This window comes from Empedobacter sp. UBA5528, assembly GCF_002426075.1.
Classification (GTDB): Bacteria; Bacteroidota; Bacteroidia; order Flavobacteriales; family Weeksellaceae; genus Empedobacter; species Empedobacter falsenii_B.
Map to the genome: position 1 here is coordinate 1 of NZ_DINY01000054.1, position 57,671 is coordinate 57,671.

Sequence of the window (57,671 nt, forward strand, 5' to 3'; positions counted from 1 at the left end):
TTGGTTTTGTCATAGAAATCAGAATGATGATTTGTAGACGCTATATTTGCCAAACGTTTGTCCATTTCTGGATGTGTCGACCATAAATCTTCAAATTGTAGTAAAGAATGATTTTGATTAAATTCATTAATTCCAACAATAGCTAAATTATTTTCTAAAAAAAGTTCGTAATCATCGATATAAAAGTCAACTAATTGATTCATGTTTTGATAAATATTAGTCGAAAACTTTTTATCATCTTGTAAATTTGTATAAAAATTAGCTAATTCTTGGTAAACAAATTGATACAATTCTATTCTCAATAATGGTTTGCTCATCGTCTCAATTCCCACAACATTTGTTGCAATTTGATCAGCATGAAATTCCATTTCTCGACTTAATTTTAGATAATTGAATTCTAATTTTTTGTGAATTATTTTCAAAATAGATTCAATCATTTTATTGTAAGCAACAGCGCCCATTGAAATAAAACCAACAATTCCATTAATTTGGCCTAAATTATCAACATCAAATTTTAAGGTTTGATTACTGTATAAAATATCTTCCATAATTTTGGTCGCATTTCCAACATGGCTACCAATTGTCATTGATTTTTGAGAAAAATGCCCAAATTCGTGCGCAATAATTCCTTTTAACTCATTTTGAGAAATACCATGAAGCAAACCAACGCCAATGGATAAGTTTTTTCTTGTTGGAAAAACTAAACTTTGCAAATTGTTCGAATAGGAAACATATGCATTTACATCATCAATAATAAATACTTTTTTGGGATGTTTTGTGCCAACTTTATCTGCGGTTGCTTTTATTAATTTGAATAATTCTGGTTGATCCGTTTCAAAAATTTCAATTCCATTTGTAGCTGTTTTTTTGAAAATATTTAGAATAAATTTAATATTATAGTAAACGATTAAACCTCCTAAAGCCAACAGTCCCAAACCTAAAAAAATGGTAATCCACATTGGTTTAGCAATGACGATAGCGATTCCTCCACAAACACAAATTATGAAAATGATGATGCTCAAAATTGTAGAAAAGAAGAGAGTAATCAAGAAAAGAGCAATCCATACTGCCGATTTTTTTTGCGCCTTTTTGTACGTTTCGGAAACGTTTATTTTAAAAGAATTCATAGTGTTAATTAAAGTTTCGAATATAAAAAAACCTGATGAAATTTCATCAGGTTTTTTCTATATCATTTTATTGTTGATTATTTATTAAACTCTTGTGCAGTTTTACGAATAATCGCTAAACATTCGTGTAATTGTTCTTCGTTCATCACTAAAGGAGGAGCGAAACGAATGATGTTTCCGTGTGTAGGTTTGGCTAATAATCCGTTGTCTTTCATTGCAACACAGAAATTCCATGCTGTTTCAGATTCTGGTGTATCGTTGATTAAAATTGCATTTAATAAACCTTTTCCACGAACTGATTTGAATAATGGAAATTCTTCAGCCATTTTCGTGATTTCTGTTCTAAAAATTTGTCCTAATTTTTCAGAATTTTCAGCTAATTTTTCGTCCAAAACAACTTGCAAAGCTTCTGTAGCAACAGCCGCAGCTAATGGATTACCTCCATAAGTAGAACCGTGTTGTCCTGGTTTGATGACATTCATTATTTCATCATTTGCTAAAACTGCAGATACTGGATAAGCTCCACCTGAAACGGCTTTACCTAAGATTAAAACATCAGCATCAATATTTTCGTGATCGATTGCTAACATTTTTCCTGTACGTGCGATTCCTGTTTGAATTTCGTCCGCGATAAATAAAACATTATGTTGTTTACATAATTCTTCACAAGCTTTCAAATATCCTTCAGAAGGTACATTAACACCAGCTTCTCCTTGAATTGGTTCTACTAAGAATCCACAAATTTTATCTGCTTTTTCTTCTAAAATTTGTTTCAAAGCTTCAACATCATTGTATTCTACAGCTTCGAAACCACTTGTGTAAGGATTGAAATTTTTACGTGCATCTTCATCATTCGAGAAAGAAATAATAGTAGTTGTACGACCATGGAAATTGTCTTTACATACTACAATAATCGCTTCACCAGTTGGAATTCCTTTCTTTTCGTAACCCCATTTACGAGCAATTTTTAGCGCTGTTTCTACAGCTTCTGCACCCGTATTCATTGGCAATACTTTATCGAAACCGAATAATTCTGTGATAAATTTTTCGTATTTTCCTAATTCCGCATTATAAAAAGCACGAGAAGTTAACGTTAATTTTTCGGCTTGATCTTTCAACGCTTTAATAATTCTAGGATGACAGTGACCTTGATTAACAGCTGAATAAGCTGATAAAAAGTCGAAATATTTTTTTCCATCAACATCCCAAACGTAAACACCTTCACCTTTTTCCAATACAACTGGAAGTGGGTGATAGTTATGCGCTCCGTATTTTTCTTCTAATGCAATTAATTCTGCTGATTTTTCCATGTAATGATTTGTTTTTGTTTGTTCGTAATATTTTATAAAAAAACCGACAAATAATGGTCGGTTCTATTTCGTTTCTAAATTTTTCTCAATTAATTGAATATCTTTTCCAAAGAATTTTTTTGCCACTTTTATAATATTATCTGTATTGTCAGAAATATAAAATGTATAGTTTGCAACAGTATCTTTCGCAGCCAATTTTCCTTCTTTTGCCAATTGATAAATTACTTGATTCACGACAATTAAAGGTGAATTTACGATATCAACTTTTCCTTCAAATACTTGATTGATTTCTTTTTCCAGATGTGTATAATGCGTACATCCTAAAATAATCGAATCAATTCCTTCTAATTTTTTGTTCAATAAATACGTTTCTAAAACTGCTTTAGAAATCGTAGAATTTGTAAAACCCTCTTCGATAACAGGTACTAAGAGAGGAGTAGCCATTTCAATAACCGTAATATGTTTATTTCGACGACGAATTGCTTTCTTGTACGCGCCCGAATTTACAGTTGCTTTTGTTGCAATAACACCTATCTTTTCTCTTAATTCGAACGAAACTTTCTCCGCAACAGGCGAAATAACATCGATAACAGGAACATCTTTTCCAGCAGCTTCTCTAATTTCTTTCAACGAATTAGCGGTTGCAGAATTACATGCAACTAAAATCGCTTTACAATTATTGTCTATTAAAAAATTAGTAATGTCTACCGAAAATTGTGTAATCGCTTCTTTCGATTTTTCTCCATAAGGCAAATTTTGAGTATCGCCAAAATAGATCAAACTTTCGTTTGGTAGCAGACGTTTTATTTCTTTTGCAAACGTCAAACCACCAACTCCAGAGTCGAAAACACCAATTGGTCTGTTATCATTCATATCGCAAATTTAACAAATTAATTGATGTAAAATAATCTAGAAGCAATTCCGTCTGCGAAAAATTTTGCTTCGGGTTTCAAAATAATTTTATTTTCTTTCTTTTCGACTAAATTTTCGTTGATTAATTGATTGAGTTCTTGATGAAAAGAATTAACTAAAGGTTGAGAAAATTCTGAATTAATTCGATTTAAATCTATTCCATAAATTGTTCTCAATCCTATCATTATCATTTCATTAAATTTTTCTACTTCATTTAAAACTTCAATTTCTTGAGGTAGATTATTTTCGTTGATAGCTTGTATGTATTTAGAATTATTTGCAATGTTCCAAGCACGAGTTTTTCCGTTATAAGAATGCGCAGAAGGTCCAATTCCTAAATAATGAATTCCTTTCCAATAATTAGAATTGTGTAAAGAAAAATACTCTTCTTTTCCGAAATTGGAGATTTCATATTGAATAAAATCATTCGAAGTTAAAGTGTCAACTAAAAGTTGAAATTGTTCGTTTTGACGATCTTCATCAACCGGTTTTGTGATTCCTTTTTTGATTTGATGATCTAAAATTGTTTTTTCTTCGACTGTTAACGCATAAGAAGAAATATGTGGAACATTCAGCTCAATTGCTTTTTGCAAATTTTGCTTCCACATTTCGTTGGTTGTGGTCGTAGAACCATAAATCAAATCAATAGTGATATTTTCGAAACCAAAATCTTGCGCCAATTTTATCGAAGTTTCAGCTTCTTGTGCATTATGTGCGCGATTCATTAATTTCAAATCTTCTTCAAAAAATGATTGAACACCAATCGAAAAACGATTAATCGGAGTTGATTTTAAGAAGTTAAGTTTTTCTTTATTCAAATCATCAGGATTCGCTTCTAGTGTAATTTCCTTTAAATTTTTGGTCGAATAATTTTTATAAATCGTTTCGAAAATACTTTCTAATTCAATTTCGGATAGGATAGAAGGTGTTCCTCCTCCAAAATAAATCGTTTCTATAGGTGTTGAAATTTCATCTTTTCTGATCTCAAGTTCTTTATTAATTGCTTGAATTAAATTTGATTTATGTTGAAGATTTGTCGAAAAATGAAAGTCGCAATAGCTGCATTTTTGTTTACAAAACGGGATATGAATATAAATTCCTGCCAAAATATTATGATTTGAAGCAAAATTATAATGAAATTATAGGCTAAAAAAATTGTTATAAAAAAAAACTAAAAATTAATATTGGTTTTGTAAATAAATCTTATATCTTTATCAACGAAAATAAAATACTATGAATAAAGGAACTGTAAAATTCTTTAATGAAGAAAAAGGATACGGATTTATTAAAGATGACGAATCAGGAAAAGAGTACTTCGTACACGTTTCTGGTTTAACAGACAAAGTAGCTCAAAACGATAAAGTATCTTTTGACTTAGAACAAGGAAAAAAAGGCATCAACGCCGTTAATGTGAAAGTAATCTAATTAATATATTATCTCAACATATTTCTTGTAAGCGACCTATTTAGGTCGCTTTTTTTATTTTTTGATTTCGTCGCTATTTTGATAAAACTCTGCATCACGAAGCAATTCATTCACGAAATGATACAATCTTCCTAGCTGATATTTTGCTAAATAATGACCATATAAACTCGCTAAATAGGTTGCTAAAGCAATCAATAATGCAATAGGAATACTCCAAATCCATACACTATTTCCTTGTACAATATATTCGGAAATCGCATAAGAGCCTAAGGTGATAAAAATAGCTCCGCTTAAACCATACAAAAACGCGAAAAATGTCCAAACATTAGCAGGCGGACCAATAATTCCTCTTACAGCCAAATAGTCAGGATGATCATCGTCATCTTCAATTCTGATTTGTAGTTGCGGATGCCAATATTTATCCTTGTCTTTGCGGACACGAATCATCGCAACTTCTTGATTGGCATAACCTCCGTATTCAGTAGAATTTGTTTCAAGGTGTTTTTTGATTAAATCAATAAATTCTTGTTTTGATAAATGCGTAAAAACCTTAAAACGTGGTCGGCTTAAAAGAGACTTAATTGGAACTTTTTGGTTCATATTCTATTACTTTCTTTAAATTTACAATAAATGTTTAGATTATGACAAAAATCATTTCTGATACTTATGAGAAAATTTATGAAATAGTTCGTCAAATTCCCGAAGGACGTGTTTCTACTTATGGATTGATTGCAAAATATATAGGTGGAAAATTTTCTGCGCGCGTGGTTGGTTATGCGATGAATCATGCACATAATCGAGAAGATGTCCCTGCTCATCGTGTTGTAAACAGAAATGGTTTGTTAACTGGAAAACATCACTTTAATCCTTTGAGTTTGATGCAACAATTATTAGAAAATGAAGGTGTGGAGATTATAAATGATAAAGTGGTTAATTTTAAAGAAATTGTATGGAATCCGAACGAATCTCATTAAAATCTGTAACAAAATTTACTTTCTTCTTACTAATTTTACAAATCAAATGATATAGAAAATGGAATTTTTATTGCAAGCTCAAGGCTTAACAAGAAAATATAAAGATAAAGTTGCGCTTAATAATTTTAGTATCAATATTCCACAAGGTTCTATTTATGGACTTTTGGGACCAAATGGTGCTGGAAAAACGACTTTTATTCGTATTGTCAATCAAATTACAGCGCCAGATAGCGGGACAATTTTGTTGAATGGAGAACCTTTGACGAAAAAATCAATCGGTCAAGTTGGTTATATGCCAGAAGAACGTGGTTTGTACAAGAATATGAAGGTTGGAGAACAGGCACTGTATTTTGCAAAACTGAAAGGTCTTTCTTCTGCGGAAGCTAAAAAACGTACCGAATATTGGTTCGAGAAACTTGATATGATGTCTTGGTGGAACAAGAAATTGAGCGAGTTGTCGAAAGGAATGGGACAAAAAGTTCAGTTTGTGATTACAGTTATTCACAATCCTTCTTTGCTGATTTTTGATGAACCTTTTAGTGGTTTTGATCCTGTAAATGCACAAATTATTGCGAATGAAATTCTTGAATTAAGAGATAAAGGAACGACAATTATTTTTTCGACGCATCGTATGGAATCTGTAGAGGAAATGTGTGATCATGTTGCTTTGATTAATCAATCGAATAAAGTATTAGATGGAACAATTGAAGAAGTTAGAAATCAATTTAAGACAGGGAAATTTTCGATTCAATTGAATGAAATTCCCGCTGATTCTCTTCAAAATTTAGCGAATGAATTTGAGATTTCGGATGTACGAAACGTTAATCAACGAACTGAATTTAATTTGTTGTACAATAAAGAAACACCAACCAATGTGATTTTAGATAAATTGATGCAAGTGGGGCAAGTTCATCAATTCAAAGAAATTATTCCTTCGATGAATGATGTGTTTTTGGAAGCCGTCAAACAAAGTTCAATTCCTAATCTTTAAGCTAATTTTCAAATGAAAAATATATTTTTAGTTGCACAACGCGAGTTCTTTTCTCAAGTAAAAAACAAAGCGTTTATTGTTATGACTTTTCTTTCGCCTTTGTTGATTGTTGGAGCAGGAGCGGTGATTTTCTTTTTGAGTTCTGCAAATAATTCCGAAGTGAAAAACATTGCAATTGTAGATGAAAGTACAGAGTTTGTAACCTCGTTTAAATCGACTAAACAAATGATGTTCAGTATTTACACGCCTCAAGAATTGCAATCAATCAAAGATACACTGAAAGGAAGCGAATATTTGAATGCGATTCTTCATATTCCGAAAAATACAGATGGAAATTATGATAATATTGAGAAAAATACTGAATTAATCACAAATGGAAATCTTGGAATTACTGATCGTGAAAAACTTTCGAGAACGATTAGTGATAAAATAGTAAAAGAAAAACAGGCAAAATCTGGTATTGACAAAGCGGCTTTAGAAGCTTCTAAGGCACGTGTTAACCTGAATGTTTTTAACGTTACAGACGGAAAAGAAGATAAAGGAATGGAGTTGAAAATCGGATTATCGATGTTTTTAACTTACATTATTTTCATGTTTGTGATGATTTATGGTGTAAAAGTAATGCGTTCTGTGGTTGAAGAAAAAAATAATCGTGTTGTCGAAATTATCATTTCTTCTGTAAAACCTTTCGAATTAATGATGGGTAAAATCTTAGGAACGACAATGGTTGCAGTCACGCAATTTGCAATATGGATTGGAATGACAATGGGGTTATTGATTTTATTTCCAACAATTGCTGCTTCAAGAATGGATATGTCGCAACAAATGATGAATCAAGCACAATTAGCCGAGACTAATCCAGATATGATGCAAAAAGTAACAGAAATTAGCGAAGTATTGTTAACGTTTAATTATCCGTTAATCATTTTTGCTTTTATTTCTTATTTTATCTTAGGATATTTGTTCTACAGCTCTGTTTTCGCGGCAATTGGTTCTGCGGTTGACAATGATACAGATACGCAACAATTTACATATTTTCCTTTAGTTCCGATGATGATTGGACTTTACGGAAGTATGACAACTTTCGAAAATCCTGATGGTCCAGTTGCTTTTTGGTTATCAATGATTCCATTGACTTCTCCCATCTCAATGATTACTCGAATTCCGTTCGATGTTCCGATTTGGCAATTAGCTTTATCCTTATTTTTGCTGTTAATCAGTACAATATTTATGGTTTATATTGCTGGAAAAATCTATAGAATTGGGATTTTAATTTATGGTAAAAAACCAACTGTGAAAGAAATGATTAAATGGGTTTCTTATAAAAACTAATTTTACACAACTTATAAAACTAAAAAAAGAGCTTGATTTATCAAGCTCTTTTTTTAATCGTCTATCGTATCTTTTTTGATGATTTTCGTATTATTTGGTACTTTTCCGTATAAAAAGTCGAGGTATATTTTACTGTAAGAATTAAATAATTGAAGTAATTTGAAATAATTTACATCATTCAATTCTATTTTAGATTCGGTATTTGTTAATGCATTTTCAATGAAATCTCTGATTTTGAATTTCGGAATTTTTAAATCATTTGTGAAATAATCTTCACCAAAATAATTCTTAATTTTTGTAATTTTATCGTATTTATCTTCATAATCAAGCAATGCTTTTCGTTGTTTGGCTTTACCAGAAAAAACATCATAAATACGCCCAATATCCAATCTCGTCAACGTAATATCTCCACTCAAAAATCCAGCTTTCAACGAAGATGTGTCTTTTATAGGTTTGATATCAGGATTAACACCAAGACTTTTATAAAGTTTTGTTACAACATCAGCTTTTTTTCCATTTTTGACATCTTTTTCAAGAATTCCTGTCAATTTTTGACCAATATATGCGGTATTCAATTGAATTGTCTGTACAGCTAAATGCACTACAATTGTTTGTTTATTGAACAAATTTGGTCTTAAGATAATTAGTCGATTTTCGTACCAATCAGATTGTATTTTTAGCGTGTCATTTACTTTTGCTTGAATAAGAAAAGTTCCTGTAAAATTAGAAATTGTTGTATGATTTGTTCTCAGATTTGTAACGTAAACTCCTTCTGCTGTATCGTCAGAATCATCAATGATAATGTTTCCCTGAATCCATTTTTCTTGTGCGAAAATAAAATTCGACAACAGCAATATTAGAATGGTAAATAGTGATTTCAATTGTTCGTGATTATACGTTTAATTATTTGTACGAAGATAAGTCTTAATAAATTAGCATCAATTTTGTTAACGTTTATTGGCTAAATTTTAAAAATCTATTAAGAATTATTGATTTTTGTTTTGATTTAATTCATTCAAATAATCTTTCGCATAAGATTCTAAATCAATCATTATCGTACCAAATTGTCTGCTCAAAACTTTTTCTTGAAGCGGATAACGCGCATTAACATAATATAAAAATTCTTCTATTTTATATTCAGGAATTTGTAATTGATTTGTATAAAAATCTGTAGGATAATAATGTTTAACTTCTTGAACGAGAGAAAGTTTTGTTTCGTAATTACGTACACGACGTTGCTCACGATAAAATCCATTCATATGACCAATCAATCGAACAGGATTTAAAACATCCATTGGCTTGAATTTTGCAATATCTCTTTTAGGTTCTAAATCTCGTAAACGTTGATCAAGTCCCATTTTATCGTACAAATCTGTTTTATTATCCTTGTGATATTTAGGTTGTAAAGGGCCTTTACCAATTGTAGCACCACTCAATTCAATTGTTTCAATATCCAAATGTGCTTGTAAAAAACCTTTGTTGTAAATATTTTGATTGACTACAATTTTTCTTGGAATCAAAAAATCTGCTTCAAACAAAATTGTATCGCCAACATTTGCTTGGATAGAATAATAACCCGAAGAGCTTGTACATGTCTTACTTTCTGACGTCAGATTTTCTATACGAGCACCAGAAACTGAGGAAATATAATCGTTTCCTTCGTCTACAACCACAGAACCAGTAATCAACTTATTTTGTGCAAAGCTGATGAATGGAAATATAAATAGTGTGTATGTTAACCAATATCGCATGTTAGATTTAACCTTTTATTTTTTGTTTCATTTTCGACCAACGATAATTTCGGATGAATTTTTCTTGATCTCGATTTACCATTTTTTTTGTACCATTAATTTTAGCTTCAAAAAAACCTTTCAAATAATACAAAATATATGTGGGTTTCTTTTTACGTAAAGCCAATTTTGTGCCAGCAATTAATGTAATCCAAAATCCATAACCTAATGCATAATAAGCCGCACCTTGTTTGTAAAGCGCCGATTTATTGTAACTCGCGCCAGTTGGTTTTAGATGTTTGATGTGTAAAGATTCGTCTGTAACAACTTTCCAACCATAATATTTACACAACAATTCGTCTACTGTATCCCAACCCATATGTGCGCGTAATCCACCAATTTTTTCGTAACAATTTTTTCTATACGCCTTAAATGCGCCACGAATATGGTCTTTATCTGTCAGATTTTCAAGAATCCATTTTCCGTCCTTATCAATATACGCAAAACCACCAACCATTGCAATATCTTCCTCATGATTAAAATGAGTTAAAATAGTCTCAAAATAATTGAAAGGAATATCTAAATCAGCATCCAATTTAACAATAATATCATAATTAGGATCAATGATTTCGTAACCTTTCAAGAAAGCTTGTATCACTTTGCTTCCTGGCTGATGTTCACCTTTTGATAAGATATTTCTTAATTTGATGAACGGATATTTAGCTGTAAATTCTTCTACAATTTGTTGTGTTTTATCGGTTGAATGATCATTTACAACAATCACTTCATATGGTAAAACAGTTTGATTAACGAGAGAATTTAGCGTAATCGCAATAAAATCTTCTTCGTTATGTGCAGGTATAACAATAGAGTATTTAGTAAGTAAAGTCTTTTTTTCGTTCTGCGTAGACAGCATAATATCTTGGTGTAATTCTTCTTAATAAGGGTCTTATTCCCAGTTTGTTTGATGGATGCGTCCATTTGTGACGATGTATTACATTCCATCCAGCTTTTTCCATTAACATGTCAAATTGCCAATCTTCAAATTCGTGATAATGTACATCTCGCGCATCATTTTGATTACGATAAGCAGGCGAAAACCACAAACGCATCGGAATTGAAGCTAATAATTTATCTCCAGGCAAATTTCTTAGCACTTCCATTGGATTTACCAAATGTTCTAAAATTTCTAAAGCCGTTACAAAGTTAGCATCATAATTTTGCAAATCCTTATAATAATAGTCCAAATCGTCGCCATTTGTATTTTTTACATCAAAACCATTTTCCAACATCACATCTGTAAAAGGATTTTTGATTCCTAAATCAAGAATTTTATCAGTAGGTTGAGCAAATTGTTTCAGCAAAGCTAAGGTTTCATTGTATCTTTTTTGTGGATATATTTTGTACATTGTGTTAGTTGTTTTCGGATGATAAATTTAATCATCTATTTTAATATTGCTCGTTTCTATTTTAAATTTTTTTATTGCAAATTTGCCAGATGAAAACGATTGGATATTATCGATTACGAAACAAAAATAAAGTAGAAGGTTTTGCGAAGGAGATAGATGGAGTGACCTATTTTAAAGGTTATAACGAGTTTTCTTGGCACGAAAATGCTTTACAATTTGATACCATAGATATTGGAATAGATATATTGGATAAACGAAATCGACGATTATTTACCAATGATATTGTGTTGTATAAAGTCTCTAAAAAACCATTCTTGCGTACAGGTTTTGTCGTTTACGAACCAAAACTGAAAGAATTTGGAATCGTAGATCAACAAAGTTTTCATTTTACACCTTTCTATGTTGAAGGTTTGTGTTTATTCGATCATGATAAACTCGAAGTAATTTCTCATTTATTTACGAAGAAAGAGGTTTCTAAGTAAGTTTAACGAGATTTTTCCATTAATTAAATTTGAAAGAAAGCAAAATTGACTGTACATTTGGGTCGTGAAACTATGGGCAACTAAAATTTTAATTTTTTTATATATAACAACTTCAACTCAATTGTGTCAGTTATATAAATTGCCTGTGTTTATTTCTCATTTTATTGAACATGATAAAGGAGGAGACTTTTTGGATGAAATGAAAACTTTTTTAGTTCATCATTATGGTGGACATGAGGTTGATGCGGATTGGGAAACTGACCAAAAATTACCTTTCATGAAAGTTGAGTTTGTTCATATCGACTTTTTTTTCTCTCCCATAAAACTCTTTGATGTTTTACACTTAGATAAAGAAATTTCTACGACTTCAATCAAAACATTTGATGAAGATTTCTTATATACTCATTATTTAGATTCTATTTGGCAACCGCCAAAACAAGCGTGATTTTTTTAGATTTTACGATAGATTGATTCTTTCAATTTATCCAATTTCAGCTATTTACAACTTGTATTTAGCACATTTTTAATCTATACAATTTTACGATGTTAAATAAAATTATTGATTTTTCAATCAAGAATAAATTTATCGTGGGTTTGTTTACGTTGGCTTTGTTGATATTTGGTATTTACGATGCGACAAAATTACCCATTGATGCACAACCTGATATTACATCTAATCAGGTTCAAATTATCACTGTAGCGCCTTCTTTTAGTGCAGAAGATATTGAGCGTTTAGTGACTTTTCCTATCGAACAAGCTAATTCTAATATTGGTGGGATTACCGAAATTCGTAGTTTTTCTCGTTTTGGATTATCATTGGTAACCATTGTTTTTGATGACAATACAGATGTTTATTGGGCGCGACAACAAGTAAGTGAACGATTGATTCAGGTTCAAAATGAGATTCCCGAAGGTATTGGAGAACCACAACTTGGTCCAATTTCGACAGGTTTGGGCGAAATCTATCAATATGTTGTTCGTCCCGCCGAAGGTTACGAAGATCAATATGATGAAACTGAATTAAGAACAATTCAAGACTGGATTGTTCGTCGTCAACTTTTAGGCGTTCCTGGTGTGGCAGATGTGAGTAGTTTCGGAGGAAAATTGAAGCAATACGAAATTGCAATTGATCCGCAACGTTTACAATCTTTTAGTCTGACAATTAATGATTTATTTGATGCACTGAGTGAGAATAATCAAAATACAGGTGGAGCTTATATCGAAAAAGGTCCTACTTCTTTATTCATCCGTTCTGAAGGTTTAATTGGTAACATCGAAGATATCGAAAATATTTTGGTCAAACGTTCGCAAAGTGGAACACCTATTTTATTGAGAGATGTTGCAGACGTAAAAACTGGCTTTGCTACGCGCTATGGTGCAATGACATATAACGATACAGGTGAAGTTTCTGGTGCAATTGTTATGATGTTGAAAGGAGCAAATAGTAACGAAGTGGTTAAGAATGTACAACAACGTATCGAAGAAATCAAAAAGACATTACCTGATGGAGTTGTTATTGAACCTTTCTTAGACCGTAAAAAAATGGTTGACAATACTATTCATACGGTTGAAACGAATTTACTTGAAGGAGCCTTAATCGTTGTCTTTATTTTGGTACTTTTCTTAGGTAATTTACGTGCTGGTTTTATTGTAGCTTCTGTCATTCCTCTGGCCTTATTATTCGCGATTATTATGATGAATATTTTTGGTGTAGGTGGAAACTTGATGAGTTTAGGCGCATTAGATTTTGGATTGATTGTCGATGGTGCTGTGATTATTGTAGAAGCGGCGATGCATCAGTTAGCACACAACAAAAAATTTGGGTTGAAGAATAAATTAACGCAAACTGAAATGGATCAAACAGTTGGTTCTTCAGCTAAAAAAATGGTGAATTCGGCTGTTTTTGGTCAAATTATTATTCTAATCGTTTATTTACCAATTTTTACTTTACAAGGAATAGAAGGAAAGATGTTCAAACCAATGGCGCAAACAGTTGCTTTTGCTCTGATTGGTGCATTTATTCTTTCGTTGACTTATGTTCCGATGATGACTACTTTATTCTTAAGTAAAAAGAAGAAAGTCAAACCAAATTTATCGGATCGTGTAATGGCTAAAATTGAGATTTTCCATCAGAAATATTTAATCAAAGCCTTAAAAGTTCGTACTATTATTCTAGCTGTTGTACTTTCACTTTTCACTATTGCTGTTTTTGTGATGTCTCGTTTAGGTGGAGAATTTATTCCTGCCTTAGAAGAAGGAGATTTTGCTGTAGAAGCGCGTATTTTACCAGGAAGTAATATTACGACAACAATAGAATACACAAATAAGGCAGCTAAAATACTGAAAGATCGTTTCCCTGAAGTTGAAATGGTTGTCACGAAAATTGGGAGTGGAGAGATTCCTACCGAGCCAATGCCAATGGATGCAGGAGATATGATTATTGTTTTGAAACCTAAAAAAGAATGGACTTCTGCCACAACTTTTCCAGAATTATCGGATAAAATGAGTAAAGCTTTGGAAGATGTTCCAGGACTTTCAACGGGATTTCAATTTCCTGTTCAGATGCGTTTTAATGAATTAATGACAGGAGCACGACAAGATGTGGTGGTGAAAATATTTGGTGAAAATTTAGATAGTTTAGCCAATAATGCAGAGAAATTAGGAAAAATAATCAATACTGTAAAAGGAGCGCAAGATTTGTATATCGAACCAATTAATGGAATTCCACAAGTTGTGATTGAATTTGATCGTGCTTTATTAGCGCAATATGGATTGAGTATTGGAGAAGCAAATCGAATTATTAATATGGCTTTTGCAGGACAATCTACTGGAATGGTTTTCGAAGGTGAAAAACGTTTTGATATGGTGGTTCGTTTAGCAGAAGACAAACGCGAGAATATCGAAGATATTCGAAATTTATTGATTCCTACTGCTTCTGGAATTCAGATTCCATTGAATCAATTAGCAAAAGTAGATTATAAAAATACGCCAAATCAAATTCAGCGCGAAGATGCAAAACGTAGAATTGTTGTTGGATTTAACGTAAAAGGACGCGACATAGAAAGTGTTGTACAAGAATTACAACAAAAAGTTGATGCTCAAATAAAACTTCCTACAGGTTATTATACAACCTATGGTGGAGCTTTCGAAAATTTGAATCATGCTAAAGCTCGTTTAGGTATCGCTGTTCCAGTCGCCTTGGTTTTGATTTTTGTCTTGTTATTTTTTGCATTCAAATCAATCAAAGAAAGTTTATTAATTTATACAGCCATTCCGCTTTCTTCAATCGGTGGAATACTATTCTTAGCTGCGCGAGATATGCCTTTTAGTATTAGTGCTGGAGTTGGATTTATCGCACTTTTTGGAATTGCCGTTCTAAACGGAATTGTATTAATATCAGAATACAATCGTCTACGTGATAACGGAATTAAAAATACAACTCGAATTGTTATTATGGGAACACGAACTCGTCTTCGTCCCGTTCTAATGACAGCTGCCGTAGCCTCTTTAGGTTTCTTACCAATGGCTCTTAGTAATGGTTCGGGCGCAGAAGTTCAACGTCCATTAGCAACTGTTGTTATTGGAGGATTAATGGGCGCGACTTTCCTTACTTTATTTGTTTTACCAATTTTATATGTTATGTTCGAAAATATTCATTTTAAAAAGAAATCAACTCGTCATAAATCAATTCCTACAGCTATTTTATTAGTTCTAGCTTTGTTTGGAACAACTGCTAATGCGCAAGAACGTATGAGTTTTGATGAAGTTGTCAAGTTAGCTGACGCGAATAACCTCGAAATTAAACAAGCAGAATTGACCACTGTTTATCACGAGAAAAATGTGTTTGCCAATCGTTCGCTTTCACCTTTAGATATAGCTGCGGAATTTGGACAAGTGAATTCAGGTGAATTTGATAACAAGTTTACTATTTCGCAATCGTTTCAATTTCCTGTGGTTTTTAAACGTCAAAAAGCTTTGAACGAACAAATGATCAGTACTTCTAAAGCAAATGAACAATTGACGAAAGTTGAAATTAAACAACGATTAGCTAATCTGTATGTCAATATGCAAAATACAGAATATCAACAAGATTTATTGAAAGAAAATGAATTGATTTACCAAGAGTTTTTGAAGAAAGCAAATTTACGTTTGAAGAAAGGTGAATCAAACCGAAGTGAGGTTTCTACAGCTATTATTCAATTGAAATCGATTCAAAATCAATTGAGATTAGTTGAGAATGAATTAGAAAATGAATCAAGACAAATTCAATTTTTAACCAATTCATCATTCAAAATTTATCCAACAAAAGATGGTGTAAATTGGAATGAAATTGCAGGATTATCTGTTTCAGGTACACACCCAATGTTAAAATTAGCTGAAGAAAATATTCAGACTTCTACTTTAGAAACTGAAATAGAAAAATCAAAGAAAATTCCAGTTTTAACAGTTGGATATTCAAATCAAAGCTTTTCTGATTTGGATCAAAATCGATACAATTCTTTTCAAGTAGGAGTTGGCTTACCTTTATTTAATAGAGGAATTAATTCGTCAATTGAAGCCTCAAAAGTTAAAACTGATCTTGCAAAACAAGCGTATACTTTACAACAATCGAAGTTGCAACAAGATTTTGATGTTTTAAAAAATAAAGTAAACTCTTACGAAGAAATAGTAGGAGATTTTGAGCAAACTCAACTTCCTGCTGCGAATGATTTACAAAAAACAATTAATCGTCAATTACTAGAAGGAGAGATTAATTTTTTGGATTGGGTGATTCTGAATAATCAAATCATCGAAGTGAAAACAAAGTTTCTAGAAGCAAAGAATCTACGTAATCAGGCTTATGCCGCAATGACTTTTTATACTGCACAATAATATGAAAAAATATATCTTAATGCTTTGTACATCTTTTGTTGTGATGAGTTGTAACAAAGAAGAAACAAAACCTGAAGTAGAGCAAAAAGCAACTATTTCTACTTCAATTTTAAAGTTGACAGATGCTCAATTAAAGAATTTTGAAATTGATACAACCTCTTTACGTCATCAGAATTTACCTACAACTATTCGGCTAAATGCAAAGACGGCAGTAACCCCAGAAAATACTATTTCTATCACCAATGCCTTTGGTGGTTATGTGAAACGAATTGCACTAATTCCAGGAAATTATGTCAATAAAGGACAAGTTTTGGTGGTTTTAGAAGATCCGCAGTATATCCAAATGCAAGAAGATTATCTCACAACAAAAGCTTTGTTAGAGCAGGCTAGTGCAGATTATGTTCGTCAAAAGGATTTGAATGCAGAGCAAGCAGCAAGTGACAAAGTGATGCAACAAGCGAAAGCAACACGTCAATCGTTGATGGTAAAGAAAAGTTCCTTGGAACAGAAACTAAGATTAATGAATATCAATCCTTCCTCAGTTTCGTTGAGTAATATCCGACGTACCATCAATGTTTATGCACCGATTAGCGGAATGGTGAGTCAGGTTTTTGCGAATACAGGACAATATATTTCGCCAGCAGATGCGATGTTAGAAATTATTAATCCAGATCGTTCTTTGTTGAATGTAAAAGTATTTGAAAAGGATCTGAGTAACATTCAGATTGGTCAATTTTTGAAAGCTTATACCAATGCAAAACCAGATCAAAAGTTAGATGCGCAAATCACCTCAATTTCAAATCAAGTGAATGAAGATGGAACGGTTGATGTTTTTGCACGAATTACGAATGCGAATGGTACGCGATTAACAGCGAATATGTATTTCAATATCGAATTGCAAGTGAATTCGCTTGACGCGAATGTTTTACCAGAAGAAGCTGTAATTCAGTTTGAAGGAAAAGACTATGTGTTCGAAAGACAAACTAAAAATCAGTTTCGATTAGTTCTTGTAGAAATAGGAGGTTCTGCGAATAAAATGATTGAAATAAAATCTCCTCAAAATTCAGGAAAAGTCTATGTTTCGAAAGGAGCATATAATCTTTTGACTGCGATGAAAAATAGTGGAGAAGGAGATTAGACTTCGAATTATTGAATATAAAAAACGAGCAATTTATTGCTCGTTTTTTATTGAATTTTGTTCTTTTTAAATTAAAATCCAATTAGAAAATTTGCTATATTCATCTCATCTTGATCAATTTCATTAATTTTGGAAAAATGGAAAGTATATGCAAATTTTAGTAATCGAAGATGATAAGCGAATTAGCGATTTTTTAATCAAAGGATTAGAAGAAAATGGACATTTGGTTACGCTTTGTAAAGATGCGGAAACTGTTTTAGATGAATTTCTTACGATTCAGTTTGATTTGATTATTTGTGACATTATGTTACCAAAAATGGATGGAATTCAGCTTGTACAGACACTTCGTTACAAAAAAATATTCACTCCAATTTTGATGTTAAGTGCATTAAATACAGTTCAAGATAAAGTTTCGGCTTTGGACTATGGTGCAGATGATTACATTACAAAACCATTTCATTTCGACGAATTATTATCGCGAATCAAAGCTTTAACGCGTCGTAATCAGTTTCGTTCACAAGAAATTCCTGAAAATAAATTGATTTTTGATGACTTAGAAATCGATTTGGATCAATACAAAGTTTTTGTCAATCAAGAAGAAACAGAGCTTTCTCCTCGTGAATTTAAGTTGTTGAATTATTTAATCGAAAATATAGATAAAACCGTTACTCGTATCCAAATTTTAAATGCTGTTTGGGGAATAACATTCGATAATCACACCAATGTTGTGGATGTTTACATTTCGTATTTGCGTAATAAAATAGAGAAAAATGGTATGAAATATATTCATACAGTAAAAGGCGTTGGTTATATGTTTAAAGCTTAAATTATGAAGTTAAAACATCGATTAGCGCTTTATTCAGTCATTATTTTTAGTATCATTATTTTGATTGTTTCTACAATTATTTATTTTTCTTTTTATACCGAAATGGAGAAAAAAGAGATCAAATCATTGCAGAATAAGACACTTTTGGCTTCTATTTATTATTTAGAAAAGGACGAATTACCTGTTTTAGAACATAATAATATCAAAAATCAATTAGAGAAGACGATTTCCCGAAAAAATATTTTAATTGTTGATCATAACAACAAAAAATACAATGGAAATATGTCGTCTAATAAAGATATTTCAACCAATTTTATAGAAAATATTCGTGCCAATAAATCAGATTTTTTTACAAGTAAAGATTTCTTTTATAACGGAATTTTTTATCGTGATAATGAAGGTGATTTTGTTGTAATCACGCGTGAATCTAAACAAGAATTTAACGAACAAATGCAATCGTTACTTCAAATTTTGATTTCGGTTTCATTGGTTGGGTTGATTTTTATTTATCTATTTTCTAATTTTTTAGGAGTAATTGCTTATGAACCGATTACAAAAATTATTGAGCAAATAAAAGAGCGTGATGCAAAGAATTTTACTGAACCTTTAAAGCTCAATAAATCGTATGCGGAGATTGAAGATTTAATCAAAACCTACAATCATTTTATTGATCGAATAGCGCAAACTTTTAATGTACAAAAGAATTTTATCGATTATGTTTCGCACGAATTACGAACTCCAATTACAGCATTATTAGGGACTTTAGAGGTAACTAATCATAAAAAAAGAACGCTCGAAGAATATGAAAACGTGATTGTGCAATTGAAACAATATACGAATGATTTGCAAGAAACGTTAGATCAAATGATGTTGCTTTCGGGTGCAAAAACGAGTTTTGAATTTAGTCAAATTCGAATTGATGAGGTAGTTTGGCAAGTGATTGAAAATGCTATTTTGTATCATCAAGCACGTATAAATGTGGATTTACAAGTCGAAAATAATCAATTGTTAACCATTCAAGGAAACGAAAAATTATTAGAAGTAGCTTTGAATAATTTAGTAAGTAACGCGATAAAATATTCGAACAATCAACCGATTTTAGTACAGTTTTTGGAAATCAATCATCGTTTACAAATTCATATTTCCGATTTGGGAATTGGTATTTTAGAAACCGATATCAAACAAATTAAACAAAACTTTTTTCGAGGAAAAAACACGCAAGATTTTCAAGGAAAAGGTATTGGACTTTCGATGGCGAATATTATTTTTACACTTCATCAAATTGATATCGAAATTGTTCCAAATAAACCTAAAGGAACGATTGTTAAACTCATTTTCTAATCTACTTTTAATCTAACTTAAAACTCGCCTTAATCTTACACTTTTACTTTTGAATTTTCAAAAAGAGTAGAAGTGAAGAAGATCTATTATACTGCAATTCCAATTATTTTTGCGATGCAAACACAGGCGCAAAACGTAACGTTGGACAATCTAGAAGCCGCGTTTTTACAAAAAAATTATGCACTCATTGCGAATAAATTCAATGTTGACAGAATTGATGCTGAAATTATTCAGGAGAAATTATGGCAAAATCCAACGTTGAGTATTTCTGAGGTTAATCTTTGGAAAACTTATAATGTAGAAGAACAGCCTTATTTATTCGGTAAATACGGGAAAAATCAACAAATTTCTGTCGAATTAGAGCAATTAATTGAAACGGCAGGTAAACGAAAAAAGCGTGTTGCGATTAAAGAATTAGAAAAGAATTCGGCACTTTTTGAGTATGAGGAATTGTTGCGTGAGCTGAAAAAAGAATTGAGACAAACATATTTTTCGTTGGCGCGTATTCAATCTGAAAAGAAAGAATTGCAAAATAGTATTGATTTATTTGAACAGATGATGACGCAATATCAGCGACAAGCAGATTTAAAAAATGTTCCGAAAGCAGATTTTTACAGACTTCAAACAGAATTAATCGGTTTACAAAAAGATCAAATTGAGCTAGAAAATCAAGAAATTGAATACATTAATAAACTTCGATTGTTAACGCAAAACTCAGATTTAAATGTAAATGAAATCGATTTTTCAAGATTCAATTCTCATTCCAAATCAATCCCATTCAATGCTAAACAATTAGCAAAAGAGCAAAATATAGCGTTAAAAAAACAAGAAAATGAAATCAATTTAGCTGAAAAACAATTGATTTTAGAAAAAGCGCAACGTACACCAGATTTGGCTTTTCAGGTAAATTATGATCGTGGTGGAAATATTATGCGCGATTTTGTAGGTGTAGGTGTAAGCATTGATTTACCGATTTTCAATACGAATAAAGGAAACATCAAAGCTTCTGAAATTGTACTGAATCAACAACAAATTACGAAAAATGCGCTACATTCTGAGTTAGATATTTCGATCGATCGACTTCAAAATCAAATTAGTCAATTGGATAAAGCTCTTATTCAGTGGAAAAAATTGAACAATCAAGAGCAACTAACCATGATTGACAATTACAAAAAACATCTCCAAAATAAACAAATCACTTTATTAGAATTTATTGATTTTACGCAGGCTTATCGCGAATCTCAAAAAGCTTATTTGGATTTATTGGAAAATTATCAAAACACATTCGAAGAACTAAATTATATCGTTGGACAAGATTTATAAAATGATGAAAAAAAGTTTTTATTTTTTAGCTGCTTTTACTTTGGTTTTAAGTAGTTGTAACAAGCAAGAAGCCCCGAAAGAAGCGGTAAAAGAAGACAAATTTTGTTTGAACGAACAATTGAAAAAGTCAACTGAAATTGTAGCTGTTTTAGAGCAGCCGATTCACGAACAATTAACCTTGTCAGGAAAAATTGAATACAACGAAAATGACTTGGTTGGTTTTAAAAGTTTGCTGCAAGGAGTGGTAGATAAAGTGAATTTTGAATTAGGTGATTATGTGCGTCAAGGTCAAGTTTTGGCAGTTGTAAAATCGAACGAAGTGTTGGATTTGGTACAGCAAAAGCGTTATCATCAAAATCAAATGGATTTGATTCGAAAACAAATCAAGTCGAAAAAAGAATTGTTGAATGATGGAATGGCTTCTCAACCCGAAGTTACAGAGGCAGAACACGAATTACAATCAACGCAAATTGAAATTGATAAAATCAATGCAACCTTGAGAATGTATCGTGCGGTTGGCAATGGTCAATTCCAGATTTTATCACCTAAAAATGGTTATATCGTTCAGAAAAACATGAGCGTTGGTCAATCTATTATTTCAGATTCAGAAGATAATTTATTTTCTATTTCTAATTTGAAACAAGTTTGGGTAATGGTAAATATTTACGCCAATAATCTGCAATATGTAAAAAAAGGAGATGCTGTAAAAGTGAAATCTATGGCGTATCCTGATCGAATTTATGTTGGAAAAATTGATAAAATATACAATGTGTTTGATGAAAATGAACACGTTTTGAAAGCGCGTGTTGTGTTAGAAAATCAAGATTTGAACTTGATGCCAGGTTTGAGTGCAGATATTATTATCGATAAACAAAATATTGTAGGAAATGCATTTGCGATACCAAACAAAGCCAAAGTTTTTGAGAACAACAAGGAATATGTGGTGGTATATAAAAATGATTGTACAATGGATATTCGAAAAATTACGACGATTGGTCAGAATGAAGAATTCACATTTGTTAGCGAAAAGTTTGCTCCAAATGAGAAAGTTATTTCTCGAAACGCTCTAATGATATTTGAGGAATTAAATAAATAATAAATGAAAAAGTTAGTACAATCAGTCGTAACTTTTTCGTTACGAAATACAACCTTTGTTTTATTTGCTGTATTTGCATTACTCTTTGCAGGTATATTTTCTTTAAAACATACACCAATAGAGGCATTTCCGGATGTAACAAATACTAGAGCTCGTATTATAACACAATGGCCAGGAAGAAGTGCTGAGGAAATGGAAAAATTGGTGACTCTACCAGTTTCAAAAGTAATGAATAGTATTCCGCATAAATCTAATATTCGTTCAATTTCTCTTTTCGGATTATCTGTTGTAACGGTTCAGTTTGAAGATGGAGTAGATGATTTTTATGCACAACAATATGTATCGAATAAATTGAGTGGAGTTGATTTACCAGAAGGAGCTGATGCAGATATTGAACCGCCTTCTGGTGCTACAGGAGAGATTTTTCGTTATGTGATCAAAAGTGATTTACCGATCAAGGAAGTTACCGCGATACAAGATTGGGTAATAGAACGTGAATTGCTTTCTGTATCAGGAGTTGCAGATGTTGTAAGTTTTGGTGGAGAAGAAAAAACGTATGAAATTAAAATTAATCCAACAGAATTAAAGAATTATAATTTATCGCCTTTAGATGTTTATGAAGCAGTTTCTAAATCAAATATAAATGTTGGTGGAGATGTGATTCAGCAAGGAGATCAAGCTTATGTAGTTCGTGGTGTTGGTTTACTAGATAAGATAGAGGATATCGGAAATATTACTGTCGCTCTAAATGGTTCTACACCAATTTTGATCAAAAATGTGGCAGATGTTGTCATTTCGAATAAACCACGTTTGGGGCAAGTTGGTTACAATAAGCATGATGATATGGTAGAAGGAATTGTTGTGATGTTGCGTGGTGAAAATCCATCCGAAGTCATTGAAAATCTGAAAGCGAAGATTGAAGAATTGAATACAAGAACTTTACCAGATAATGTGAAAATTGAAACAGTTGTAGATCGTACCAAATTGGTGGATAATACAGTACATACGGTTTCTAAAAATATTATTGAAGGTATTTTATTGGTATCATTAATTGTTTTTGTTTTTTTATATAATTGGAAATCAACATTTATTGTAGCTTCGGTTATTCCGCTTTCATTTTTGTTCGCAATTATCATGTTGAAAATACAAGGATTACCAGCGAATTTAATTTCAATGGGGTCACTGGATTTTGGATTGTTGTTAGAAGGAACTTTGGTAATTGTAGAAACAGTTTTTGTTGCTTTAGCTACAATGCAACATAAAGTAGGAGCAGAACGTTTCGCAAAAATGAGTAAAATGGGTGTTATAAAGAAAAGTGCAGGAAGTGTAGCTTCTTATATTTTCTTTGCCTTACTTATTCTTATTGTTGCTTTATTACCGATATTTTCATTCCAAAAAGTGGAAGGTAAAATGTTCTCTCCTTTAGCATTTACATTAGGATACGCATTATTAGGATCTTTAATATTAAGTCTAACTTATGTTCCTGCAATGTGTAAGTTGCTTTTTAAGAAAAATATGGAGGAGAAAGAGAACTTTATTACTCGATTTTTTCAGAAAACTATTTTTGGATTATATGAAACTGCATTTCGTTATAAAAAGGCAACAATAGGAATCTTTTTAGGAATTTTAGCTCTTTGTTTGTTTAAGTTCTCGCATTATGGATCAGAATTTCTTCCAAAACTGAATGAAGGAGCAATTTACATTCGTGCAACTTTACCAAATAGTGTCAATTTACAAGAATCAACTCGATTAACAAAAGAGATGAAAGAGTTGATGCAGAAAGATTGTGATGAAATTGATTTTATTTTAACACAAACAGGTCGTCCAAATGATGGAACAGATCCAACAGGATTCTTTAATATTGAGTTTAATGTTCAATTAAAAGATGAAAAAGATTGGAAGCGCAAGATTTCAAAAGAAGAGATTATTCAAGAGATGCGAGATAAACTAAATCATTATCCAGGAATTGTATTTGGATTTTCGCAACCCATTCAAGATAATGTCGAAGAATATGTAGCTGGTGTAAAAAGTTCATTAGTTATTAAGATTTTTGGTGATGATTTGTATGATTTAGAAAAATATGCAAACAAGGTCGCTACTTCTATCGAAAAAGTAAATGGAATAACGGATATCAATGTTTATAAAAATATTGGTTTACCTGAACTTAGAATAGAATTGAGTGATTCAAAAATGGCGAAATATGGTATTAGTACAGCGGATGTTCAGGCAGTAATTGAAATGACAATTGGTGGACAAGCAGCTACTAAGTTTTATGAAAATGATCGACAGTTTGATGTTATTCTTCGTTTTCAGGAAGCTTATAGAGATACTCCTGAGAAAATTGGAAATATTTTGATTCCAACAAGTAATGGGAACAATGTTCCTTTGCAGGAAATAGCTACAATTGGTTATCAAACAGGACCTGCTTTTATTTATCGAGAAGGAAATAGTCGATATATCGGTGTAGGATTCAGTATAGAAGGTCGTGATTTAGGAAGTACAATCGATGAAGCGAAGAAAGTAGTGGCGAAAGAAGTTAAATTACCGAAAGAAAATTACATGGAATGGGCTGGTGAATTCGAAAGTAAAGAGCGTGCAGCAAAACAATTAGCAATGGTCGTTCCGATTTCGTTAGTTTTGATTTTATTATTATTGTATACCAATTTCGGAAATGTAAAAGACACAGCGATAGCTGCATTAACACTGCCTTTTGCTTTTATTGGAGGATTTATTTCGCTTTGGGTAACAGGAACCATTTTTGGTATATCTGCGGGAATAGGTTTTATTATTCTTTTTGGAGTAGCAACGATTGATGGAATTGTTCTAATTGGTGTTATTCGAGATAATTTAAAGCATAAAATGCAATTAAAAGAAGCAATAGTCAATGGTGTTAAAAGTAGAATACGCCCTGTTGTGATGATTGCGCTTATGGGATCGATGGGATTATTACCAGCAGCACTTTCTACCGGAATGGGATCAGAAATTCAAAAGCCTTTGGCAATTATGATTGTAGGAGGATTAATTATTTGTTTAATCTTATCCTTTACAATTCTTCCAGTTGTATTTTATTATGCATATAGAAAAGAATATCAACAGAAATTCCTGAAATAATTTGTGTAGTTGTTTTATATAAAGGAGTTTTTATCAAAAGGTAAAAACTCCTTTTTTATTGATTATGAATGAGTAAATCTAGAATAATTAATTATAAAGTAGAAGACCACTTAGAACCAAACGTTACGTTACCTTCTTGAAGTACAATATCTGAATGTAAAAATTTTGCGGCATCTGCTGACTTTTTCACTTTAACGCTACTTCGTTCCATCATCTCTTTTTCATATTGTTGTAAAACTTCTTCACGTAAATTAATCTGTTTATTTTGAATATTATTATAAGCTGATGTTATTTTTTGTGCTAACAATAAAGCATCTAATAAAGCTTGATTTGCACCTTGTCCTTTAAAAGGACTCATAGGATGAGCTGCATCGCCAATTAAAGTGACAGAGCCAGCATTTTCTAGTAAATTTGACATTAATAAATCTCGATCATAAACGGGGTATCCAGTGATTTGTTTGGGTTCTGTAGCTGCAATAATTTCAGGAATAGGAGAGTGCCAATGCGTTCTTTTAGCAACTTCTATTTTTAAAGCCTCTGAACCTTTTTTACTCAAAGCTATCGCTTCATTTTCTAACATTGGAAAACTAAATTGCCACATAACCGAATCTTTGTCATAAGGCATCATATACATTCGTTCAGTTCCATTTGCTGTTTGAAATACCGTTGCTCCATCCAACAAATGATTTTCTAAATTAGTTAAAGCATCCAGTTTACAAATACCTAAAATAACAATACACCCCAAATAACGTAATGGAGTATTTTCCTCATTTATAATCAATCGACGAACTATACTTCGTATGCCATCAGCACCAACAAGTAAATCAGCTTTAAAGTGTTTTTGAATTCCATCAACATCAAACGTTAATTCTATTTTATCATCAACATTAAAATCGACTAATTGATGATTCCATAAAACTTGATTATTGCCACCTAATTGATTTAAAAAAGCTAAGCGTAAAGATTGTCTCGCAATGTGAATATTGGTATGTTTATTTTTGTTTTTAGCTTCAATCGCTTCTTTATCTTGCAATTTTCTTATTCCCCATTCGCCAATCACATTTCCTTCTATAGTATGTGCTAAATGCAATGTAGAAACGATTCCTTCCTCTAAAGTTTGGATTCCAAATTTTTTTAATTCTTTACTAGCTTGCTGTAACGTTAGTCCATAACCTTGGGAACGATCGTTGAAAGCTCGATCACGTTCAAAAAGTGTAAAAGGAATTTGACGATGTAAACACGCTAATGCTAATGCAATTCCACCAATTCCAGCTCCGACAATTGCAACATGAGGATATTTTTTTTCGTTGGGTGATGGATGTTCATTTGTAGTTGTCAAACCGGTTCCTGAGCAGACAGTACAGATCTGCATCGAACTTTTTGGTTTATTTGGAGTAATAAAATTTTCATTCTTTTTAGATTGAGCAACAGCTGATTCATAACGCGATAGTTTCCTTTTCGAAACTCCTTGACTTTTTTTTCCAAGTCCATTACAATTCTTGCAACTTATCCAATTTTCTCGAGTACTCAATTTAAAAATTTTTGCAAAAATAAGATTAAAGTAGCTATTTAGAAAAATCTAATCGTAAAAGATAGAATTAATACATGAATAATGAATTTTTCTGTAATAATAGTTTTCATTATTCAACTTCTTTATAGTGATGATTCTACAACCTTTTTCAGAGATTTTAGAATGGGTTTAATATATCCGGACTATCATTTATTATAAAAGTGGAATGTATATACAATCCGTTGGACTTATAATTTTGGTCAAAAATAAAATCAATTGAAAAAATTATTAAATCATATTGTTTTAGAACCAAAATTACATGTAAAGTGGCTTAATACACTTTCGTTTATGGAAAATGCAGGAGCACGAAAGATTTCGGCATGTGAGCACAAAACTTTTGTGAATCTTATCCAATTGAAACATGCAGCTGAGGAACATCGCCATGCTTATTATTTGAAAAAGCAAATTATAAAATTAATTCCAGATGCTTGTGTCAATTATGAGCCTATTTATCTTTTAGCACCAAAAGCAACAATGTATTATTTACATCAATTAGATATTCAGGTTTGTCGTTTGTTGAAGAAAGAATTTAATCTTGATGGGGAAGATTTAAAATACGCAGCTTATTTGTTTGTGACTTACGCTATAGAAGTGAGGGCAGATGAATTGTATCCAATATATCAAGATATTTTGACGGCGCATCAACAAAAAGTGATGGTAAAATCTATTATTGTTGAAGAAGAAGGTCATCTTGAAGAAATGATTTCACAATTAAAAGAATTTCATAGAGAATGGAAAATCTATGCAAATCAAGTGATACAACTAGAAGAAGTGTTATTTATGAATTGGATTTCTGCAATTGAAAATGAACTGAATAATGTCGAAATTTTTTAATTCATTGCGACTATCTCTATTTGAAAGAGAACAAAAAGGAATTAAAAGAACATTAAAAGTTCGTTCTTCTGGAATTGATTTTTATAGTAATGATTATTTAGGATTAGCTAAAAATGAAATCTTACATCAGCAGATTTTAAATGAGTTTATAGCGCAACCATCTTTACTTTATGGTTCTACTGGAGCACGTTTGATTAGTGGGAATTCTGATTATCTAAGTGAAACGGAAGAGATGATAGCAAATGAACATAAAGTGGAAGCTGCATTACTTTTTTCATCTGGATATAATGCCAATTTAGCACTTTTTTCTGCACTTTTAACTCGACATGATGTTGTTTTAGTTGATGAAAATATACATCGATCAGTACATGACGGGATTAAATTATCCAACGCAAAAAAAATAAAGTTTAAACATAACGATTTAGATCATTTAGAGAAACTATTGCAAAGAGTAAAAGAGCGTTGTTTTATCGCGGTAGAAAGTTTGTATTCGATGGATGGTGATTGTGCTCCATTAATTGAACTGGTTGAATTAGCCAATAAATACAATGCAGCATTAGTGGTAGATGAAGCTCATGCTTTTGGTGTTTTTGGTTACGGATTGGTTCATCAATTCGGTTTACAATGCAAAGTGTTTGCAACGGTTGTAACTTATGGAAAAGCGATGGGAATGAGCGGTGCCACGATTTTAGCTAATCAGTTAGTGNNAATGCTTCACCTTTTATTTACACCACAGCTATTGCTGATTTTCATGTGACAGGTTTACGAAAAGGTTATCAGTTTATCAAAGAAAATAAATCGCTTCAAGAGAGTTTAAAATATAATATATCACATTTTAGAAATAGTGGCTTCACGAGTTCTTCGAATAAAAATAGTCCAATTCAAATTCTAAAGTTTGAGTCTACAAACCAATTAACCAAAATCAAAAATCAATTGGAGTTGGTGGAAATAAACACTTTTGCGGTTTTCAACCTACAGTAGGAGAAGGAGAAGAGCGCTTAAGAATCTGTTTGCATGCTTTTAACACACAAGAAGAAATTAATCAATTAATGGAAAAGATAAAAGAAAATGTCTAAACAATTATTTGTTACAGGAATTGGGACAGGAGCTGGGAAAACGATTGTTTCAGCAATTTTAACTGAAGTTTTACAAGCTGATTATTGCAAACCAATACAATTGGGAGATTTAGATTCATCAGATAGTTTGTTGGCAAAATCGTTAACTTCTCTAGAACTGAAAATTCATCAAGAACGTTATTGTTTGCAAAAAGCCGCTTCGCTACATCAATCTGCAAAAGAAGAAGATATTGAAATCAATCTAAATGATTTTGAACTTCCCAAAACAACCAATTCTCTTATTGTTGAAGGAGCAGGCGGATTATTTGTTCCTATTAATGAAGAAGATTTTATGATTGATCTTATTCAGCAGTTTAATCTCCCAGTAGTCCGGATATTTCTATCATCATTATACCAAAACTCAATTCAATAAACTCAAGCGAAGTGAGAAATATAGCAAAAAACAATTAAGTATCAATTTAATATTTAAATACAATGAAAGTATCAAACGAAACACGCCATGATTGGACGAAAGAAGAAATCGAAAAAATCTATCATCAACCATTATTAGATTTAGTATATCATGCATCCAAAACACATCGAGAATGGCACAACGCAAGAGAAGTACAAGTATGCACCTTGTTATCTGTAAAAACAGGTGGTTGTCCCGAGGATTGCTCATATTGCGGACAAGCAGCGCGCTACCATACCGATATTAAAGTAGAAGCTTTGTTACCAACAGCAACAGTATTAGCACATGCAAAGAAAGCAAAAGAAGCTGGCTCATCACGTTTTTGCATGGCAGCTGCTTGGAGAGAAGTACGAAATAATCGAGATTTTGATCGAATAATCGAAATGGTGAAAGGTGTAAATGAGTTGGGATTAGAAGTGTGTTGTACATTAGGAATGTTGACAGAAGAGCAGGCAATTCGTTTGCAAGAAGCAGGTTTACACGCTTATAATCATAATTTAGATACTTCCGAAGCTTATTATGATGAGATTATTTCTACACGTAAATTTGATAATCGAGTCAATACGATACAAAATGTGCGAAAGGCTGGGGTTACAGTTTGTTCGGGTGGAATTATTGGCTTAGGAGAAACGCATCAAGATCGAATTTCTATGCTATTAACTTTGGCAACAATGCTAAAACATCCAGAATCTGTACCTGTAAATGCTTTAGCAAGAGTAAAAGGAACACCTTTAGAAAATAATCCGAAAGTAGATATTTGGGATATGGTTCGTATGATTGCTACAGCTCGTATTGTGATGCCTTCTTCGGTTGTTCGGTTAAGTGCTGGTCGAATAGAAATGACGGAAGTTGAACAAGCTTGGTGTTTTATGGCTGGAGCGAATTCGATTTTTACAGGAGAGCGTGAAACTTTATTGGTGACGCCTAATCCTGGGGTAACAGAGGATATGAAAATGTTTGAAAATTTAGGTTTAGTACCAATGGTTAAACAAGAAACAACTCAGACATGTACACATTAAAAGAACGCGATCAGTTGGTGAATTGGCATCCTTATACGCAGATGAAAAAAGCCAATAATATTATTGCAATTGTAAGAGGAGAAGGAAGTTAAATTTACGATGAAAATAACAAACAATATATTAATGAGGTTTCATCGTGGTGGGTAACGCTGCATGGACATGCGCATCCGTATATTGCACAAAAAATGCACGAACAGCTAACAACTTTGGAACATGTTATTTTTGCAGGATTTACGCATCGACCTGCAATTGAATTGTCTGAACGTTTGTTGGCTCTTTTATCTCAAAATCAAAAGAATGCATTTTATAGCGACAATGGATCAACAGCGATTGAGGTAGCACTAAAAATGTGTTTACAATATCATTTCAATAAAAAAGAAGATAGACCTGTGATTTTAGCGTTCAAAAATGCTTATCATGGCGATATTTTTGGCGCGATGTCGGTGAGTGGAAGAGGAATTTGGACAGAACCTTTTAGTGAAAAGCTTTTTGATGTTATATTTATTGATACGCCGAATGCAGAAAATATAGAAGCAATTAAAGCACAAATAAAAGAAGTTGCACCTAAAGTGGCGTGTTTTATTTACGAACCTTTGGTTCAAGGAGCTTCGGGGATGTTGATGCATGAGGCTGAATACTTAGATCAATTGATGAGGTGTTGTAGAACACATCATATTTTAATGATTCAAGACGAGATTTTTGTAGGATTTGGTCGTACAGGTAAATTATTTACAGCAAATCATTTGACAGAAGTTCCAGATATTATGTGTTTTTCGAAAGGTTTAACAGGTGGTACTTTGCCTTTGGGCGTTACAACTTGTACAGACGAAATTTACCAAGCCTTTTATGCAGATGATTTGAATAAGACGTTATTTCACGGGCATTCTTTTACCGCAAGTCCATTAGCGTGTACCGCTGCGTTAGCAAGTCTTGATTTGTTATTACAGACTTCTACACAACAGCAAATAGCAAATATTGTACATCAACATTTTGTTACGTCTATTCAAGATCATCCTAAAGTAAAAGTGATAAGACAATGAGGAACTATGTTGGCGTTGGAATGGAATAAAGACGAACAAATATCTTATTTTAGTGATATGTAAGAAAAGCTGTATTCTTTCTTTTTAGAGAAAGTTGTATTATTGCGTCCATTAGGAAATATCATCTATTTAGTTCCTCCTTATTGTATTTCGACTGATGATCTAAATTATATTTATGATACGATTCGTCAAGCTTTAATCGAATTGTTTTAATGTTAAGTTCTAAATGACGCTTATAAGATTAAAAAGATAAAAAAATCTCCCTTTTGGGAGATTTTAGTTTATATAATATTGTCAAATATTTGAAAATTATCATTTTATGATAAATGTTCTCTTATTTTTTTGATTAAAAAGCTTCCCTTAGTTTTGCAAAAAAAATAGTTTGTCTTTTCGATTTCGAGTCCATTTATCTAATAAATCCATTTATGTTATAGCGCTTATTGTAAGTGTTATTGCTGTTTTTGCTCTTGTTATATTGAGTTTTTTAATTAATAAAGAAAGTCAAAAAAATAATGATGAGTTTGTCAAAAAAAGTTTTTTGAGGAAATATGAAGCAGTTGAATTTGAGTTTAAAAACATCGAAGAATATCAAGAAGTTTTAAAAAAAGTTGTTAAAAAGACAAGTGAAAAAAATGTAGCAGATCATTTTTTGGTTTTGAATGAATTAAATTCAAATCGAAAGTTAATTCGCCATGATTGGTTTTCTATTCATTCTTTAGAAACAAATCATTTTCCTGATGAATCAACCCTTTCAAAAGCTATCAATCAACCAAATATTAAAGAATTTCAATCGATATATACTACAAAAAATCAACAGATTGATAATTTTTTGTTGGATTATAAGGATACATTGTATTGGGTAAATTACGATTCTATCAAGTTGTCTAATGGACAAAATATGTATTACGGTTCGACGATTAATCTGTTTGATTTGTATAATTTTTTTACGACAGTAGATGCAACTTCGTCCAATTATATGTATGTTTTCAATAAAGATGGAATTTGTATTACGCATCCTAATGAAAAATTTATTGGGAAAAATGTTTTCGATTTTACAGATATTCAGCCAAGCGATACGATAACGAGCACAATTAATTCTAATTTTTCGCAAGATTTATATACGTTGAATGATGCTTCGTCCGAGTTTATAAAAGATACGGATATCAAACGTTTTATAAAACCTTTACACACCAAGAATTTTGATGGATATATTGTCGTGAATCATTTGAGTTATATCATTGATGAAAATGTAGAACGAACTAAATTTTATGTAGGTTTTATTTTCTTAGGAACTGTTTTTTTAATTATCATTATCTTTTTGTTATTCAATAAAATAACATCTAAAACATACAAGGAAAAAGCGTTTGTAATCGAAGAAAAAAATAGGTTATCAATTGAAAATGAAAAGATTAAAAATGCGAATACTCTAACGCAATTACAACAATTAAAGAATCAGATTAATCCACATTTTTTATTCAATTCGTTGAATTCACTTTATATGTTAATTGGTTTGAACAAAGAGAATGCGCAGAAATTCACGATGAATCTTTCTAAAATTTACCGATATCTTATTGTTCCGCCAAAGGAAAATATAGTGCTTGTAAAAAAGGAATTAGATTTTATTGCACAATACATGGATTTGCATAAAAGTAGATTTTCGGAAGAATTGATTTTTGATTTACAAATCGAAGATTCGAAAAGCTTAGAAAAAAACATTCCATATTTGGCATTACAGATTGTTGTAGAAAATGCAATAAAACATAATATTGCTACAATTGATCAACCTTTGACTATAAATATTGTTGTAAAATCTGATTTGATTATCGTCAAAAATACTTTTCAGAAAAAAAATAAAGCGACAGAAAATGAGAAATTTGGTTTAAACTATTTACAAAAAATCTATCATTTTTATCAAATTGATAATTTCTCAACAAAAGTAGAAAATGAAGAATTTATTTGTTTTTTACCTTATATCGAACCAAAATATCCATTCACTCCAAAAAACTAACCACTCACTCCAAAAAACTATTATTATAAGAAAACTGCGCTTAAGTTTATGCCATAATTAATGATAATTTAATGTTCGAATGAGTCATAATAAGGAAAGAAAGAATTATAAATTAGCACTATATCTTGGTTTGGCAATGTCTTCGGCTGTTGTTTATGGACAAAAGAAAGAGGATAAAAAAGCTGAAAAAGATAAAACAGAGAAAAAGGATTCTACTGTAACGAAAGTTAAAAAAATAGATGAATTAATCAAGAAAGGAAGCTACAAGAAAGGTTTGTTTAATACCATTCAAGTAAAAACTGATATCTATTTCGAAATTCCAGATAGTTTATTTGGACGCCAATTTTTGGTTGTGAATAAATTGTCTCAAGTTCCAATGGAAGTTAACGAAGCGGGCTTGAACAAAGGAATGAATTACGAAAACAAAGTGATTTCTTTTTATCATGATAAAGTAGCTAAAAAAGTGTGGGTCAAAACAATTGTTCCACAAGTTTCTTCACCTAAAAATGACGCAATCACAGCTTCTGTAAAGGATAATTTCTCAGAATCGATTATTGAGGTTTTTGATATAGAAGCTCAAAATAATGATTCTACAGCTGTTGCGATTAAAGTGAACAAAATTTTTGATGGAAATCAAAAAAGTTTTAATGATGTATTAACGAACATAGGTTTAGGAGGTTCGGTAAAGGCAAATCTATCGTATGTGGAAAATGTGAAAACATTTCCAGAAAACATTGTGGTTAAGTCTCAGTTAACGACAAGTGTAAATGAAGGAGGGGTAGATTTGGCTGTTACCTTAGGTGTTACAAGTAATATTGTTTTACTTTCGACAACTCCTATGCAACCTAGGTTAGCAGATAATCGTGTGGGATATTTCACAGAAAAACATTGGTTTTTTAATGATGCTCAACACAAAATGGAAGATCAACGCTTTATTACAAAATGGCGTTTGGAACCAAAAGACGAGGATAAGGAAAAATATCTAAAAGGTGAATTAGTAGAACCTAAGAAACCAATTATTTATTACATCGATCCTTCGACACCAAAACAATGGCGCCAAAAAATTATTGCTGGTGTACACGATTGGCAAGTTGCTTTTGAGCAAGCTGGTTTCAAAAATGCGATTATAGCAAAAGAACCAACTGCTGATGACAAAGATTTTGATATTGATGATGTACGTTACTCAGTAATTACGTATGCAGCTTCACCAAAGTCAAATGCAATGGGACCTTCTGTGGTTGATCCGCGTAGTGGTGAAATTTTAGAGGCGGATATTATTTGGTGGCACAATGTAATGACTTCTTTGCATGATTGGATGCGTATTCAAACAGGTCCAATTGATCCAAAAGCAAGAGGAAATAAATTTAGTGATGAACACATGGGAGAAGCAATTCGTTTTGTGTCTTCTCATGAAGTAGGACATACATTTGGTCTGAAACATAATATGGGCGCTTCTTTTTCTTATCCAGTAGAATCTTTACGTTCGAAAGAATTTACAGATAAAATGGGTGGAACTGCACCGTCTATTATGGATTATGCGCGTTATAATTATGTGGCACAGCCAGAAGATGGTGTTACAGCAATTACGCCAAAAATCGGTTTGTATGATAAATATGCAATCGAATGGGGATATCGTTGGTTTCCAAATCAAGAAACAGAAAAAGCATCGCTTCGTAAAATGATTGAAAAGCACGAAGATGATCCAATGTATTTTTATGGTGAACAACAAAGCTATTTAAGTACAATTGATCCGCGTTCTCAATCAGAAGATTTAGGTGATGATGCTGTTTTGGCAAGTGAATATGGAATGAAAAATCTAAAACGTGTTTCAGAAAATATCTTGAAATGGACGTACGAAGATGGAAAAAGCTATATCAACACAGGGAAACTTTATTACCAAACAATAGGGCAGTGGGATTTATATTCTAATCATGTTTTAGCAAATGTTGGTGGGATTTATTTAAACAACACTTATTTCGGAATTGATAAAAAAGCATACGAACCAGTTCCTGCAGATATGCAACGTAAAGCAGTTAATTATTTAAACGAAAATGTGATTCAATTACCAAAATGGTTATTCTTTAATGATATTTTAGATAAAACGTATGCAATCAAAAATTCGCCAATGGGACCTTACGAGCAAACGCCGTATACATTAGCGAGAGAAATGCAATATGGATTGATTTATAATTTATTTACTGACGATCGCTTATTGCGCATGTTAGAAAATGAATTGAAACACCAAGAATTAAAATCTAATGAAAAAATTTATACAGTTGAAAATTTATTTGATCAAGTAAGAAGTGCAGCTTTTGATAAAAAATCAAACTTAACTATTCTTGAAAAAATGACTCAAAAAAATTACGTTGATGCCTTAATCGTTTCAACAAACAAATTATTTGAAAAAACAACTGTAGCAGGACTTACAATTGACCAAAACCTACAAGTACCAACTATCTGTAATTATTTAGACGAAGAAAAAATGGCGCGTAACATTAACTATTCTTCTATGAAAAGAGTGTCGGAAGTGACAACCTATAAAAGAGCAGAATTGCAACGTGTTTTGACTTTGTTAAACAAGAAAAAGAATAATGGAGATGCGTCTACAAAAGCGCATTATGCTGATTTAATTATTCGTATTAAAGAAGCTTTAAAGTAAGATATAGAAATGAAAAAGACACTCATTCTTTTGCCACTTTTTGCGGCAAGTATTGCGTTTTCTCAAGAAAAGAGAGTGATTACAGGTTCGGTTCAAGACGAAAAATCGTTGGTTGGAATTGCTGGTGCGTCTGTTAAAATTGAAGCTCAATCAATTTCGACAAAAACAGATCAAAAAGGAATTATAGAAAGTGTAACGGTTGGTACTGTTACAGATGAAGATGGTTTCTTTTCATTAGAAGTACCTGCAGGTACAAAATCTGTATTAATTAGTTATTTAGGTTACGATTCTAAATTAGTTGAACTTTCTACAGATTTATCAACATATCATGTAAGCTTAAAATCAACTTTAGGTGAAGTTCTTCCAGAAAATAATGATTTAAAAGAAGTTGTTGTTACAGGTTATCAAAAAATTGAAAAACGGAAACTAACATCGGCAGTATCAACTGTAAAAATGGATGATATTCAACAAGCTGGTGTTGCTAGTGTTGATCAATTGTTAAGCGGACAAATTGCTGGTGTAGCTGTTTCTACAGAAACTGGTTCGCCTGGTTCACCAAGTAAAATTAGAATTCGTGGTACGGCTTCTCTTTCTGGTCCACAAGATCCGTTATGGGTGATTGATGGTTTACCATTAGAAGGAAATGATGTGCCAAACTTTAACGATAAAGATAACATCGATCAATTGCAAAACTTTTCTATCGCTGGATTAAATCCAAACGATATCGAAGATATTACAATCCTTAAAGATGCTGCTGCAACAGCTATTTATGGTGCAAGAGCTGCAAATGGTGTAATTTCGATTACAACAAAACGCGGTAAAAAAGGCGCTATGACGGTTAATTTTTCTGCGAATACATTTGTAACAGCTCGTCCAGATTTTGGTCGTTTAAATTTACTAAATGCTTCTCAGAAAGTTGATCTTGAATTAATGCTTGCTAGTCGCGATGATTTAACGTATCGTACTGATAAAGGCGAAGTAATGCGAATTTTGCAAAAGAATGGTCAATTAAATGCTTTACGAAATGGAGGTTTTAATTCTTTAGATCTTATCACGCAAAATCAAATTAATTCTTTACGAAATAACACAACCGATTGGGGAAAATTATTGTATCGTAATGCAATTAATACACAATACGGTTTGAGTATTTCAGGAGGAAATGATCGTTCTGATTATTACTTCTCATTAGGATATTATGATGAGCAAGGAACAACGATCGGAACAGGTTTTGAACGTTATAATCTTACTTTAAAAAACAATTATAAACTTAACGATAAATTAGATGTAGGGATTTCTATTTTTGCAACTTCAAGTGATAAAAAATCTTTTGTAACAGATGCAGATGCGTCTATCAATCCGATTAATTATTCACGAAATGCGAATCCATATTTATCTCCATTCAATGCAGATGGTTCTTATCGTTATGACAACGATATTGATGGATTTGAAGATCGTTCTGTTCCATTCAATTTTATCGAAGAAAGAGAAAACACAAATTATACATTAAAAAACCGTTCGTTAAAAGGTATTATTGATCTTAATTATCAATTAGCAAAAGGTTTAAAATTAACATCTCAATTCGGAATTCAGTACGATAGTAACAAAACAGAAAAATACGCTGAGCAAGAAACTTATTTTACGCGTAAAATGAAAGAAGGAACGCGTTATTATAAATCTGGACAATATTTGTATTTCTTACCTGACGGAGGAGTTAAACAAAATTGGGATAACGAATTTTTTCAATATAACTGGAAGTTACAAGGAACATATAGTACTACGATTAACAATCGTCACGAAATTGATTTGATGGCTGGGACAGAAATTCGTCATACACAAAACGAAACGACTTTAACACGTGCTTTTGGTTACAATAAAACGACGAAAACAGGAACGCCAATCGTTTTCCCAAATTCAAGTTTTGCAGCAGAAAAACGTTACGAAACGTATAGAGAAATGCCAACGGAAGAAAATGCTTATGTATCTACATTTGCAACCGCTTCGTATACATTAGACAGAAAATATACAGTTTTTGGTAGTGTTCGTTATGATGGTACAAATTTATTCGGTGTTAATAAAAAATATAAATACTTACCAATTTGGGCAGTTTCTGCTTCTTGGTTAGTTTCAAAAGAATCGTTTATGGAGAACATCGATTTTATTTCGAATCTTCGTTTACGCGCTTCTTATGGTTTACAAGGAAATATTGATCGTAATACTTCACCTTTCTTTATTGGTGAATATAATGATGCAACAATTTTACCAGGTAATAAAGAAGATATTATCAATGCGATTAATTTACCAAATGATTTGTTGCGTTGGGAAAAAACAACGAATACAAATGTTGGGTTAGATTTAGGTCTTTTCAAAAATCGTATCAACCTTGCTGTTGATGTTTACAATCGTAAAGGAACAGATATGATTAGTATGCGCGAAACACCATTAGAAACAGGTTTTGAATATACAATGGTGAATTGGGGAGAATTAACAAACAAAGGTTTCGAGATTGCTTTAACAACTCGCAACATTGATAAGAAAAACTTTAAATGGTCGACAACAATTAATTTTGCGCACAACAAAAGTAAAGTTCTTAAAGAGCAACAACGTGAAAATAGTTTAATTCCATCTCGTGAAGGTTTACCTGTAAATGCAATTTTTGCTTTAAAAACAGCTGGATTTGACGAATACGGAAATCCAATGTTTTGGAAAGGAGATGAAAAAGTTTCTGCAAAAGAATTCTTTGCTTTATATGACTTATACGAAGATTTTTTACCAGGAGAAATTGTGGATTCTAAATTAACAAGCGAAGAAAAACGTAAATTATTTACTTATATCGGAGATCGCGATCCTAAATTTACAGGAGGTATTATCAATAATTTCAAAATTCACAATTTTGATTTAACGATTTCTGCAGCATTCAATTTAAAACAAACGGTGATGAAAACACCTTCTTATCGTGGAATGGAATTGGATCCAGGTCGTAATTATACGCAAGATATTTTCGAGGCAGGTTCTACACTTCCAGGAATTACAAGTCCAATTAAAGGAGATAACGATAGTTGGATGGCGAACAAATGGTTTGCAGGAAACAATGCAAACGCGTACAATTTATTAGACATTTGGGCGAAAGAAATTAGTTATATGCGAATCAGTAGTATTCGTCTTGGTTATACTTTACCAAACAAATATGTTGAGGTTGTCGGTTTCAAAAGCGCTCGTTTTAGCTTAGAAGGACGTAATTTATTTGTATTTAGTAATGGATACAAAGGTTATTTTGATCCAGAAACTTACGGAAATATTTATGCACAACCAATTGCTAAATCTGTAACAGTAGGACTTAATGTTTCTTTCTAAATTTTAAATCAAATGAAAAAAATATTTTTATTATTAAGCATAGTTGCAGTTAGCTTTACAGCAGTTAGTTGTGACAATTACTTGGATATTGAACCAGATGGAAAAGTGATTCCAAAAACGGTAGAAGATTACCGTATGGTTTTAACGAATTCTTATTCAAAATATCCAACACACAAGTCGTTGACAGCTTTACGTACGGATGAGGTTACATTGAATGAATACTCAAATGACTTTATTTCGTACCGAGAAATTGCACAATGGAAGGATACAAATCCAGATCAAATATCAATTCAATTTCCTTGGGTTAGTTTTTATACGGTGATTTTTTATGCCAATCAAATCATCAACGAAGGACCAAAAACAATGGAAAACTCTGCTGAAAAAGATCAATTATTAGCAGAAGCTTATGCGTTACGTGCGTATGCGTATTTTGATTTGGTGAATTTATACGGAAAACCATATAATTCAGCAACAGCAAGTACAGACAAAGGTGTTCCTCTAAATTTAAAAGTAGATTTAGAAGCAACGCTTAAACCATCATCTGTTCAAGAAGTTTATAATCATATTGAGTCTGATTTATTGCAAGCGACAAAGTTGATGAAAATGAATCAGCAATTAGCTGGATTAAATTATAGATTCTCGAATGCAGCTTTAAAAGCTTTAGAAGCAAGAATCGCTTTGTATAAAAATGAATGGCAAAAAGCAATTGATTTTTCTGATTCTACATTAAAAATCAAAGGTGATTTAGTGAATCTGAACACAACAAAACAAGTTCCAAATCATTATACATCTGCCGAATCTATTTTAGCTTTAGACAATACATTGAATCCTGCAATTCAGTATATGTCATATGCTTCACCAGAACTGTTAAGTAGTTATGATACAGAAAATGATCTACGTTTTCCGCTTTATTTTGAGAAAAGTGGATCAAAATATAAAGTTATCAAAGGTGGAAATTCAGAGTTCAAAACGTCTTTCCGCGTAGCTGAATTATATTTTATCAAAGCTGAATCATATTTGAAATTAAATAAGTTAGATCAAGCAAAAGCAACTTTATTTTCAGTTTTACAAAATCGTTATACAGCAACTGGTTTTGCAAAATTACAAACAGAAATTTCTGCGATGAATTCTACTGAATTGATGAAGTTTATTTTAGATGAACGTTTTAGAGAATTTGCGTTAGAAGGACAACGTTGGTACGATTTACGTCGAGCAAATCAAAAACAAATTATACATCAAATTTCAGGTAAAGAGTATATTTTACAAGAAAATGATGTTCGTTATACAATAGAAATTCCACAAGCAGCTAAGCTCAATAATCCTCATTTATAACATTTTTAGACCGTCTTTATTCATCATTTAGACGGTTTTTTTATACTTTTGCATTCATGAAAATTGCAATTGTAGAGGACGAATTATTGGCGGTTACTTATCTAAAAAATCTGTTAGAGGAGCAATCGATTGTTGATATTTCTTCAATTACAATTTTGCGCTCAACAAAGCAAGCAACGGAGTTTTTTAGAGATAATTCGGTTGATTTAATCTTCATGGATATTCATTTGGGTGATGGGAAAAGTTTCGAGATTTTTCAGGAAGTTGAGATTCTAACGCCAATTATTTTTATCACTGCTTATGATGAATATGCGATGAAAGTTTTCAAGCATTTTACGATAGATTATATTCTGAAACCCTTTGAAGTAGAGGAGTTGCATATTGCATTGCAAAAATTCAAGACTATTCGAACTAGTTTTGATATTTCACCAACATTACAATCGATAGCTGTTTTAGAAAATTCACCGTCCGAGATTATGCATCGTTTTTTGGTAACGAATGGTAACAAATTACGTTCGGTAGAAGAACACGAAATTGCTTATTTTTTTGCTTCGGGAAAACATCTTTTTATAAAAACGAAAGATGAACAAACCTATATTTATGATGATACAATAAAGGATATTATAAATAAATTGGATGAAACTATTTTCTTCAAAATCAATCGAAAATTTATTGTTCACATTGATGCAATTACTGAAATAATAAGATATTCAAGTCAAAAAATTGAAATCCATCTTCAACCAAAATCCGAAGCTGAACAAGCTATTTTTATTAGTAAAACACAGATTAATGCTTGGATGGATTGGATGAATAGGTAAAAAAAATCTCACATTTGTGAGATTTTAATTAACTTATAATGTTACTTTTTATTAAAATCGTCATTTCTAGTGAAATTCTTTTAGAATTTTGTATCGAGAAAAAGATTTTAAAATATTAGTTTATAAATTCTCTAACATCAAGATAATTTCACTTTCGATACGTTGCATCATTTCAGGCAAAATTTCGATTTGATGTTTTACATTTTCGATGGTATTGTACGTCAATTCTCCCGTGTTCAAATTCAAATTATATTCAATTTGTCCTTCCCACGAATTACTCGATTCATAAAATGAAACCATTTCAAAAGGCAATCTTGGCAAAATTTCGCCAAAATGTTCTTCTAATTTGATTCGATTTTCTTGATTAATTGTTAGTTTTTCCATGATCTAATAATCATTGCATTAGCAGAAGTTTCGTAGAAAATAATCGCTAATAATTGTAAAAATTCAGCATGATTTAGCTTTCCAGCAACTACTTCTTCAATATCTGCTTCGTAATATTCTTCAATTGTTTTGGTCATCAAGGCCTTAAAATTCTCTAACGGAATATTTTGATCTTTCAATTCATTTAATAAATAATTATTCGAAGCTAAAAAATCAGGACGAGTTCCGAAAATAGGAGACTTACGAATATTTAACGCATTATGAAAAGTTTGCGAAATCAAAACGCCACGTTCCAATTCTTCGAATTCCCAACCTTTACGAACTCTTCTTGGATTATTTTCATAGAAAATATGGTTGTGAAAAGCGTGAATATGTTTCGCAATATCCGTGTTGGTATGTAAATAAAGAAACTGCAAAATCGAACTAAACAAATGATTTGCGTTCAGATTCGCTGGATAATACGTGTACAATAATGGATAATGAAACAATGTTGTGTACAACGGTGAAAAACTATCAATAATGTTTAGATTCAATACATTTATTCCTTCAAAATCTACTTTCTGATTCGTTTGATAATAATTAATTCCAGCCAAATAAATATCCTCATAACTCAATTCAAACTGATTAAGATACGCTCCAATTTGTTTGAAAAATGATGTATTTAAGTTATGATTTGTAACTAATTTATATTGTTTATTTTCAAATTCTTTAATAAAATCTAACTTAAACTCTGACTTTAAATTATCATTGATAACTTTATCAAAATCAAATGATTTATTTCTAATTACATTGACATAAATTTCGTTGTATGTATAAATAATTTGCTTTATTGGTTCTGTATCCAAAGCTTCAAACGGATTGATGTCAGCATTTGGCGTAGCATACAACGTAAACAAACGACGAAATTCTTGTTGAATCTTTTCTTCTTCCGCAAACATATTCATCAATTGATTGGTGTTCGCAGCAATAATACTTTCACCTAAAAAAAATAAAATACCAGCTTTCAAATCTTCATCAAAACCACATCTTTCAAGGGTTTGATCAAAATAAGTTTTGAATGGATTTTCAGGATTTTGGCTCATATCGAATAATTTTTTTTATCATTTAAAAAGTAAAAGTATTGATTTTTTGAAGATTTAAAACGAAAAAACCTCTGCAAAACAGAGGTTTTTAAAATTTATTTTAGTGAATTTGTTTAACTTGTTAAAATTCAACCATTGAAGGATTCAATCCAGAAAAACCATCAGCTGGCATTTCATCTATCGCTTTTACATCTTCTACACTTAATTTAAAATTATTTGAAGTTAAATTCGCTTCAATATTTTTTTCTGAAGAGGAGCGAGGAAGTGGTAAAATTTCTTTCGCCAAACAATAATTAATACAAATCTGACCAACTGAAACATTGTATTTATCAGCCAAAGAAACAATTAATTCGTTCTCCAAAATTCTTCCAGAACCTAGCGGACTCCATGCTTCAACTAACAAATCGTTTTGTCTACAAAAATCGACTAATTCTGGTTGCGAATGTCCTGGATGAATCTCAATTTGATTAACCATTGGTTTGATTTCAGCCGTTTCAAATAAAGCTTCCAAATGATTGATATTGAAATTACTCACACCAATCGCTTTTGCTTTTCCAGATTTGTAAATTTCCTCAAAAGCTTGCCAAGTTCCAGCATTCAATTCTGCCCAAGTATCAGGAAATTGCGTTTCATTTGCTGGCCAATGAATCAAATATAAATCCAAATAATCTGTCTGTAAATCAGCTAAAGTTTGCTCAAATGCAGCCATTGCTTTTTCGTATCCACGCTCAGAATTCCAACATTTAGATGTAATGAATAATTTACTACGATCTACATTTTCAGCTTTCAAAACTGTTCCAATTTCTTTTTCATTTTTGTAGATTGCTGCCGTGTCAATATGTGTATATCCTTTTGTTAATGCAATTTTTAGAGGTTCTATAACTTTTTCACCTTCCAATAACCATGTTCCAAATCCAATTGCAGGAATTTCGATCCCGTTTGATAGTTTAAAGTTTTCCATTTTTTCAATATTTTTATATTCAAATTTATCTCAAAACAACCAATTTCAATAATTAGTAGACGTTAATTCTTATGTTAAAACTCATTTATAGAAATCTTAAATTTAATTGTTTGTTAATAAAATAGTTCTATATTTATTCTCGAAAAGTGATAGGAAAAAATATTAAAAATGACACAATTTACAGGTACGATTGAGGATTTTATGAATACACATGAAGAATTTATTAATGCTTTGATTCTTAGAAAAATTAATCAACAAGTTGTATTAGATAAGAAAGATGCAGAAGATATTCAGCAAAATGAATTTATTCAACAAAAATTAGATGATTTAAAAGAACATATGACTGATTTGTTTGAAAATGAATTTGGTGATTGGGAAATTACAATGGATTTAGAATCTTTTGAACAAGAATTTGATAAACATTTTCAGATTTCGAAGCAAGAATTAGAAGATAATGTGCTGTTGAAGTAGGTGATTATGGAAGAAAAACAGATTTTACATGTTGATTTCGCAACTTTGAGACAATCGTATATAGAAGTCAAAAATTTTCTAGAAAAAACAACAAAAGAAAAAGTTGAAAATGTTGATGTTCTGATTGAGAAAGATTTATTTTTATCAGGATTAGATAATGAATCACTTTTGATAGCGTTTATAGAAAAATATGATATTGATTTTTCTAAATTTGATTATTCAAAACATTTTTTGTCAGAAGGAGAATTAGCGAATGGATTCCAAGTTGTCTTAAATATAGTTTTTCTTCCGTTATATTTTCTATTTTGGTTGATAAAAGAATTTACTTTTGATTTGATTGACTTAAATAAATATTTGATTAAGATTGTGAAATTATTTTCAACTAATCAAAGAGAAACTCGTGATATGAGTTTTGGAGATTTGTTAACTTCTTATGTCAACAAGAAATATACGTTAAGAAACACTACAAAATTCGTTTTGCATAATCCTAAACTCTCATAAAATCTTCTTCCAACAAGTCTTCTAAAGGACTTTGCATCAAAGATTGTGGTAAATTTCGGAAAGCAAAATTTCGTATATTCATCAAAAATTTATTGTCGACTTGAGCAACTTTTCCAGCCAAACGAGAAGTATCGATAATATAATGTGTTCGTTTCAAACGACGTAAATTATAATGTTCAAAAGCTAACAAAATATCAGTATCTTTTTTGATTAGTTCATCATACAAAACACAAACATCTTCAACAGCCATGCATGCGCCTTGCCCCATGTTTGGTGTGGTTGCATGTGCTGCATCTCCAATTAACAATACACGATTAAATGCATAATTATTAATCGGTTTTATATCCATAATTGGCGTAGCAATGATGCTTTCTGGATTCGTTTTTTGTAAAGTATTTCTGATTTGTCCCGAATAATCTTTGAACTGATTTTTAATATCACTTAAAGCGTAGTTGTAAACTTCAGAATTTAGTTTTGTATTGACACAAGCATACCAATAAATTTGATGATTGATTAATGGCGTCAAACCAAATCGACCATTTGGTCCCCATGTTTCGATGCTCTTTTTTGAATTGTAAGATTTATCCTCTACAATAGCACGCCAACAAATATAGCCTGCATAACGAGGTGTTGAATGTTTTAACAATTGTTGACGAATTGTAGAATTTATCCCATCAGCACCAATTAAATAATCACCTTCTGTAGAAGTTCCATCTTCAAAATGAAGGACAACTTTCTCAAAACTTTGTTCAAAGAATTTTATTTTTTTTGACGTTTTAATTTTATTCGAATCAATTTTCGAGACTAAATAATGATGTAAATCTGCACGATGAATGGCAAAATTTTCGTTGTTGTAATTTTTTCTTAATCGTTCTGTGTCCGCTTTCAGAATTGTTTTTTCTTTCCAATCTTGAATTTCAAAATCTTCTAACATATGCCCCAAAGGCGCAACCTCTTCTGCTAAACCTAGAATTTCAAATGCTTTCATTGCATTAGAAGCCAAACCAAAACCAGCCCCAATTCCTCGAACCTCTGGAGAAGCCTCGAAAATTTCGTAGTTATAATTTAAATCTTGCAAAGCTTTTGCTAAAGTTAAACCCGCAATTCCTGCACCCGCAATTAAGAATTTTTTACTCATTGATAAAAATAAAGTTCAAAATTAATCATTCTACTATAAACCAAAAAGAAAAGCGAATCAATTTGATTCGCTTTTTAGAAGTTATTTTGTCGAAAATTATTGTTCGTTAAAATATTTGTAGAAATATGGAATAGTTTCGATTCCTTTGTAGAAATTGAATAAACCATAATGTTCGTTTGGAGAGTGGATAACGTCAGAGTTTAATCCGAATCCCATTAAAACAGATTTTGTTCCTAATTCTTCTTCGAATAAAGCAACAATTGGAATAGATCCACCAGCTCTTTCGGCTAACGCTTCTTTTTCAAAAGTTTCAGCTAACGCTTTTTTAGCAGCGATAAAACCTGGGTGATTAGTTGGTAAAATATAAGGTTTACCTCCATGATGTGGTTTTACTTTAACTTCTACAGAAGAAGGCGCTAAAGTTGGGAAATAATCTGCAAATTGTTTTGTTACAACTTCTGGATCTTGTCCAGGAACCAAACGCATTGAAATTTTAGCATACGCATGAGAAGGAATAACTGTTTTAGCACCTTCGCCAATATATCCTCCCCAAATTCCGTTTACATCTAAAGTAGGACGAATAGAAGCTCTTTCGATTGTAGAAAAACCTTCTTCTCCTTGGATATCAGCAATACCAATAGATTTCTTGTATTCTTCTACATCAAATGGAATTTTAGCTAAATCAGCTCTTTCGTCTTCTGTTAATTCAAGAATTGGTTCATAGAAACCTGGAATTGTAATGTGACCTTTTTCATTGATTAATTTTCCAATCATTGTTGCTAAAACATTAATCGGATTAGGAACAGCTCCACCATAAACACCAGAGTGCATATCGCGATTAGCTCCTTTTACCTCAACTTCTACATAAGATAAACCACGTAAACCAACAGAAATAGAAGGTTGTTCGTTTGAAATCATAGAAGTATCAGAAATCAAAATCACATCATTTTTTAATTTCTCTTTATTGTTTTTAACGAAATTTACTAATGAAGGAGAACCAACTTCTTCTTCACCTTCGATCATAAATTTAACGTTACAAGGTAATTCGTTTGATTTGTTTAAAGCCTCAAAAGCTTTAACGTGCATAAACATTTGACCTTTATCATCAGCAGAACCACGAGCAAAAATTGCTCCGTCAGGATGAATTTCTGTCTTTTTGATTACTGGCTCGTATGGTCCAGATTCCCATAATTCTAAAGGATCAGCTGGTTGTACATCGTAATGTCCGTAAACTAAAACAGTAGGTTTTGAAGCGTCAACTATTTTTTCTCCGTAAACAACAGGAAAACCTTCTGTTTCGCATACTTCAACATTATCAGCACCTGCTTCTTTTAAATATTTTGCAACCATCTCGGCAGCATCATTTACGTCTTGTGTGTAGGCTGGATCAGCACTAACTGAAGGAATTTTAAGTAATTCGATTAATTCATCAAGAAAACGTTGTTTATTCTCTTGTATAAATTGTTGCGTATTGTTCATTTTTGTTTGTTATGAATAATAGGTAAATTTAAAAATAAAATCTTGATTAGACTTTCTTTTTCAAGAAAAATATAATGCGAAAACCTTTGTATCTTTGCAAAAAATTAGAGAATGATATTATATAATACAACTTTTATTGTTGAACAAGAAGTGCATGATGATTGGTTTGCGTGGATTCAGAAAGAGCATATTAATGATTATTTGAAATCAAATTGTTTTATCGGTGCTCGTTTAGGAAAAATAACTTCTCATATAGAACCTGGGGCGGTTTCTTATTCTTTGCAATTATTTGTGAATGATGAATTGACTTTAGATAAATTCAAGAATAATTTTTTATCAGAAATTAAACAAAAAAGTTTGCAAAAATACGCGACTAAAGTACTAAGTTTCGAAAGTGAAATGGAACATATAGGGGATTATAATTAAACAAAAGCTCGAGAAAATTCTCGAGCTTTTTTTATATTCTTTTTTGAAAAATAACTTCAATATTCAATTCAATCCATTGTTTGGTGCTAAAATCATAATATGACTTTGTAATATTTGTAGATAGACGATTGTAGTCTATAATTTTTAAATTTTCAATAGAAACATTTTTTTTATTTTCCTTGTTACCAGTATAGTTGCTTTCTGTATAACTACTATCTTTTATAACCATTACTTTATCCGATAATGTTGTAGATGTTACAAATCCATATTTTACAAAATCTGCATAACCGCTTGGTATACTTGGATAATCATAATTTATTAATGTTAGAGGAAAATTAAAGGAGATTAATTTTACTTTAGGTCTAACTTCTAAAAAGTTCTCTTGTTTATTAAGAATTTCAATTTCATCCAACAAATTAGTTGATGTTTTTTTATCATTGTTTAAATCAACTGGGATATTAGCTTTATAGGACACAATATTATAAGTCTCAACTACATCTTCTTCCGAAAAACCATCATCATCTTTACATCCAAAATTAATAAGAATTATACTAGATGCAAGTAGTAGTTTAAAGTAATTTGTAATCATATCATTATGAATTTTAGTAAATATAATAATTTCATTGATTTGTATAGTTATCAATTTTTGATTTATGTTTTTTTGACTTTAGTTGAATTATTTCAGAATTGGTTTCGATTTAGATAAAAATACCTATTACGATATTTTACTTCCGAAAAATTATAATTCAAACAAAGCGTTTGTTATTAAAATGGGCAAATCACCTGATAAAACAGAAAAATTGATGGACGCAAAAATGTAGTTCCAAAATAGAATAAAAAAATGCAGTAGTTTTTCTACTGCATTTTTTGTTTATGTTTAACCTTCGAAGCTTCTTACAGCGTCTAATGTTTTATTAATTTCAGCATCTTTAATTGCATCAGAAATAAACCAAGTTTCGTATCCAGAAGGAGCAATGTAAACTTCGTTCGTTAATAAATGATGGAAAAATTTGTTGAATCTTTCGTGGTTACATTTGGTCACATCTGTAAAGTTTTTAATTTCCGTTTGCTCTGTAAAGAAAACAGACATCATCGACCCTAAACGATTGATATGATTTGGAATTCCTTTTTCTGCAAAGATTTTAGAAATTTCAACATCTAAAGTTTCTGTAGCGTTATCAATTCTATTGAATAATGCTCTATCATTATTGATAATATTCAATGTTGTGATACCAGCACGCATAGCAATTGGATTTCCTGATAATGTTCCCGCTTGATAAACAGGGCCAAGAGGAGCAAGGTGATTCATGATTTCGCGACGAGCAGCAAAAGCACCAACAGGGAAACCTCCGCCAATTACTTTACCAAATGTTACAATATCTGCATTGATGTTTAAACGTTCTTGAGAACCTCCCATCGCTTGACGGAAACCTGTCATTACTTCATCAAAAATTAATAAAGCTCCATTTTCATCACAAATTTGTCTTAATCCTTCTAAGAAACCTTTTTCTGGAACAATACATCCCATGTTTCCTGCAATTGGCTCAACAATAATAGCTGCAATTTCGTCTTTATTTTGTTCGAATAAAGCTTTTACATCTTCCAAATTATTGTATTCTGCCAACAACGTATCTTTTGCAGTTCCTTGTGTTACACCCGGAGAATTTGGATTTCCGAAAGTTGCAGCACCAGAACCAGCTTTAATCAAAAATGAATCTGAATGTCCATGGTAACAACCTTCAAACTTTACAATTTTATCACGATTTGTATAACCTCTTGCCAAACGAATTGACGACATACAAGCTTCTGTACCTGAGTTCACCATACGAACCATATCGATGTTTGGAACTACAGAAGTAATTAATTTTGCAATTTCAGTTTCCAATTCAGTTGGTGTACCAAAAGAAAAACCATTTTTCATCTGCTCAACAGTCGCATTCAAAACACGCGGATCTGTGTGTCCAATAATCATTGGTCCCCAAGAATTGATGTAATCTACGTAAGCACGTCCATCTTCATCATAAATATAAGCACCTTCGGCTTTTTTGATAAAAATTGGCGTTCCTCCAACAGATTTAAATGCACGAACAGGAGAATTTACACCTCCTGGAATATATTCTTGCGCGTCTTTGAATAATGCGCTACTTCTTTGATACAACATAATTTTACAAAAATAGTTGCACAAATTTACTGAATCTTAAATGAATTATGAAGTGATTTTGATTAGATTATAAGTTTATGTGAAGATTTATTTTCTAAATACTCAATTAATGTTTTAATCAATTGATTTTCTTTCAAAATCGTTTGATTTCCAATCAAAAATAATTGCTCTTTTGCACGTGTTAACGCCACATTTAGTTTTCGGTCAACATTTCCTTGGTCATTCATATTCACCAACGCATTCAATTGTGAATAATATGTTACCGCAAAACTATACAAAATAATATCGCGCTGACTTCCTTGATAACGCTCAACTGTATCAACCGTTATTTGCTCGTAATTAGGAATATTTGCTAATTCTAATTTTTGTTTAATCAAGGCAATTTGATTACGGAAAGGCGCAATAATTCCAATTGTTTTCTTTGCATCAAATTCTTTTTTATTGATTTCGTATAAATGAATAATTTCTTGTACAAATTTCACAATCAAATCGGCTTCTTGCTCATTCGTTGAAGGCAAATAAGGATTTTCGTCCACATTGATAAACGCAAAACGATGATTCGTAATAAAGTTTTGTAAATCATTTGATTGATTATGATTTTCAAAATGTAAATCTGCACGTTGGCGATGTAAACTTTGCTTAATCTCTTCATTCAAATTTGGAATATCATAGGCAACATTTAATTTTCCATCATAAAAATAATTGTTCGGAAAATCTGCAATTTCAGCATGCATTCTTCCTTGATAAGTCAATTGGTCAAATGAATTTTCGTTATTATTACGCTCACAAAATTCATACAAACGTTCGAAAATTGAGTTTTTACGATTGATTAAACCAATATTTTCTAATAATTCGTTGTTCGTTTTTGCTAATTCAGGATTTTGCAAAACAATTGCAGGCAACTGTTTGTGATCACCAATCATGATAAAACGTTCTGCTTTTGGTAGAATTCCAACAATTTGTGGTTCTAAAATTTGTGAAGCTTCATCAATAATAATTGTATCAAATTTCTTTAATTTCAGAATATCATTTTTACTCGAAATTGAAGCAACCGTCGAAACAAAAATGCGTTGTTTACGAATAATATCTTGAATTGTTTTTCTCGAAAATTTTTCTCCTTTTTGCTCTAAATCAACATCTTTTTGCTCGATAATTTTATTCAATAAATTAGGATGAAATTCAGGAGAAGTAGATAATTCATTCCCAATTCTGATGAACTTTTGTTCAATTTGATCAGAAATAGCCGAATTTATCGATTCACATAATTCATCAACCGCACGATTTGTATACGCCAAAAGCAAAATATTACAATCTTGTTTCTCGTAGATTTCTTTCACCAATTCTTTGATGATAATCGATGTTTTTCCTGTTCCTGGAGGTCCATTCAACAAGAAATAATCTTTAGAAGAAAGCGCTTTTTTCAAGATTCGATTTTGTTCATCCGAAAGATTTGAGTTAAAATACGCATAATCCATTTGATTTCTTGGAATAGATTGCGTTAAAATCAAATCTTTTTTTGCTTTAGAAGAATGAATTAATCCATACAGATTTCGGTACATCGAAACAAAAGAAGAATCCATAAAATCGCGTTCCAAAGCCCATTTTCCTGATGAATCAAACGAATCAAAAAAGCGTGTGTTGGGCTGCTGATAACGAAAACGCAACACAATAAATTCTCTCGAAATACTTTTGATGGTACATTTAAAAACCTGATTTGTTAAAACCGAATCTTTGAAATTATTTCTTGGATAAAGAATGCAAATATCACCTTCGCGAATCGAAATAAAATCATTCGCAGGATTAGTTCTTTTTAACTTGATTTCACGTTTTGGATCAGAAATATGATTTTCTACAATTTCTAAATCATAAATAATCTCGAAATTATTATTTTTTTCTTCGAAAGTATTCAGCCACAAACTCGCCAAACCGTTGTTAGAAGTTGATTGTCCCAAACCAAGTTTCGCCATATATTGCTCTTTCGCAATGAAATTCGTAAACGAATAAAAATAAGCTTTTTCTAACGGTGAACTATTTTTGATCGGATAGATAAATTTATCCAACTGTTCTTCTAAAATTTCTTTGAAACGAGGATTAATTTTTCGTTTGATAAAATTGGCAGGTTTAATCGAATAAATAGTTGATTCAATATCGGTTAATGCATGATTTGCTAACCGATTTTCATTGATAATTATTCGATTTCGTAAATCAAAAATACGTTGAACTCGCGCTAAAGTTGGCACATCAAAACGTAAATTTCCTTGATATACTTTCGAATAGAAGATATAACCTTCGGTGTTTTTTGTGACATCTTTAAACTCTAAATCATATAAAACACCAATAATTTGGTAATATAAAAAGAGCTGCGTCGCATGATTTGGCTTGACACTTTTTCCATCATCAGGAAAAGGTGCACCACCAGATTTCAGCTCGATAATTTTATTTTTTCCTTCGGGATTAATGTCTAATAAATCTAAACGACCCTGAATACCATATTGTTCGCACAAAAATGAAGGCTCTATTAATGCACGATCCAACGAAATATCATATTGAGGAAAATCCTCGGTCAACACTTTTTGAATACGGTCAAAATGACCTTTTGCTTCCAGATAATAATCTTTCAAGTCTTGTGGATTCGTCAAATCGTTGCAAGCCGTATATTCTAATGGATAATTTTTGAAATCATTCTTGAAAATCTCATTAAAATCTGTGTTTTCAATGTTTTCTGTTGAAAAATGATCGACTACTGAATTGGCAAAATTTCCTAAACGAATGTGTTTACTATTTGGCGATTCTTCAAATTTTTTCTGAATATAATGCAATTCAGAAGTTCCATAATCCTGAAAACATTCAGCAATTGCCGAAATATCAACCAAATAATCTGGTTCGAGAATGATAAAACGTGGATGATAAATTCCTTCTTCATCAATCGTCGAATTGACTAAATTTAATTGTGCACCAACCCAAAAATCCTCAACAGAAGTAAAGTTTTCATTTACGCCATCCTCATCAATTTGAACTGTAATATTTTCTTCTGTTTCATTATCTTCATGATCGCAAATCAAACAATCTCGTTTGATTTCAATCACTTGAACACGCAATTTTTTAACCCGATTTCGAGTAAGAATTTTGTTTGTATAAAATTCTTTTTCAGGAAAATAGTAGATAATTTCTGCTGGAATCATTACTTCATAAATCGAAGAAATAAAATCTGCAACATATTTATAATGTGTAAAATATTCGTGTTCTGTCGGTTCGTATTTCTCGCTCAGAATTCGTTGAGCCGTTTTACGAAAGGAATGAATTTTAGTGGAAACTTGGTATTGATTACAGATAAAAGATAGCTTCGAGAAAAAGTTAGAAAACTGTAAAGCTTCGTTTTTTGTCAACTCAAATGCAATATTTTCAACCAAACGTTTTAAATCTAAATATTTAAAATTGATTGGTTTATTGGCAAGTTGAATTTGTAAAACTTCATTTAGCAGTTGATTTCCTATTTCTTCTCGATTCACGGCGATTAATTTGGTGTAAAATTAAGACTAAATATTGTATTAAAAAGACGTTTAATCCCACGTTTTCCAATCATCACTTGTAAACAACCATTTTGGAGTTTTAATTTTACCTTGTTGTAATTTATACCAAGGATTTAATTTTTTATTCATCGGATAATTAAGAATTTGAATTTTTTCAAATTATTTAATTCTCAAAGGTGAAACAATGACAGCAAATCCATCAGGATCTAAGAAAGAAATTCCGTTATCATTCCAATATGGATTTTTAGATTTTATTGGTTTGATATGATGAAATTATAAACGCTCAATAATTTTTTCATATTCTTGTTGTGTTGTTGGATAAAATACCAAACAATTGTCTTCATCAAAGTGATGATTTATATTTTCGTGAGTTGTTGTAAATTTTAGATGCCAGTTTAAATCTGGTTTTCCAATAAAAATACCATCATATCCATTATGATTTTGAAACTCTCCAAGAATTTCAAAATTTAAAACTTTAGTATAGAATTTTTTTATTTAGTTGATTTGATTGGTATGACGAGCGACTCAAAATTGCATAAAATTCACTATTATTATTGATTGAAAATTAGTTTATTTTATTGAATTTTATGGAAATAATTTTAGTACAATGAAGAAAACTCTTTTATTAATTTCGTTTATTATTTTTAGTTTATTTAATGTATTTGCTCAAAAACAAAAAGATTCTAAAAGTTCTGAAGTTATTATTTCAAAAGATTTTAAAAATAAATTAGATCCAATTAAATCAAATTTTAATCGAATTAATTCGATTAAAATTTGGACAAAAATAAAAGAAATTGAAACTGATGATTCTACCGAAGGTGGTTTTATTAATTATTATTTTTTGAACGATAAATTAGAAAAAATTGTGGTTCGAAAATTTGGAAAATCAGGTCAATATTTAGCCGAATATTATTTGTTAAATGATAAATTGTCTTTTGTTTTTGAACAAGGTACAACTTATAATTTTCCTTTATATTGGAAAGGATTTGATGATAAAAAATCGAAAATTGAAGAATTTCGTTATTATTTTGAAGATAGAAAATTGATTCATTTTATAGGAAAATCTAAAAATTACAAAACTGAAAGTAAAGATACTTTGGACGAATTTGATGAGATAATTAAGAAAGAGAAAAGTAATTAGATAAATCAAAATAACTACATTTATTAAAAATTAAACAATGAAAATTGCCATATTAGATGATTATCAAAATGCTGTACCGTATTTGAAATGTTTTGATTTAATAAAAGATTATGATGTTAAGGTTTTAAATCGTTCATATACAAATACAAAGGATTTAGCAAAAGAAATTGAGGATGTTCAAATTTTAGTTTTGATAAGAGAACGTACGAAAATAAATGAAGAATTATTATCCCTTTTACCAAATTTGAAATTAATTAGTCAAACAGGCAAAATTTCAAATCATTTAGATTTAGCCGCTTGTACAAGTAGTGGAGTTGCTGTGTCAGAAGGAATTGGTTCTCCTATTGCTCCAGCCGAATTAACTTGGATGTTGATAATGAATGCAACTCGAAAAATACCTCAAGCTATCGAAGCGATGAAAAAAGGCGAGTGGCAGACTAATATTGGTTCTACAATAAATGGTAAAACAATTGGAATTTGGGGATATGGAAAAATAGGACAGATGATTGCACAATATGCAAAAGCTTTTGGAACGAAAGTGCAAGTTTGGGGAAGTGAAAATTCTCGTCAAAAAGCATTGGAGGATGGTTTTCAAGCAAGTAATTCTAAAGAAGATTTTTTCTCTACAAGCGATGTTGTTACACTTCATATTCGATTAAATGAGCAAACAAAAGGTATTGTGAAATTTGAAGATTTGAAATTAATGAAACATGATGCAATTATTGTAAATACTTCTAGAGCTGAACTAATTAAGAAAAATGATTTAAGTAAAGCTTTAAGTCAAAATACACCAACTTATGCTGCTTTAGATGTATATAACTCTGAACCAATTTATGATAAAAATAATGAATTTCTAACGAATCCGAATGTAATTTGTACGCCGCATTTGGGTTACGTTGAAGAAAATAGTTACGAATTATATTTCTCAAAAGCTTTTGAAAATGTTGTGAATTATATTGAAGGAAATCCAATCAATATTGCAAATCTTGAAGTTTTAGATTAATAAAAAATCCGTCAATTGACGGATTTTTTTAATACACTTCTTCTTTTTTGAAGAAAACTGTGTCATTTCCTTTTCTAAATTTCAGTTCCGAATATCGAATCGTATAATCATCGGACATTCCATAAGTTTCTAAAATAAAATTATCCTTAAAACGATAATTTCTATTGGTTTTATGTTTTGCATTTGAACCTAATTCTTCTTTCAAACTCAATATTACTGGAGAAATTTTGAATCGAGGATCAGTTTCTATTCGATTAATAATGGTATTGACATCGGCAGAATCCATAATCAAAACTGTTTCTTGTTTCATGTTTTTAATTCCAGAAATAACTGTCGAAACAATTTTTAAATTTCCTTTAAACCCAATTCCAGCTTGGTGTAAATCGGTTTTCAAATCATCATTAGAATACATTTGACTTCTGTAACCATATTTCACCATCGGAATCATCACAATAAAAAATATCGCAAGCGAAACTATCATTGCAGCTTTGTTGTAGCCTGCCATTCTCAATCCATAATATATAAATGGAATCAAAATCAATAATACAATTCCGAATATAATGACAGCAATTAATCCTGATTCCATTAGCCGTTAATCATATTTAAAAATTCGTCCTCGGTCAACACGACAACTGTTCCAATTTCTTCTGCTTTTTTCAATTTACTTCCAGCTTTATCGCCAGCAACCAAAAAATTTAAGTTTTTAGAAACTGCAGAAATATTTTTTCCACCATGATCTTCCACCATTTTTTGTGCATCAGTTCGATTGAATTTAGTCAAAGTTCCTGTAAACAAAAACGTTTTGCCTTCCAAAGAATCTGACAAAGGTTTTGCTTCTTCACCAATCTCGAAATTCAACCCGTAATCACGTAAACGTTGAATCAAAATTTGATGCTGTTCTTCTTTAAAATATTCCTTAATCGAAATTGCAATTTTTTCTCCAACATCCGTTACAGAAACTAATTCTTCCATTGTTGCATTCATCAAACGATCAATAGTTTGAAAATGTTTAACCAATTTTTTTGCAACCGTTTCACCTACATGACGAATTCCAATTGCGTACAACACCTTTTCGAAAGGTTGCTCTTTAGATTTTTCGACAGAATTAATAATATTTTGAGCAGATTTTTCAGCCATTCTTTCCAGAGGCAAAATATCTTCTTTTTGTAAAGTATAAAAATCAGCAATGTTATTAAGCAAATTTGCTTTGTGTAGCAAAACAGCTGTTTCACCACCAATACTCTCAATATCCATTGCTTTTCGAGAAACAAAATGCTCTAATTTTCCAATTATTTGAGGTTCGCAACCATTTTCATTTGGACAATAATGCTGTGCTTCGCCATCGTTACGAATTAATTCTGTTCCGCAAGAAGGACAATTTTTAATAAATTCGATTTCTTCCGTTCCAGGTTTGCGAACATCAGTATTAACACCAACAATTTTCGGAATAATTTCGCCGCCTTTTTCCACATAAACCATATCACCAATGCGGATATCCAACTTTTTAATAATATCTTCGTTGTGGACAGAAGCACGTTTTACGATTGTTCCAGCCAAAGAAATAGGTGCAAGATTTGCAACAGGCGTAATCGCTCCAGTACGACCAACTTGATAATCGATGCTCAATAATTCGGTTTCGGCAGCTTCAGCTTTAAATTTATACGCCATTGCCCAACGTGGAGATTTCGCAGTATAACCTAATTCATCTTGTTGCGAAAAAGAATTTACTTTGATCACAATTCCGTCCGTTTCGTAAGGTAAATTTTTACGTTCGATATCCCAATGATCTACAAAAGCTAAAACTTCTTCCAAAGAAGTACATAATTTTGATGTATGC

At 31.4% G+C, this 57,671-nt stretch carries 49 protein-coding genes and 1 pseudogene (1 of these 50 running past the window's edge); 28 read left to right on the top strand and 22 right to left on the bottom strand.

Annotated features, from left to right (window positions below; genetic code table 11):
• From B4L98_RS11785 to hemW, 4 genes are all read right to left on the bottom strand, one after another.
• Window positions 1-1,127: M48 family metalloprotease (locus B4L98_RS11785; protein WP_291078300.1), on the bottom strand; the 1,127-nt coding region annotated here is incomplete at its 3' end.
• Window positions 1,128-1,204: 77 nt separating this feature from the next.
• Entirely contained in the window at window positions 1,205-2,437 is a 1,233-nt protein-coding gene (rocD, locus tag B4L98_RS11790) for an ornithine--oxo-acid transaminase (protein ID WP_115000400.1), read from the bottom strand.
• Window positions 2,438-2,500: 63 nt separating this feature from the next.
• On the bottom strand, window positions 2,501-3,310 hold the full coding sequence (murI, locus tag B4L98_RS11795) for a glutamate racemase (protein ID WP_125349482.1): 810 nt from the start codon (window positions 3,308-3,310) through the stop codon (window positions 2,501-2,503).
• Between the two features lie 17 nt (window positions 3,311-3,327).
• Window positions 3,328-4,455, bottom strand: coding sequence for a radical SAM family heme chaperone HemW (gene hemW, locus B4L98_RS11800; protein WP_291078302.1), 1,128 nt, complete (start codon window positions 4,453-4,455; stop codon window positions 3,328-3,330).
• Between the two features lie 127 nt (window positions 4,456-4,582).
• Between hemW and B4L98_RS11805 the strand changes: the two genes are divergently transcribed.
• Window positions 4,583-4,774, top strand: coding sequence for a cold-shock protein (locus B4L98_RS11805; protein WP_038330556.1), 192 nt, complete (start codon window positions 4,583-4,585; stop codon window positions 4,772-4,774).
• Window positions 4,775-4,828: 54 nt separating this feature from the next.
• Here B4L98_RS11805 and B4L98_RS11810 read toward each other — a convergent pair whose 3' ends face one another.
• On the bottom strand, window positions 4,829-5,374 hold the full coding sequence (locus B4L98_RS11810) for a hypothetical protein (protein ID WP_291078304.1): 546 nt from the start codon (window positions 5,372-5,374) through the stop codon (window positions 4,829-4,831).
• A 41-nt stretch (window positions 5,375-5,415) separates the two neighbouring features.
• Here B4L98_RS11810 and B4L98_RS11815 point away from each other — a divergent pair, with 41 nt between their 5' ends.
• The 3 genes from B4L98_RS11815 to B4L98_RS11825 are packed head-to-tail and all read left to right on the top strand — an operon-like array spanning window position 5,416 to window position 8,071.
• Window positions 5,416-5,748 carry an MGMT family protein gene (locus B4L98_RS11815; protein ID WP_291078306.1) on the top strand — a complete coding sequence of 111 codons (333 nt, stop codon included), beginning with the start codon at window positions 5,416-5,418 and terminating at the stop codon, window positions 5,746-5,748.
• 58 nt (window positions 5,749-5,806) lie between these two features.
• Window positions 5,807-6,739 carry an ABC transporter ATP-binding protein gene (locus B4L98_RS11820; RefSeq protein WP_280035614.1) on the top strand — a complete coding sequence of 311 codons (933 nt, stop codon included), beginning with the start codon at window positions 5,807-5,809 and terminating at the stop codon, window positions 6,737-6,739.
• 12 nt (window positions 6,740-6,751) lie between these two features.
• The gene (locus B4L98_RS11825; protein WP_291051714.1) at window positions 6,752-8,071 is read left to right on the top strand and encodes an ABC transporter permease; all 1,320 of its coding nucleotides are present in this window, start codon (window positions 6,752-6,754) and stop codon (window positions 8,069-8,071) included.
• Between the two features lie 53 nt (window positions 8,072-8,124).
• On the opposite strand, the gene B4L98_RS11830 is transcribed toward B4L98_RS11825, so the two are convergent.
• From B4L98_RS11830 to B4L98_RS11845, 4 genes are all read right to left on the bottom strand, one after another.
• On the bottom strand, window positions 8,125-8,919 hold the full coding sequence (locus tag B4L98_RS11830) for a hypothetical protein (RefSeq protein ID WP_260392525.1): 795 nt from the start codon (window positions 8,917-8,919) through the stop codon (window positions 8,125-8,127).
• A 138-nt stretch (window positions 8,920-9,057) separates the two neighbouring features.
• Entirely contained in the window at window positions 9,058-9,822 is a 765-nt protein-coding gene (locus tag B4L98_RS11835) for a hypothetical protein (RefSeq protein WP_280035617.1), read from the bottom strand.
• Between the two features lie 7 nt (window positions 9,823-9,829).
• Window positions 9,830-10,717 (bottom strand): glycosyltransferase, encoded by an 888-nt coding sequence (locus B4L98_RS11840; RefSeq protein ID WP_286494880.1) that lies wholly within the window; start codon window positions 10,715-10,717, stop codon window positions 9,830-9,832.
• Window positions 10,677-11,210: a methyltransferase gene (locus tag B4L98_RS11845; protein WP_125349489.1), complete on the bottom strand. Its 534-nt coding sequence runs from the start codon at window positions 11,208-11,210 to the stop codon at window positions 10,677-10,679. Before B4L98_RS11845 ends, B4L98_RS11840 begins: the two co-directional genes overlap by 41 nt.
• Before the next feature lie 89 nt (window positions 11,211-11,299).
• Here B4L98_RS11845 and B4L98_RS11850 point away from each other — a divergent pair, with 89 nt between their 5' ends.
• The 9 genes from B4L98_RS11850 (at window position 11,300) to B4L98_RS11890 (ending at window position 25,399) form a co-directional block, all read left to right on the top strand.
• On the top strand, window positions 11,300-11,692 hold the full coding sequence (locus tag B4L98_RS11850; RefSeq protein WP_125349490.1) for a hypothetical protein: 393 nt from the start codon (window positions 11,300-11,302) through the stop codon (window positions 11,690-11,692).
• A gap of 139 nt (window positions 11,693-11,831) precedes the next feature.
• Window positions 11,832-12,137 carry a hypothetical protein gene (locus tag B4L98_RS11855; protein ID WP_152606051.1) on the top strand — a complete coding sequence of 102 codons (306 nt, stop codon included), beginning with the start codon at window positions 11,832-11,834 and terminating at the stop codon, window positions 12,135-12,137.
• A 98-nt stretch (window positions 12,138-12,235) separates the two neighbouring features.
• A complete protein-coding gene (locus B4L98_RS11860; RefSeq protein WP_291048394.1) occupies window positions 12,236-16,564 on the top strand; it encodes a CusA/CzcA family heavy metal efflux RND transporter in 4,329 nt (1,442 codons plus the stop codon).
• 1 nt (window position 16,565) lies between these two features.
• Window positions 16,566-17,702, top strand: coding sequence for an efflux RND transporter periplasmic adaptor subunit (locus B4L98_RS11865; protein WP_125349493.1), 1,137 nt, complete (start codon window positions 16,566-16,568; stop codon window positions 17,700-17,702).
• Between the two features lie 148 nt (window positions 17,703-17,850).
• A complete protein-coding gene (locus B4L98_RS11870; protein ID WP_125349494.1) occupies window positions 17,851-18,528 on the top strand; it encodes a response regulator transcription factor in 678 nt (225 codons plus the stop codon).
• Between the two features lie 3 nt (window positions 18,529-18,531).
• On the top strand, window positions 18,532-19,869 hold the full coding sequence (locus B4L98_RS11875) for a sensor histidine kinase (protein WP_291048389.1): 1,338 nt from the start codon (window positions 18,532-18,534) through the stop codon (window positions 19,867-19,869).
• Window positions 19,870-19,941: 72 nt separating this feature from the next.
• The gene (locus B4L98_RS11880; protein ID WP_291048386.1) at window positions 19,942-21,192 is read left to right on the top strand and encodes a TolC family protein; all 1,251 of its coding nucleotides are present in this window, start codon (window positions 19,942-19,944) and stop codon (window positions 21,190-21,192) included.
• Between the two features lie 4 nt (window positions 21,193-21,196).
• Complete coding sequence (locus tag B4L98_RS11885; protein ID WP_291048383.1) at window positions 21,197-22,288, top strand: efflux RND transporter periplasmic adaptor subunit; 1,092 nt, start codon at window positions 21,197-21,199, stop codon at window positions 22,286-22,288.
• A 3-nt stretch (window positions 22,289-22,291) separates the two neighbouring features.
• Window positions 22,292-25,399: an efflux RND transporter permease subunit gene (locus tag B4L98_RS11890; protein WP_291051693.1), complete on the top strand. Its 3,108-nt coding sequence runs from the start codon at window positions 22,292-22,294 to the stop codon at window positions 25,397-25,399.
• 91 nt (window positions 25,400-25,490) lie between these two features.
• On the opposite strand, the gene B4L98_RS11895 is transcribed toward B4L98_RS11890, so the two are convergent.
• On the bottom strand, window positions 25,491-26,939 hold the full coding sequence (locus B4L98_RS11895) for an FAD-dependent oxidoreductase (protein ID WP_409410628.1): 1,449 nt from the start codon (window positions 26,937-26,939) through the stop codon (window positions 25,491-25,493).
• A gap of 246 nt (window positions 26,940-27,185) precedes the next feature.
• Here B4L98_RS11895 and B4L98_RS11900 point away from each other — a divergent pair, with 246 nt between their 5' ends.
• From B4L98_RS11900 to B4L98_RS11945, 10 genes and pseudogenes are all read left to right on the top strand, one after another.
• Window positions 27,186-27,803: a hypothetical protein gene (locus tag B4L98_RS11900; RefSeq protein ID WP_286494872.1), complete on the top strand. Its 618-nt coding sequence runs from the start codon at window positions 27,186-27,188 to the stop codon at window positions 27,801-27,803.
• Window positions 27,787-28,560 (top strand): aminotransferase class I/II-fold pyridoxal phosphate-dependent enzyme, encoded by a 774-nt coding sequence (locus B4L98_RS11905; protein WP_349679431.1) that lies wholly within the window; start codon window positions 27,787-27,789, stop codon window positions 28,558-28,560. The genes B4L98_RS11900 and B4L98_RS11905 overlap by 17 nt, the downstream gene beginning before the upstream one ends.
• Before the next feature lie 311 nt (window positions 28,561-28,871).
• Window positions 28,872-29,291 carry an ATP-dependent dethiobiotin synthetase BioD gene (gene bioD, locus B4L98_RS11910; RefSeq protein WP_291059946.1) on the top strand — a complete coding sequence of 140 codons (420 nt, stop codon included), beginning with the start codon at window positions 28,872-28,874 and terminating at the stop codon, window positions 29,289-29,291.
• 62 nt (window positions 29,292-29,353) lie between these two features.
• Window positions 29,354-30,349 carry a biotin synthase BioB gene (gene bioB, locus B4L98_RS11915; protein ID WP_291059944.1) on the top strand — a complete coding sequence of 332 codons (996 nt, stop codon included), beginning with the start codon at window positions 29,354-29,356 and terminating at the stop codon, window positions 30,347-30,349.
• Window positions 30,337-31,602, top strand: a pseudogene (gene bioA / locus B4L98_RS11920) (adenosylmethionine--8-amino-7-oxononanoate transaminase). The gene bioB and the pseudogene bioA overlap by 13 nt, the downstream one beginning before the upstream one ends.
• 325 nt (window positions 31,603-31,927) lie before the next feature.
• Window positions 31,928-33,397: a histidine kinase gene (locus tag B4L98_RS11925; protein ID WP_286494866.1), complete on the top strand. Its 1,470-nt coding sequence runs from the start codon at window positions 31,928-31,930 to the stop codon at window positions 33,395-33,397.
• Window positions 33,398-33,476: 79 nt separating this feature from the next.
• Window positions 33,477-36,056 (top strand): zinc-dependent metalloprotease, encoded by a 2,580-nt coding sequence (locus tag B4L98_RS11930; protein WP_038335737.1) that lies wholly within the window; start codon window positions 33,477-33,479, stop codon window positions 36,054-36,056.
• A 9-nt stretch (window positions 36,057-36,065) separates the two neighbouring features.
• Window positions 36,066-39,407 carry a SusC/RagA family TonB-linked outer membrane protein gene (locus B4L98_RS11935; protein WP_286494865.1) on the top strand — a complete coding sequence of 1,114 codons (3,342 nt, stop codon included), beginning with the start codon at window positions 36,066-36,068 and terminating at the stop codon, window positions 39,405-39,407.
• Between the two features lie 12 nt (window positions 39,408-39,419).
• Complete coding sequence (locus B4L98_RS11940) at window positions 39,420-40,739, top strand: RagB/SusD family nutrient uptake outer membrane protein (protein WP_221856182.1); 1,320 nt, start codon at window positions 39,420-39,422, stop codon at window positions 40,737-40,739.
• Window positions 40,740-40,795: 56 nt separating this feature from the next.
• Window positions 40,796-41,557, top strand: coding sequence for a LytR/AlgR family response regulator transcription factor (locus B4L98_RS11945; RefSeq protein ID WP_286494864.1), 762 nt, complete (start codon window positions 40,796-40,798; stop codon window positions 41,555-41,557).
• Between the two features lie 120 nt (window positions 41,558-41,677).
• Here the strand turns inward: B4L98_RS11945 and B4L98_RS11950 are convergent, their stop codons facing one another.
• The 3 genes from B4L98_RS11950 to B4L98_RS11960 form a co-directional block, all read right to left on the bottom strand.
• On the bottom strand, window positions 41,678-41,941 hold the full coding sequence (locus B4L98_RS11950) for a hypothetical protein (RefSeq protein WP_125349508.1): 264 nt from the start codon (window positions 41,939-41,941) through the stop codon (window positions 41,678-41,680).
• Entirely contained in the window at window positions 41,929-43,023 is a 1,095-nt protein-coding gene (locus B4L98_RS11955; RefSeq protein WP_221856186.1) for a hypothetical protein, read from the bottom strand. Before B4L98_RS11955 ends, B4L98_RS11950 begins: the two co-directional genes overlap by 13 nt.
• A 121-nt stretch (window positions 43,024-43,144) precedes the next feature.
• The gene (locus tag B4L98_RS11960) at window positions 43,145-43,984 is read right to left on the bottom strand and encodes an aldo/keto reductase (protein WP_286494862.1); all 840 of its coding nucleotides are present in this window, start codon (window positions 43,982-43,984) and stop codon (window positions 43,145-43,147) included.
• Between the two features lie 168 nt (window positions 43,985-44,152).
• Between B4L98_RS11960 and B4L98_RS11965 the strand changes: the two genes are divergently transcribed.
• Entirely contained in the window at window positions 44,153-44,455 is a 303-nt protein-coding gene (locus B4L98_RS11965) for a hypothetical protein (protein ID WP_221856190.1), read from the top strand.
• 6 nt (window positions 44,456-44,461) lie between these two features.
• Complete coding sequence (locus tag B4L98_RS11970; protein WP_286494861.1) at window positions 44,462-44,956, top strand: hypothetical protein; 495 nt, start codon at window positions 44,462-44,464, stop codon at window positions 44,954-44,956.
• On the opposite strand, the gene B4L98_RS11975 is transcribed toward B4L98_RS11970, so the two are convergent.
• Window positions 44,943-46,094: an FAD-dependent monooxygenase gene (locus B4L98_RS11975; RefSeq protein ID WP_286494860.1), complete on the bottom strand. Its 1,152-nt coding sequence runs from the start codon at window positions 46,092-46,094 to the stop codon at window positions 44,943-44,945. The two genes, B4L98_RS11970 and B4L98_RS11975, sit on opposite strands and share 14 nt — an antisense overlap.
• A gap of 96 nt (window positions 46,095-46,190) precedes the next feature.
• Complete coding sequence (locus tag B4L98_RS11980) at window positions 46,191-47,573, bottom strand: dipeptidase (RefSeq protein ID WP_038334410.1); 1,383 nt, start codon at window positions 47,571-47,573, stop codon at window positions 46,191-46,193.
• 111 nt (window positions 47,574-47,684) lie between these two features.
• Between B4L98_RS11980 and B4L98_RS11985 the strand changes: the two genes are divergently transcribed.
• Window positions 47,685-47,999 (top strand): DUF4286 family protein, encoded by a 315-nt coding sequence (locus B4L98_RS11985; RefSeq protein WP_284583689.1) that lies wholly within the window; start codon window positions 47,685-47,687, stop codon window positions 47,997-47,999.
• A gap of 31 nt (window positions 48,000-48,030) precedes the next feature.
• Here the strand turns inward: B4L98_RS11985 and B4L98_RS11990 are convergent, their stop codons facing one another.
• From B4L98_RS11990 to B4L98_RS14725, 5 genes are all read right to left on the bottom strand, one after another.
• Entirely contained in the window at window positions 48,031-48,588 is a 558-nt protein-coding gene (locus tag B4L98_RS11990) for a hypothetical protein (protein WP_291048342.1), read from the bottom strand.
• Window positions 48,589-48,876: 288 nt separating this feature from the next.
• On the bottom strand, window positions 48,877-50,160 hold the full coding sequence (gene hemL, locus B4L98_RS11995; protein WP_125349521.1) for a glutamate-1-semialdehyde 2,1-aminomutase: 1,284 nt from the start codon (window positions 50,158-50,160) through the stop codon (window positions 48,877-48,879).
• A gap of 62 nt (window positions 50,161-50,222) precedes the next feature.
• Window positions 50,223-53,669, bottom strand: a complete 3,447-nt coding sequence (locus B4L98_RS12000) for an ATP-dependent helicase (RefSeq protein ID WP_219034629.1) — start codon at window positions 53,667-53,669, stop codon at window positions 50,223-50,225.
• Between the two features lie 180 nt (window positions 53,670-53,849).
• Entirely contained in the window at window positions 53,850-53,954 is a 105-nt protein-coding gene (locus B4L98_RS14720; protein WP_409450540.1) for a hypothetical protein, read from the bottom strand.
• Window positions 53,955-53,963: 9 nt separating this feature from the next.
• A complete protein-coding gene (locus B4L98_RS14725; protein ID WP_371875736.1) occupies window positions 53,964-54,185 on the bottom strand; it encodes a hypothetical protein in 222 nt (73 codons plus the stop codon).
• A 112-nt stretch (window positions 54,186-54,297) separates the two neighbouring features.
• Between B4L98_RS14725 and B4L98_RS12005 the strand changes: the two genes are divergently transcribed.
• Both B4L98_RS12005 and B4L98_RS12010 read left to right on the top strand, forming a co-directional pair.
• Window positions 54,298-54,831 (top strand): hypothetical protein, encoded by a 534-nt coding sequence (locus tag B4L98_RS12005; RefSeq protein WP_291048334.1) that lies wholly within the window; start codon window positions 54,298-54,300, stop codon window positions 54,829-54,831.
• Between the two features lie 37 nt (window positions 54,832-54,868).
• On the top strand, window positions 54,869-55,834 hold the full coding sequence (locus tag B4L98_RS12010) for a D-2-hydroxyacid dehydrogenase family protein (protein WP_221854490.1): 966 nt from the start codon (window positions 54,869-54,871) through the stop codon (window positions 55,832-55,834).
• A 28-nt stretch (window positions 55,835-55,862) separates the two neighbouring features.
• On the opposite strand, the gene B4L98_RS12015 is transcribed toward B4L98_RS12010, so the two are convergent.
• Window positions 55,863-56,420 carry a hypothetical protein gene (locus B4L98_RS12015; protein WP_291048330.1) on the bottom strand — a complete coding sequence of 186 codons (558 nt, stop codon included), beginning with the start codon at window positions 56,418-56,420 and terminating at the stop codon, window positions 55,863-55,865.
• Window positions 56,420-57,671, bottom strand: the 3' portion of a protein-coding gene (gene ligA, locus B4L98_RS12020) for an NAD-dependent DNA ligase LigA (RefSeq protein ID WP_291048327.1). Its footprint extends 743 nt past the window's final position; 1,252 of the gene's 1,995 nt are visible here — the last part of the coding sequence; its start codon lies off the right edge, out of view; the stop codon is at window positions 56,420-56,422. The genes B4L98_RS12015 and ligA overlap by 1 nt, the downstream gene beginning before the upstream one ends.

Excerpts from the sequence above, each read along its gene's own strand:
- rocD (WP_115000400.1), bottom strand. The coding sequence starts at position 2,437 with ATGGAAAAATCAGCAGAATTAATTGCATTAGAAGAAAAATACGGAGCG.
- murI (WP_125349482.1), bottom strand. The coding sequence starts at position 3,310 with ATGAATGATAACAGACCAATTGGTGTTTTCGACTCTGGAGTTGGTGGT.
- B4L98_RS11805 (WP_038330556.1), top strand. The coding sequence starts at position 4,583 with ATGAATAAAGGAACTGTAAAATTCTTTAATGAAGAAAAAGGATACGGA.
- B4L98_RS11810 (WP_291078304.1), bottom strand. The coding sequence starts at position 5,374 with ATGAACCAAAAAGTTCCAATTAAGTCTCTTTTAAGCCGACCACGTTTT.
- B4L98_RS11815 (WP_291078306.1), top strand. The coding sequence starts at position 5,416 with ATGACAAAAATCATTTCTGATACTTATGAGAAAATTTATGAAATAGTT.
- B4L98_RS11820 (WP_280035614.1), top strand. The coding sequence starts at position 5,807 with ATGGAATTTTTATTGCAAGCTCAAGGCTTAACAAGAAAATATAAAGAT.
- B4L98_RS11825 (WP_291051714.1), top strand. The coding sequence starts at position 6,752 with ATGAAAAATATATTTTTAGTTGCACAACGCGAGTTCTTTTCTCAAGTA.
- B4L98_RS11835 (WP_280035617.1), bottom strand. The coding sequence starts at position 9,822 with ATGCGATATTGGTTAACATACACACTATTTATATTTCCATTCATCAGC.
- B4L98_RS11840 (WP_286494880.1), bottom strand. The coding sequence starts at position 10,717 with ATGCTGTCTACGCAGAACGAAAAAAAGACTTTACTTACTAAATACTCT.
- B4L98_RS11845 (WP_125349489.1), bottom strand. The coding sequence starts at position 11,210 with ATGTACAAAATATATCCACAAAAAAGATACAATGAAACCTTAGCTTTG.
- B4L98_RS11850 (WP_125349490.1), top strand. The coding sequence starts at position 11,300 with ATGAAAACGATTGGATATTATCGATTACGAAACAAAAATAAAGTAGAA.
- B4L98_RS11860 (WP_291048394.1), top strand. The coding sequence starts at position 12,236 with ATGTTAAATAAAATTATTGATTTTTCAATCAAGAATAAATTTATCGTG.
- B4L98_RS11865 (WP_125349493.1), top strand. The coding sequence starts at position 16,566 with ATGAAAAAATATATCTTAATGCTTTGTACATCTTTTGTTGTGATGAGT.
- B4L98_RS11870 (WP_125349494.1), top strand. The coding sequence starts at position 17,851 with ATGCAAATTTTAGTAATCGAAGATGATAAGCGAATTAGCGATTTTTTA.
- B4L98_RS11875 (WP_291048389.1), top strand. The coding sequence starts at position 18,532 with ATGAAGTTAAAACATCGATTAGCGCTTTATTCAGTCATTATTTTTAGT.
- B4L98_RS11885 (WP_291048383.1), top strand. The coding sequence starts at position 21,197 with ATGAAAAAAAGTTTTTATTTTTTAGCTGCTTTTACTTTGGTTTTAAGT.
- B4L98_RS11890 (WP_291051693.1), top strand. The coding sequence starts at position 22,292 with ATGAAAAAGTTAGTACAATCAGTCGTAACTTTTTCGTTACGAAATACA.
- bioD (WP_291059946.1), top strand. The coding sequence starts at position 28,872 with ATGTCTAAACAATTATTTGTTACAGGAATTGGGACAGGAGCTGGGAAA.
- bioB (WP_291059944.1), top strand. The coding sequence starts at position 29,354 with ATGAAAGTATCAAACGAAACACGCCATGATTGGACGAAAGAAGAAATC.
- B4L98_RS11930 (WP_038335737.1), top strand. The coding sequence starts at position 33,477 with ATGAGTCATAATAAGGAAAGAAAGAATTATAAATTAGCACTATATCTT.
- B4L98_RS11935 (WP_286494865.1), top strand. The coding sequence starts at position 36,066 with ATGAAAAAGACACTCATTCTTTTGCCACTTTTTGCGGCAAGTATTGCG.
- B4L98_RS11940 (WP_221856182.1), top strand. The coding sequence starts at position 39,420 with ATGAAAAAAATATTTTTATTATTAAGCATAGTTGCAGTTAGCTTTACA.
- B4L98_RS11945 (WP_286494864.1), top strand. The coding sequence starts at position 40,796 with ATGAAAATTGCAATTGTAGAGGACGAATTATTGGCGGTTACTTATCTA.
- B4L98_RS11950 (WP_125349508.1), bottom strand. The coding sequence starts at position 41,941 with ATGGAAAAACTAACAATTAATCAAGAAAATCGAATCAAATTAGAAGAA.
- B4L98_RS11955 (WP_221856186.1), bottom strand. The coding sequence starts at position 43,023 with ATGAGCCAAAATCCTGAAAATCCATTCAAAACTTATTTTGATCAAACC.
- B4L98_RS11960 (WP_286494862.1), bottom strand. The coding sequence starts at position 43,984 with ATGGAAAACTTTAAACTATCAAACGGGATCGAAATTCCTGCAATTGGA.
- B4L98_RS11965 (WP_221856190.1), top strand. The coding sequence starts at position 44,153 with ATGACACAATTTACAGGTACGATTGAGGATTTTATGAATACACATGAA.
- B4L98_RS11970 (WP_286494861.1), top strand. The coding sequence starts at position 44,462 with ATGGAAGAAAAACAGATTTTACATGTTGATTTCGCAACTTTGAGACAA.
- B4L98_RS11975 (WP_286494860.1), bottom strand. The coding sequence starts at position 46,094 with ATGAGTAAAAAATTCTTAATTGCGGGTGCAGGAATTGCGGGTTTAACT.
- B4L98_RS11980 (WP_038334410.1), bottom strand. The coding sequence starts at position 47,573 with ATGAACAATACGCAACAATTTATACAAGAGAATAAACAACGTTTTCTT.
- B4L98_RS11985 (WP_284583689.1), top strand. The coding sequence starts at position 47,685 with ATGATATTATATAATACAACTTTTATTGTTGAACAAGAAGTGCATGAT.
- B4L98_RS11990 (WP_291048342.1), bottom strand. The coding sequence starts at position 48,588 with ATGATTACAAATTACTTTAAACTACTACTTGCATCTAGTATAATTCTT.
- hemL (WP_125349521.1), bottom strand. The coding sequence starts at position 50,160 with ATGTTGTATCAAAGAAGTAGCGCATTATTCAAAGACGCGCAAGAATAT.
- B4L98_RS12005 (WP_291048334.1), top strand. The coding sequence starts at position 54,298 with ATGAAGAAAACTCTTTTATTAATTTCGTTTATTATTTTTAGTTTATTT.
- B4L98_RS12010 (WP_221854490.1), top strand. The coding sequence starts at position 54,869 with ATGAAAATTGCCATATTAGATGATTATCAAAATGCTGTACCGTATTTG.
- B4L98_RS12015 (WP_291048330.1), bottom strand. The coding sequence starts at position 56,420 with ATGGAATCAGGATTAATTGCTGTCATTATATTCGGAATTGTATTATTG.